41 protein-coding genes, 1 tRNA gene and 2 pseudogenes (1 of these 44 cut by a window edge) are annotated in these 57,671 nt (G+C 72.6%); 20 read left to right on the forward strand and 24 right to left on the reverse strand.

Going from position 1 to position 57,671, the window contains the following annotated elements:
* Window positions 1–768: 768 nt before the first annotated feature.
* Window positions 769–1,020, reverse strand: a complete 252-nt coding sequence (locus B5557_RS05925) for a hypothetical protein (RefSeq protein ID WP_079658126.1) — start codon at window positions 1,018–1,020, stop codon at window positions 769–771.
* Between the two features lie 165 nt (window positions 1,021–1,185).
* Between B5557_RS05925 and B5557_RS05930 the strand changes: the two genes are divergently transcribed.
* The 3 genes and pseudogenes from B5557_RS05930 (at window position 1,186) to B5557_RS05940 (ending at window position 3,292) form a co-directional block, all read left to right on the forward strand.
* Window positions 1,186–1,755: a GNAT family N-acetyltransferase gene (locus B5557_RS05930; RefSeq protein WP_079664613.1), complete on the forward strand. Its 570-nt coding sequence runs from the start codon at window positions 1,186–1,188 to the stop codon at window positions 1,753–1,755.
* Between the two features lie 114 nt (window positions 1,756–1,869).
* Window positions 1,870–2,793: pseudogene (locus tag B5557_RS05935) on the forward strand (transposase); the annotation flags it as partial.
* Window positions 2,794–2,902: 109 nt separating this feature from the next.
* Window positions 2,903–3,292: a nuclear transport factor 2 family protein gene (locus B5557_RS05940; RefSeq protein ID WP_079658127.1), complete on the forward strand. Its 390-nt coding sequence runs from the start codon at window positions 2,903–2,905 to the stop codon at window positions 3,290–3,292.
* 108 nt (window positions 3,293–3,400) lie between these two features.
* Here the strand turns inward: B5557_RS05940 and B5557_RS05945 are convergent, their stop codons facing one another.
* Together B5557_RS05945 and B5557_RS05950 are read right to left on the reverse strand one after the other, a co-directional pair.
* Complete coding sequence (locus tag B5557_RS05945; protein WP_079658128.1) at window positions 3,401–4,381, reverse strand: NADPH:quinone reductase; 981 nt, start codon at window positions 4,379–4,381, stop codon at window positions 3,401–3,403.
* A gap of 41 nt (window positions 4,382–4,422) precedes the next feature.
* Window positions 4,423–4,959 carry a PadR family transcriptional regulator gene (locus B5557_RS05950; RefSeq protein ID WP_079658129.1) on the reverse strand — a complete coding sequence of 179 codons (537 nt, stop codon included), beginning with the start codon at window positions 4,957–4,959 and terminating at the stop codon, window positions 4,423–4,425.
* Between the two features lie 108 nt (window positions 4,960–5,067).
* On the opposite strand from B5557_RS05950, the gene B5557_RS05955 reads away from it, so the two are divergent.
* Window positions 5,068–5,874, forward strand: a complete 807-nt coding sequence (locus B5557_RS05955) for an alpha/beta fold hydrolase (RefSeq protein ID WP_159424332.1) — start codon at window positions 5,068–5,070, stop codon at window positions 5,872–5,874.
* A 62-nt stretch (window positions 5,875–5,936) separates the two neighbouring features.
* Here the strand turns inward: B5557_RS05955 and B5557_RS05960 are convergent, their stop codons facing one another.
* Window positions 5,937–7,823: an ABC transporter ATP-binding protein gene (locus B5557_RS05960; RefSeq protein ID WP_079658131.1), complete on the reverse strand. Its 1,887-nt coding sequence runs from the start codon at window positions 7,821–7,823 to the stop codon at window positions 5,937–5,939.
* A gap of 150 nt (window positions 7,824–7,973) precedes the next feature.
* Between B5557_RS05960 and B5557_RS05965 the strand changes: the two genes are divergently transcribed.
* Window positions 7,974–8,939: a lysylphosphatidylglycerol synthase transmembrane domain-containing protein gene (locus B5557_RS05965; RefSeq protein WP_079658132.1), complete on the forward strand. Its 966-nt coding sequence runs from the start codon at window positions 7,974–7,976 to the stop codon at window positions 8,937–8,939.
* Window positions 8,940–9,247: 308 nt separating this feature from the next.
* Window positions 9,248–10,345 (forward strand): mechanosensitive ion channel family protein, encoded by a 1,098-nt coding sequence (locus B5557_RS05970; RefSeq protein WP_079658133.1) that lies wholly within the window; start codon window positions 9,248–9,250, stop codon window positions 10,343–10,345.
* A gap of 14 nt (window positions 10,346–10,359) precedes the next feature.
* Here the strand turns inward: B5557_RS05970 and B5557_RS05975 are convergent, their stop codons facing one another.
* Window positions 10,360–11,946, reverse strand: coding sequence for a M1 family metallopeptidase (locus tag B5557_RS05975; RefSeq protein ID WP_079658134.1), 1,587 nt, complete (start codon window positions 11,944–11,946; stop codon window positions 10,360–10,362).
* A gap of 211 nt (window positions 11,947–12,157) precedes the next feature.
* Here B5557_RS05975 and B5557_RS05980 point away from each other — a divergent pair, with 211 nt between their 5' ends.
* A complete protein-coding gene (locus tag B5557_RS05980; protein WP_079658135.1) occupies window positions 12,158–14,380 on the forward strand; it encodes an NADP-dependent isocitrate dehydrogenase in 2,223 nt (740 codons plus the stop codon).
* Between the two features lie 98 nt (window positions 14,381–14,478).
* The gene (locus B5557_RS05985; RefSeq protein ID WP_079658136.1) at window positions 14,479–15,279 is read left to right on the forward strand and encodes an N-formylglutamate amidohydrolase; all 801 of its coding nucleotides are present in this window, start codon (window positions 14,479–14,481) and stop codon (window positions 15,277–15,279) included.
* A 118-nt stretch (window positions 15,280–15,397) separates the two neighbouring features.
* Here B5557_RS05985 and B5557_RS05990 read toward each other — a convergent pair whose 3' ends face one another.
* From B5557_RS05990 to B5557_RS06000, 3 genes are read right to left on the reverse strand one after another with little or no spacing between them, the layout of a single operon-like run.
* Window positions 15,398–15,913, reverse strand: a complete 516-nt coding sequence (locus B5557_RS05990; RefSeq protein ID WP_107472702.1) for a hypothetical protein — start codon at window positions 15,911–15,913, stop codon at window positions 15,398–15,400.
* Between the two features lie 5 nt (window positions 15,914–15,918).
* Window positions 15,919–16,557, reverse strand: coding sequence for an RNA polymerase sigma factor (locus tag B5557_RS05995; RefSeq protein ID WP_173877641.1), 639 nt, complete (start codon window positions 16,555–16,557; stop codon window positions 15,919–15,921).
* A 7-nt stretch (window positions 16,558–16,564) separates the two neighbouring features.
* The gene (locus B5557_RS06000) at window positions 16,565–17,995 is read right to left on the reverse strand and encodes a S8/S53 family peptidase (RefSeq protein WP_079658138.1); all 1,431 of its coding nucleotides are present in this window, start codon (window positions 17,993–17,995) and stop codon (window positions 16,565–16,567) included.
* Between the two features lie 294 nt (window positions 17,996–18,289).
* Here B5557_RS06000 and B5557_RS06005 point away from each other — a divergent pair, with 294 nt between their 5' ends.
* The gene (locus tag B5557_RS06005; protein ID WP_079664615.1) at window positions 18,290–20,869 is read left to right on the forward strand and encodes a CHAT domain-containing protein; all 2,580 of its coding nucleotides are present in this window, start codon (window positions 18,290–18,292) and stop codon (window positions 20,867–20,869) included.
* A 29-nt stretch (window positions 20,870–20,898) separates the two neighbouring features.
* Here B5557_RS06005 and B5557_RS06010 read toward each other — a convergent pair whose 3' ends face one another.
* Window positions 20,899–22,938 carry a LuxR family transcriptional regulator gene (locus B5557_RS06010; protein ID WP_173877642.1) on the reverse strand — a complete coding sequence of 680 codons (2,040 nt, stop codon included), beginning with the start codon at window positions 22,936–22,938 and terminating at the stop codon, window positions 20,899–20,901.
* Between the two features lie 78 nt (window positions 22,939–23,016).
* Here B5557_RS06010 and absR1 point away from each other — a divergent pair, with 78 nt between their 5' ends.
* Window positions 23,017–24,102 (forward strand): beta-glucuronidase AbsR1, encoded by a 1,086-nt coding sequence (gene absR1, locus B5557_RS06015; protein ID WP_079658140.1) that lies wholly within the window; start codon window positions 23,017–23,019, stop codon window positions 24,100–24,102.
* A 109-nt stretch (window positions 24,103–24,211) separates the two neighbouring features.
* Here absR1 and B5557_RS06020 read toward each other — a convergent pair whose 3' ends face one another.
* The 10 genes from B5557_RS06020 to B5557_RS06055 form a co-directional block, all read right to left on the reverse strand.
* The gene (locus B5557_RS06020; RefSeq protein WP_079658141.1) at window positions 24,212–25,588 is read right to left on the reverse strand and encodes an NtaA/DmoA family FMN-dependent monooxygenase; all 1,377 of its coding nucleotides are present in this window, start codon (window positions 25,586–25,588) and stop codon (window positions 24,212–24,214) included.
* A gap of 19 nt (window positions 25,589–25,607) precedes the next feature.
* Window positions 25,608–26,837, reverse strand: a complete 1,230-nt coding sequence (locus B5557_RS06025; protein ID WP_079658142.1) for an LLM class flavin-dependent oxidoreductase — start codon at window positions 26,835–26,837, stop codon at window positions 25,608–25,610.
* A 112-nt stretch (window positions 26,838–26,949) separates the two neighbouring features.
* Window positions 26,950–27,081, reverse strand: a complete 132-nt coding sequence (locus tag B5557_RS46135) for a putative leader peptide (RefSeq protein ID WP_399321506.1) — start codon at window positions 27,079–27,081, stop codon at window positions 26,950–26,952.
* Window positions 27,082–27,092: 11 nt separating this feature from the next.
* On the reverse strand, window positions 27,093–27,842 hold the full coding sequence (locus B5557_RS06030; protein ID WP_079658143.1) for a GNAT family N-acetyltransferase: 750 nt from the start codon (window positions 27,840–27,842) through the stop codon (window positions 27,093–27,095).
* Complete coding sequence (locus tag B5557_RS06035) at window positions 27,842–28,867, reverse strand: ABC transporter substrate-binding protein (RefSeq protein WP_079658144.1); 1,026 nt, start codon at window positions 28,865–28,867, stop codon at window positions 27,842–27,844. The genes B5557_RS06030 and B5557_RS06035 overlap by 1 nt, the downstream gene beginning before the upstream one ends.
* 81 nt (window positions 28,868–28,948) lie before the next feature.
* The gene (locus B5557_RS06040) at window positions 28,949–29,761 is read right to left on the reverse strand and encodes an amino acid ABC transporter ATP-binding protein (RefSeq protein WP_079658145.1); all 813 of its coding nucleotides are present in this window, start codon (window positions 29,759–29,761) and stop codon (window positions 28,949–28,951) included.
* A complete protein-coding gene (locus tag B5557_RS06045; protein WP_079658146.1) occupies window positions 29,758–30,738 on the reverse strand; it encodes an amino acid ABC transporter permease in 981 nt (326 codons plus the stop codon). Before B5557_RS06045 ends, B5557_RS06040 begins: the two co-directional genes overlap by 4 nt.
* A gap of 491 nt (window positions 30,739–31,229) precedes the next feature.
* Entirely contained in the window at window positions 31,230–32,129 is a 900-nt protein-coding gene (locus B5557_RS06050) for a glutathione S-transferase C-terminal domain-containing protein (protein ID WP_079658147.1), read from the reverse strand.
* Between the two features lie 149 nt (window positions 32,130–32,278).
* Entirely contained in the window at window positions 32,279–32,401 is a 123-nt protein-coding gene (locus tag B5557_RS45870; RefSeq protein WP_331716824.1) for a putative leader peptide, read from the reverse strand.
* Between the two features lie 149 nt (window positions 32,402–32,550).
* Window positions 32,551–33,051: a DoxX family protein gene (locus B5557_RS06055; RefSeq protein ID WP_079658148.1), complete on the reverse strand. Its 501-nt coding sequence runs from the start codon at window positions 33,049–33,051 to the stop codon at window positions 32,551–32,553.
* Window positions 33,052–33,330: 279 nt separating this feature from the next.
* On the opposite strand from B5557_RS06055, the pseudogene B5557_RS06060 reads away from it, so the two are divergent.
* Window positions 33,331–33,480, forward strand: a pseudogene (locus tag B5557_RS06060) (3-hydroxyacyl-CoA dehydrogenase family protein); the annotation flags it as partial.
* Between the two features lie 69 nt (window positions 33,481–33,549).
* On the opposite strand, the gene B5557_RS06065 reads toward B5557_RS06060, so the two are convergent.
* Window positions 33,550–34,479 (reverse strand): carbohydrate kinase family protein, encoded by a 930-nt coding sequence (locus tag B5557_RS06065; RefSeq protein WP_079658149.1) that lies wholly within the window; start codon window positions 34,477–34,479, stop codon window positions 33,550–33,552.
* Entirely contained in the window at window positions 34,476–35,180 is a 705-nt protein-coding gene (locus tag B5557_RS06070) for a class II aldolase/adducin family protein (protein ID WP_079658150.1), read from the reverse strand. The genes B5557_RS06065 and B5557_RS06070 overlap by 4 nt, the downstream gene beginning before the upstream one ends.
* Before the next feature lie 58 nt (window positions 35,181–35,238).
* Here B5557_RS06070 and B5557_RS06075 point away from each other — a divergent pair, with 58 nt between their 5' ends.
* The 4 genes from B5557_RS06075 to B5557_RS06090 all read left to right on the forward strand — a co-directional run bounded on the left by B5557_RS06075 (window position 35,239) and on the right by B5557_RS06090 (window position 38,230).
* Window positions 35,239–35,895, forward strand: a complete 657-nt coding sequence (locus tag B5557_RS06075; RefSeq protein WP_079658151.1) for a TetR/AcrR family transcriptional regulator — start codon at window positions 35,239–35,241, stop codon at window positions 35,893–35,895.
* A gap of 99 nt (window positions 35,896–35,994) precedes the next feature.
* Window positions 35,995–36,351, forward strand: a complete 357-nt coding sequence (locus tag B5557_RS06080) for a hypothetical protein (RefSeq protein ID WP_079658152.1) — start codon at window positions 35,995–35,997, stop codon at window positions 36,349–36,351.
* 131 nt (window positions 36,352–36,482) lie between these two features.
* Window positions 36,483–37,706 (forward strand): hypothetical protein, encoded by a 1,224-nt coding sequence (locus B5557_RS06085; RefSeq protein ID WP_107472560.1) that lies wholly within the window; start codon window positions 36,483–36,485, stop codon window positions 37,704–37,706.
* A complete protein-coding gene (locus tag B5557_RS06090) occupies window positions 37,706–38,230 on the forward strand; it encodes a hypothetical protein (protein ID WP_159424333.1) in 525 nt (174 codons plus the stop codon). Before B5557_RS06085 ends, B5557_RS06090 begins: the two co-directional genes overlap by 1 nt.
* A 137-nt stretch (window positions 38,231–38,367) precedes the next feature.
* Here B5557_RS06090 and B5557_RS06095 read toward each other — a convergent pair whose 3' ends face one another.
* Window positions 38,368–40,491 (reverse strand): tetratricopeptide repeat protein, encoded by a 2,124-nt coding sequence (locus tag B5557_RS06095; protein WP_079658154.1) that lies wholly within the window; start codon window positions 40,489–40,491, stop codon window positions 38,368–38,370.
* A 233-nt stretch (window positions 40,492–40,724) separates the two neighbouring features.
* Between B5557_RS06095 and B5557_RS06100 the strand changes: the two genes are divergently transcribed.
* Window positions 40,725–43,895, forward strand: coding sequence for an AfsR/SARP family transcriptional regulator (locus B5557_RS06100; protein WP_231976273.1), 3,171 nt, complete (start codon window positions 40,725–40,727; stop codon window positions 43,893–43,895).
* Between the two features lie 347 nt (window positions 43,896–44,242).
* On the opposite strand, the gene B5557_RS06110 is transcribed toward B5557_RS06100, so the two are convergent.
* Both B5557_RS06110 and B5557_RS06115 read right to left on the reverse strand, forming a co-directional pair.
* Window positions 44,243–44,316, reverse strand: a tRNA-Pro gene (locus tag B5557_RS06110).
* A 44-nt stretch (window positions 44,317–44,360) separates the two neighbouring features.
* Complete coding sequence (locus B5557_RS06115; RefSeq protein ID WP_079658156.1) at window positions 44,361–45,788, reverse strand: MFS transporter; 1,428 nt, start codon at window positions 45,786–45,788, stop codon at window positions 44,361–44,363.
* A 114-nt stretch (window positions 45,789–45,902) separates the two neighbouring features.
* Here B5557_RS06115 and B5557_RS06120 point away from each other — a divergent pair, with 114 nt between their 5' ends.
* The 4 genes from B5557_RS06120 to B5557_RS06130 all read left to right on the forward strand — a co-directional run.
* A complete protein-coding gene (locus B5557_RS06120) occupies window positions 45,903–46,481 on the forward strand; it encodes a TetR/AcrR family transcriptional regulator (RefSeq protein WP_079658157.1) in 579 nt (192 codons plus the stop codon).
* A 34-nt stretch (window positions 46,482–46,515) separates the two neighbouring features.
* A complete protein-coding gene (locus tag B5557_RS44445; RefSeq protein ID WP_197697288.1) occupies window positions 46,516–46,947 on the forward strand; it encodes a hypothetical protein in 432 nt (143 codons plus the stop codon).
* Between the two features lie 272 nt (window positions 46,948–47,219).
* Window positions 47,220–54,185, forward strand: a complete 6,966-nt coding sequence (locus tag B5557_RS06125) for a type I polyketide synthase (RefSeq protein ID WP_079658158.1) — start codon at window positions 47,220–47,222, stop codon at window positions 54,183–54,185.
* Between the two features lie 92 nt (window positions 54,186–54,277).
* On the forward strand, window positions 54,278–57,671 hold the 5' portion of the coding sequence (locus tag B5557_RS06130) for a beta-ketoacyl synthase N-terminal-like domain-containing protein (RefSeq protein ID WP_231976274.1). It continues 1,100 nt past the right edge of the window; the window shows 3,394 of its 4,494 coding nt (coding positions 1–3,394); the start codon lies at window positions 54,278–54,280; its stop codon lies off the right edge, out of view.

The following is a 57,671-nucleotide window of genomic DNA, read 5'->3' on the forward strand; positions in this document are numbered from 1 at the left end:
TCGAGGTGAGCGTGCCGCAAGATCGTCTGTGCCTCGGCGAGGGTGAGCCGTTCGTCTCCGGCCATCCTGACCGCTGCCGTATGGCGAGCGTCGTGCGAACAGTTCGTCCCACAGGTGGTCGGGGATTGACCGCGGGGCCTGCACCGGCACCTTTTGCCGCAGCCGACCCCGCCGCAACACCGGCACCGGCTCCAGCGAAGAACGGTGCGCGAGAGCCTGACGGTGCCCGCGCGAGGCCGGCACCGGATTGACCGCCGGACCGGCACCGAACCGCGCATGAAACGCATAGAACCCGCTGACTACGCTGAGATTGTGGTTGATCGTGCTCGGCGCGTACCCCTCCCGGAGCGACGGCTTGCCGGTCTTCAGATTCACCGACCCCGCAGGGGGAGACGCACCGTTCCGCTTGCGCAACCGCTGCGGGTTGCACGCTTCCCGCAGCCAGCCGACCAGCGCCGCGACCTCGGCCTCCGTGGCCCTGTCCCAGGAGATCTGCAGAAACCAGAGCAGCCGGTGCCATCGCAACAGCCCGAACCCGTAGCTCCGGCAGGTCAGCGGGCTGACGTCCCCCAGCATCAGATCCCTCAGGTAGGCACTGACCGGCCTGACTTCGCAGCCGCCAGCGTCCAGCAGGACGAACGGAAGGTCTCTCGTCGTCCCTGCGGCCACGGCTCCGACTTCAGGAAGCGAGCACTTCCCCTCCATCAGGGCACGTCTTACGTCCTCCACCACACCACGCACCTGGAAGGACCAGGCGATCCGCCTGGTTCACGATCGGGACATGGTGCAGTTAACAGGTCGGAACCACCGGAGCAGATCCATGCCGTACGACCGGATCGTGGTCGCCGGCCGGCTGGCCGCCTGCAACTCGGCGAAGAACGACGCGACCGGGGCGACCGGCAAGCCGCTCGGATCAAGCAGCTGGTACGGCTCATGCAGCTGGCCCGTCTCGGCCAACCGACCGATCTCAGGCAGCACGAAGCGCGACAGATCCCGCCCGGGACCCAGCGGATCAACCATGGCGGGGAAGCTGGGAGCGTGGGTCAGTAAACAACTCCTGGAACGCCGCGCCTCGTGGTGAAGTGCGGCTGCCGAGCGCTGCTCTTGAAAAGGCGTGGCTGCCGGGCAGTCGTGATGCGAAAATCAGTCCGCAACTTGATCCACATCCGCGTCCCGGAGGTCTGCATGGACGTCGCCTCGCTGCTGCCGTTGACCACGGCCCGGTTGTCGCTGCGTCTGTTCACTCCCGGCGACGCCGACGACCTTTACGCCTACCAGAGCCTGCCGAGCGTGGCGCGCTACTTGTACCGGCCGGCGCACACGCGTGAGCGCAGCGAGCAGGTTGCCGCCGAGCGCGCGGCGCAGACGGCCTGGCACGCCGACGGGGACAGGCTGGCGCTCGCTGTCTGCCGACGCGATGAGCCCGGCGTCCTTGGCGAGGTGAGCCTCGCCCTGGCCGATGCCCGCGCCGCCCAGGCCGAGATCGGCTGGACTCTCGACCCAGGTCACCAGGGGCACGGCTACGCGACCGAGGCGGCCGCGGCGCTGGCCGGGTTTGCCTTCGACACGCTGGGCGTGCACCGGCTCTACGCCCGGCTGGATGTGGAGAACACCGGGTCTGTGCGGGTCTGTGAGCGCCTCGGGATGCGCCGGGAGGCGCACCTGGTCGAGAACGACCTCGACGGGGATCGCTGGGGCAGCGAGTACATCTACGCGGCGCTGTCCGCGGATCTTGGCGGTCGATCAGGCGATTGAGCTCAACGCCGCCTCCTGTTCGTGATCTTCCATATGGGTATGTCAGGTGGGGATGGCCTGTTCGAGGTGGATCCGGCGGCGGTGGTGAAGCCGGAGACCACGCCGACGGTGGCGGTGAAGAAGACCTTCCGGGCGTTCGTCCCCGATCAGATGCTGATGCTGCCGCCGTCACTGGATGAGTGGCTGCCCGAGGGGCATCTGGCCCGATTCGTGGCCGAACTGGTCGACGAGGTGCTCGACCTGGGCCCGATCCTGGCGTCCTACACCGAGAAGCGCGGGTTCCCGCCGTATGACCCGCGGTTGATGGTCCGGCTGCTGATCTACGGGTACACCACCGGAGTGCGCTCGTCGCAGGCGATCGAGCGCAAGTGCACCGATGATGTGGCCTTCCGCTATCTGGCCGCGGGGGCGGGGCCGGACTACCGGTCGATATCCCGGTTCAGGGCCCGGCACCTGGACGCCCTGGCCGGGATCTTCACCCAGTCGCTGCGCCTGGCGCAGCGACTGGGCATGGTCAAGATGGGCCGGGTCGCACTCGACGGCACGAAACTGCAGGCCAACGCCTCCAAGCACAAGGCGATGAGCTACAACCGGCTGGTGGAGAAGGAAGAACGCCTCGAAGCCGAGATCGCAGGCCTCGAGGCGGCGGCCGCCGGCCTGATGGCCGATGCCGAGGCTCTCGATGCCGCCGAGGACGAGCGGTTCGGGCCCGACGGCAAGGACACAGACCTGCCCGCCGAACTCGACCGCAGGGAAAAGCGCCTGGCCAGGTTGCAGACCGCCCGCGCGCAGATCGAGGCCGAGGCCGCCGAGAAGGCCCGCAAGCACGCCGAGGACAAGGAGCGGCGACGCCAAGAGCGTGCCGGGACCGACGAACCCGAGGCGGTGGCCGAAGCCGGCGACTTGGCGGCCGAAACCGCGCGGCCGAAGGACAAGGCGCAGGCCAACTTCACCGACCCCGAATCGCGCATCATGAAGAACGGGGCCGGCGCGTTCATCGCGCTCAAGGGCGGTGGCGCGGAGCTGCCCGACCGCCACTACCACGCCTCACGGCGCCGGGGCGAGGCTGCCCAGCGGCATGCGGACACCCTGCGGTTCGTGTTGTTCGAGGCCAGGCCCGCGGGGCTGTTGTTCCCCCAGTTGACCCGTGCCTGTGGCCGACGTCGTCCGCCGGCAGTACCTCGCCTCGGCGGCGGGCGACCTGGAGGCCCTGCGCGCCACCCTCGCCCCCGACGTCGAGTGGACCGAGATGGCGGGCTTCCCCCTGGCGGGCACCTACCGCACGCCTGACGGGGTCACCTCCCATGTGATGGCGAAGCTCGCCCAGGACTGGGACGGCTGGACCGCCCACGACGACAGCTACGTCGTCGACGGCGAGAACGTCGTCGTCCTGGCCCGCTACACCGCCGTCAACAAGGTGACCGGGAAACGACTCGCCGTCCGCGTCGCCCACCACTTCGTCGTCCGCGGCGGCAGGATCGTCCGCTTCGAACAGTTCGTGGACACCGCCCTCGTACGCGATGTCATGGAGGGCTGACAGGGCCCGGCGCCGGTCTCAACGACACGCGGCCCGCGCCGACTTCCACCCCGCCCGCAGCACCCTCATGCTCAACTGCGGGGATGAGGAGATCCCGCCAGAGTTTCTCTACTGGGGGATGTCGATCAGGACGCGGCCGCGGCCGCCGGCGTCGATGCGGTCGTGGGCCTCGGCGATGCCGGCGAGCGGGAAACGGTCGCCGACGTCGACGGTGAGGGCGCCGACGGCGGCCGCGGCGGTGAGGTCGCGGGCGGCCTGTCGTCTGGCCTGGTCGGGGAAGTCGTCGCTGCCGAGCAGGCGCAGGGTGACGTTGTTGAACAGCAACGTCCAGAACGGGATCTCGGTGCGGTCGTCGCGGGTGGCGTACGCGGCGATGACGGCGCCGTTCGCGGCGACGGCGTCGTCCAGGTCGGCGTTGTCGGACAGGGCGACCTCGATGATCCGGTCCACGCCGTCGGGTGCGTGGGCGCGGATCGCGGCGGCCGGGTCGCCCGAGTCGAGGGCGACGGCGTGGGAGACGACCGCGGGATCGATCCGGTCCCGGTCGGCGCCGCGTCGCACGGTGCCGATGACCGTGGCCCCGCCCCAGCGGGCGAGCTGGGCGGCCAGCGAGCCGACCCCGCCGAGGACGCCGTTGACCAGCACGAGTTTGCCGTCGACGGGGCCGTCGGCGAAGACGGTGCGATGCGCGGTGATGCCGGGGATGCCCAGGCTCGCGCCGAGGTCGTCGGGCAGGTGGTCGGGCAGCGGGACGGCGAGGTCGCCGGGGACGACGGTGTACTGGGCGGCGGTGCCGAAGGGGCGGTAGGACTGGGCGCCGTACACCCACACGCGCTGCCCGACGCGGCGTGCGTCGACGCCGTCGCCCACGGAGTCGATGATGCCGGCGGCGTCGCTGTGCGGGATCACCCGCGGACAGGGCATGGCCGAGCCGGTCCAGCCGCGCCGCTTCTTGGTGTCGCCGGGGTTGGCGCCGGAGACGGTGACACGGACACGGACCTCACCGGGGCCGGGGACGGGGTCGGGCAGCTCACCGAGCTGGAGCACCTCGGCGGCCGGGCCCTGCTGGTCGTACCAGGACGCAAGCATGTTCAGTCCTTCCGATTTCGGGTGTGGGTCTGGGGGCCGGGCTACTCGTCCGCCCCTCGGATGCCGTCGCCGTCCAGGACCTCGTGGAGCCAGGCGCGCTCGGCGCGGCTGATGGCGCGGGCGGTGAGCAGCATGCCGCGCCGGTAGGGATCACTGACCTGCTCGGCGCGCAGCGGCGCGTCGCCGTCGTAGAAGAAGCTGGCGGGGGCCTCCAGGAAGTCCAGGCGGCGGCGCAGCACGGCACGTTGCTCGGCGCTGTCGGGCAGCAGCGAGAGGAACGCCAGGATCGTGAACCAGCGGGAGAAGTCGGTGATCTCGTGCTCGGCCGGTTCCCGCAGCCGCCGCAGCATGTCCTCGCGTCCTGCCGCGGTCAGGTTCAGCACGTACCGGCCGCCGCCCGCCTCGCGTGCAGGGCGCCGTTCGATCAGCCCCGCCTTCGTCAGCCGGTTGATCGCCGGGTACAGGGTGCCGTCGCTGACCGGACGGCTGTAGCCGGTCAGGTGTGTGATGCGGCGGCGCAGCTCGTGACCGGGCACGGGGCCTTCGGCGAGGAAACCAAGGATCGCGAGTTCCAGCATGCCCCCAGGATCTCACATCGAAACGATGAGTACATCGTTTCGATGTTACGGTCGATGGGTGCCCGCGCCGCACCCCTCCCCGAGAGCACGACACAAGGAAGAAGAACCATGACGGCCCATGCTCCCCACCAGGCCCACGTCACCTCCACCAACGGCACAAAGATCGCCGTCACGATCACCGGCCAGGGCCGCCCCCTGGTCGTCTCCCCGGGCGCTCTCAACGCCGCCCAGGACTGGCAGGTGCTCGCCGATCTGCTGGCCCCGCGCTTCGCCACCTACGCGATCGACCGCCGTGGCCGGGGGGCCAGCGGCGACACCGGCGAGCACACCATCCAGCGGGAGGCCGACGACATCGCCGCCGTCCTCGACCTCGCCGGGCCCGACGCGATCCTGCTCGGCCACTCCTACGGCGGACTGGTCACCCTCGCCCACGCCCTGCACCGGCCCCCGGCGGCCTTCATCCTCTACGAGCCCCCGATCCCGCTGGGCGGCCCCATCGGCGGCGACACCCTTGCCCCCTTTGAGGAGGCCGTCCAGGCCGGCGACCTCGACCAGGCCCTCGCCCTCGGGCTGCGGAACTTCCTGAAGCTTCCCGAGGAAGCCATCGAGGAGTTCCGCCAGACCCCGTTCTGGGACATCCGCGCGTCCATGACCCCGACCTGGGCCCGCGAGATGCGCGCCATGGACAGCTTCGGCGACGACCTCGCCCGCTTCGCGGCCCTCGACATCCCGACGCTCCTCGTGATCGGCGAACTCAGCCCCCGCTGGCTGACCGACGTCTCCCGCCGCCTGCACCAGGCCCTGCCCGACGCCCGACTCGTCGAGATCCCCGGCGAAGCCCACGACGCCTTCCTCACCGGCCCCCACGCCCTCGCCGACGTCATCACCGCTTTCGCCGACGTCCTGCCTGCTTAGGGCCTGTCCGGCGGATCATGCCGCAGACGCGGGGCGTGGCACGCCCACCTGCGGCGTGGGCTTCACAGCGCGGCGGCCTCCGTGATCCCCGGCTCCTGGAACTGCGTGCGGTACAGCTCCGCGTACCGTCCGCCCGCCGTCAGCAGTTCCTCGTGCGTGCCGCGTTCCACGATCCGGCCGGACTCGACGACGAGGATCAGGTCGGCGGCGCGCACGGTGGACAGGCGGTGGGCGATGACGACCGCGGTGCGGTCCGCGAGCGCCTCGGCGAGGGCCTCCTGGACGGCCGCCTCGGAGGTGTTGTCGAGGTGGGCGGTGGCCTCGTCGAGGATGACGACGCGCTGACGGGCCAGCAGCAGCCGGGCGATGGTCATGCGCTGGCGTTCGCCGCCGGAGAGGCGGTAGCCGCGTTCGCCGACGACGGTGTCGAGGCCGTCGGGCAGCGAGCGGACGAGGTCGTCGAGGCGGGAGCGGCGCAGGGCGTCCCAGAGGTCGTCCTCGGTGGCCGTCGGACGGGCGAGCAGGAGGTTCGCGCGGACGGTGTCGTGGAAGAGGTGGCCGTCCTGGGTGACCATGCCGAGGGTGGCCCGCAGGGAGCCCGCGCTCAGGTCACGGACGTCGATCCCGCCGATGCGGACGGCGCCGGCGTCGACGTCGTAGAGGCGCGGCAGGAGTTGCGCGATGGTGGACTTGCCGGCGCCGGAGGAGCCGACGAGGGCGACGGTCTGCCCGGGGTCGGCGCGGAAGGAGACGCCGTGCAGGACCTCGGCGCCGTCGCGGGTGTCGAGGACGGCGACCTCCTCCAGGGAGGCGAGGGAGACCTTGTCGGCGGACGGGTAGCCGAAACGGACGTCGTCGAACTCCACGGAGACGGGGCCCTCGGGGACCTCGCGGGCGTCCGCTTTCTCCTCGATGAGCGGCTTCAGGTCGAGCACCTCGAAGACCCGCTCGAAGCTGACCAGCGCGCTCATCACCTCCACGCGGGCCCCGGCGAGGGAGGTGAGCGGGGCGTAGAGGCGGGTCAGGAGCAGGGCGAGGGCGACGACGTCACCCGGTTCGAGGGTGCCCTTCAGGGCGAGGTGGCCGCCGAGTCCGTAGACGAGGGCGAGGGCCAGGGCGGAGACGAGGGTCAGGGCGGTGATGAAGACCGACTGCGCGGTGGCCGTGCGCACGCCGATGTCCCGGACCCGGGCGGCCCGCGCCGCGAACTCCACCGACTCCTGCTCCGGGCGGCCGAACAGCTTGATCAGGGTGGCGCCGGGCGCCGAGAAGCGCTCGGTCATCCGGGTGCCCATCGCCGCGTTGAGCGCGGCCGCCTCCCGCTGCATGCCGGCCATCCGGCTGCCCATGCGGCGCGCCGGGATCACGAACACCGGCAGCAGGGCGAGCGCGAGCAGTGTGACCTGCCAGGACAGGGTGAGCATGACGGCGAGGGTGAGGACCAGGGTGACCAGGTTGGAGACCACTCCGGAGAGCGTGTTGCTGAAGGCCCGCTGGGCGCCGATCACGTCGTTGTTGAGTCGGGAGACGAGCGCTCCCGTACGGGTACGTGTGAAGAACGCGACCGGCATCCGCTGCACATGATCGAACACGGCCGTGCGCAGATCGAGGATGAGCCCCTCCCCGAGCGTCGACGAGAGCCTCCTGCCCAGGATGCCGAGCGCCGCCTCCAGCACCGCGATGCCCGCGATGAGCAGGGCGAGTCGGACGACCCGGTCGGCGTCGCCGTGCGACACGATCGCGTCGACGACCCACCCGGCGAGGACGGGGGTGGCCACGGCGAGCAGTGCGGTCATCACCCCCAGCACGACGAACAGCGCGATCCGGCGGCGGTGCGGGCGGGCGAACTCGCCGATGCGGCGCAGCGCCGCACGGTCGAAGGGGCGGCGTTCCTGCTGGGCGTTCATGACGCTGTGCAGCTGCATCCACGCCGTGGTTTCCATGCTCATAGGACTGACCGTAGAACCTCAAGCAACCTTGAGGTCAACGTTCTCCCCATATGGACAAAGGATCAGAGGACGGACCCGATGACCGTACGCAATGTTCCGTCCCCGCTTACGCAACCCGCCGTTGGGGCCGTGCGGAGAACCTCTCCGAGTGTGACAGCGGTTCCCGTTCCCCCAGGCAGGCCGGCCCGGCGTGTGCCGGTGCGCCAGGTCCTGTGTCTGCTTCCGCTCCTGCTGGTCACCGTGGTCGCGGTGCGGCACCGGTCCGTCCTCGCCGAGGGTTTCGCGCAGTTGCGCGGAGCCGAGTGGCCCTGGCTGCTGGCCGCGGTCGGGGCGACGTGCCTGACGTGGGTCGCGGCGGCCGTCACCCGGCAGGGCGCGGTCGTGGAGCGGCTGCCCGGACGGCGGCTGCTGGCCACGCAGTTCGCGGCGGGCGCGGCCAACCACCTGCTGCCGACGGGCCTCGGCGCGGGCGCGGTCAACCTGCGGTTCATGACGGTGTGCGGGGTGCCGCTGGCTCGCTCCTCGGCGGCCCTCGCGCTGTATCTGCTGGCGGAGGGCGTGGCGAGGGTGGGTCTGCTGACCGTGCTGCTGCTCGTCTTCCCCGACGCGCTGCGGCTCGGTTCCCTGCTGCCCGACGGGGCGCTCGGCCCGTTGCTGGGCGCGCTCGCGGTGGTGGCGCTGGTGACGGCGGCCGTGCTCGCCTTCGTACGGCGGCTGCGGTCGGCGGTGTGTTCGTTCCTGCGCACCGCGCTCGGCGAGGCGCGCTCGGTGCACTCCCGGCCGGCCCGGGCGCTGGCCCTGTGGGGCGGCTCCCTGGCGTTCCCGGTGCTCCAGGCGGCCGGCCTCGCCGCGGTGGGTCAGGCATTGGGACTGCCGGTGCCGGTGGCGCACATGGCGGTCGCGTATCTGGCGGCGACGGTGGCGGTCGCGCTGGTGCCGACGCCGGGCGGGATCGGTTCGGTGGAGGCGGCGCTGGTGGTGGCCCTGGTGGCGGCGGGCGGCCCGGTGGCTCTCGCCACGGCCGTGGTCCTCGGCTACCGGATCATCACGGTGTGGCTGCCGCTGCTGCCGGGGGCGTTGACGCTGGGTGCGCTGGTGCGGATGAAGGTGATCTGACCCGACGCGGGAGCTCACGCCCGCGTACGCCGTCCCGGGTGCTCTCGCGTCCGTACGCGGGGACTGTTTTCGGCCGGGTTCGCGGAAACTGGACCGGTGGGACCCCCTGAGCTGCGGGATCCCTCCGCCGCGGCCGGTTCCTCGGGTACGAACTCCCGTGTCGGATACGGCAGGATGAGCGGTTGCGTCTTCTCTGCGGAGGGGCGCGACCGCACTTCCCGGAACCGAGCAGGTGACATCGTGACGAGACTTCACATCCGGCCGTCGGCGGCCCCGTGTGCCGCGGATCGACTTCCCGGAGGTGACCGGTGAACCGCACAGTGACTCTGGACGACGGCGTCATCGCCGGAATCGCTCTGGCCACCGGTCTGTTGGCGGCCTTCCTGTCGCGCACGCTGCTGCGCTGGCTGGCGAAGCACGCCAAGCGCACCAAGTGGAGCGGCGACGACGTCGTCGTGGACGCGCTGCGCACCGTGGTGCCGTGGGCGGCGATCGCCGGCGGTGCGGCGGCCGCGGGCGCGGCGCTGCCGCTGACGAAGGCCGTCCAGCACACCGTCAACCAGTGTCTGACGGTGCTGCTGATCTTCGTGGTGACGGTGTCGGCGGCGCGGGTCGTCGCCGGGCTGGTGCAGTCGGTGACGTCCTCGCGCTCCGGTGTCGCCGGGTCGGCCACGATCTTCGTGAACATCACCCGGATCCTGGTCCTGGCGATCGGCTTCCTGGTGGTGCTGCAGACGCTGGGCATCTCGATAGCCCCACTGCTGACCGCCCTGGGCGTCGGCGGTCTCGCCGTCGCGCTCGCCCTCCAGGACACCCTCGCGAACCTCTTCGCGGGCATCCACATCCTCGCCTCCAAGACCGTGCAGCCCGGCGACTACATCAAGCTGAGCAGCGGCGAGGAGGGCTACGTCGAGGACATCAACTGGCGGCAGACGACCGTGCGCGCGCTCTCCAACAACCTCGTCGTCATCCCCAACGGGCAGCTCGCCAAGACGAACATGACCAACTACATGCGTCCCGAGCAGGAGTTGACGATCCTGGTGCAGGTCGGCGTGGCCTACGACAGCGACCTGGAGCATGTGGAGCGCGTGACCACGGAGGTCATCGAGCAGGTCATGACGGGGGTGGAGGGCGCTCTTCCGCACCATGAACCCGCCATCCGCTTCCACACCTTCGGCGACTCGCGGATCGGCTTCACGGTGATCCTGGGCGTCGGCGAGTTCAGCGACCAGTACCGGATCAAGCACGAGTTCATCAAGCGCCTGCACCGCCGCTACCGCGAGGAGGGCATCCGGATCCCGGCGCCTGCCCGGACGGTGGCGTTGCAGCAGGGCACGGTGGTCATCCCGCAGCAGCGCACGCCCGACGACGTCGTGCAGGGCGAGGTGTCCGCCCTGCACGACTGACGGCGGCCGTCGCCTCAGAGGGTCGCGGAGTTCTCGTGCCAGTGCCCGCCCCTGCGACTGTGCGGGGCGGCCAGGGAGGTTTTCGCGGGCGTCACGGTCCAGTCCGGGTGGCCGGGCATGCGTGGCGTCCTCGTGCCGTACAGCCAGTCCCGCAGGAACCCGGACAGGTCCTGTCCGTACACCTTCGAGGCGACGGCGATGTAGTCCTCCGTCGTCGCCGAGGAGTTGCGGTACCGGTCCAGGAAGCAGCGCTCGATCGCGTGGAAGACGTCCTCGCCGACGACCTGACGCAGCGCGTACAGCACCAGGACGCCGCCCGTGTAGCGCTGGCTGTCGAAGAGGTTGACGGCGTTGGGGGCGGCGACCGGGCCCGAGTCGTGCCGCCACTGGTCACCGAGACCGTATGTGTACTTCATCCGGTCCTCGAACGTGTTGTAGCCGAGCGAGTCGGTCCAGCCGCGCTCGTAGCGGTAGAGCAGCCCGTAGAAGTCGGCGTGGCCCTCGTTGAGCCACAGGTCGGCCCAGGTGGCGGGGCTGACGCTGTTGCCGAACCAGGAGTGGACCAGCTCGTGCATCATGTGCGAGCCGATCTTCGGCTCCGCCTGGAGCAGGAAGTTCGGCTTGTACAGGGTGAGGGTCTGGGTCTCCAGACCGGTGAAGTCGAAGGCGTGCGGGTCGTCGGAGTTGCAGGGCAGCAGGCCGTACGTCTCGAAGGGGTAGGCCCCGAGCCGCGCCTCGATCCACTCGACCAGGCCCGGGGTGAGGGCGAGCGCGGGCTCCAGCGCCTCGGCCCGCGCGGTCGGGACGACGTCCCGCAGGGGCAGTCCGTGCGGTCCCCGGCGCTCCTTGACGACGTAGTCGCCGACCGTGATCTGCACCAGTTCGGTGGCGATCGGCGAGCGTGAGCGGTAGGTGTACGCGGTGCGGTCGCCGGCCAGGCGCTCGGTGCAGACGAGCGTGCCGCTCGCGACGGCGCGCAGCGCGGCCGGGACGGTGATCCGGCAGGTGAGGTCCGCCTTGTCCGACGGATGGTCGTTGCAGGGGAAGACGGTGTGCGCCGAGTCCGGCTGCGGGCAGACGGCGAACCCGTCCGGGGTGGGAACCCACGCGGTGTGCGGGAGTGTACGCCGCGGGTCCACCGTGTACGTCACGCACACGGTGACCCGGGCCCGGGCGTGCAGGGGCCGGGCAGGAGTGATCCGCAGTTTCTCGTCCACCTGCTCGAAGGCGGCCGTGCGGCCGTCGACGTGGACCGTGTGTATGTCCAGTCCGAGGGAGTCGAGCGAAAAGCGGCCGAGGGACTGGGCAGTGCGCAGCTCCAGGGTCGCCGTGGCGTCGACGAGGGTGGTCGTGGTGTCGTAGGAGAAGTCGAGGTGGTAGGCGGTGACGCGGTAGCCGTCGTTGCCGAGGGCCGGGAAGACGGGGTCGCCGAGGGTCTCGGGCGCCGGGTCGGCCCCGGTCTTCGCACCCGTGGCCTGCCCGCCCGTGTCGTGCACGTCCGTGTCCTGCACGTCCGCGTACGCCGTGTTTCCCCCGGTCAGCGCGGCTGTCGTGCCGATCAGGACGGCCGCCGGGGCCGTCACTCTGCTGCGATATCTCATGGTCCGCTTTCGGTCGGGCGGCCGGGTGGTCCGTCCGGCCGTCGGATGAGGTTCGACACTCTCTCCTGGCCATGACCTCGAAAACAGACGATTCGGTTGCACCGGGGCGACAACCGGACATCCCGGCCGTGGGGAGACCCCTGTCGAGCCGGACCCCGGCACGAGATATCTTGATGTCGAGCAATGTTGCAGACGTGGAGCGGAGCACCCGGTGACTGACTCGACCATCATCTATACGCACACTGACGAGGCCCCGGCCCTGGCGACGTATTCCTTCCTGCCGGTGGTCCAGGCGTACGCCGCGCAGGCCGGTGTCTCCGTGGAGACGCGGGACATCTCGCTGGCCGGGCGCATCATCGCCGTGTTCCCGGAGTACCTGACCGAGGACCAGCGCATCCCGGACGCCCTGCACGAGCTGGGCGAGCTGGCCAAGACGCCCGAGGCCAACATCATCAAGCTGCCGAACGTCTCGGCGTCGATCCCGCAGCTCAAGGCCGCGGTCGCCGAGCTGCAGGCGCAGGGCTACGCGCTCCCGAACTACCCGGACGACCCGAAGACCGACGAGGAGCGGGACATCCAGGCCCGCTACGACAAGGTCAAGGGCTCCGCCGTGAACCCGGTCCTGCGCGAGGGCAACTCCGACCGCCGCGCCCCCGCGTCGGTCAAGAACTACGCCAAGACCCACCCGCACCGCATGGGCGCCTGGTCGTCGGAGTCGAAGACCGACGTCGCCACCATGGGCGAGAACGACTTCCGCTCCACCGAGAAGTCCGCGGTGATCTCCGAGGCCGGCTCGCTCAGGATCGAGCTGGTCGCCGCGGACGGTTCCACGACCGTCCTGCGCGAGTCCGTACCCGTCCTGAAGGACGAGGTCGTCGACGCCTCCGTGCTGCACGTGGCCGCCCTGCGTGAGTTCCTCACCGCGCAGATCGCCCGCGCCAAGGCCGAGGACGTCCTGTTCTCGGTGCACCTCAAGGCCACGATGATGAAGGTCTCCGACCCGATCATCTTCGGTCACGTGGTCCGCGCGTTCTTCCCGAAGACGTTCGCGAAGTACGGCGAGGTCCTCGCCGGCGCCGGTCTGTCGCCGAACGACGGTCTGGGCGGCATCTTCAAGGGCCTGGAGACCCTGCCCCACTTCGGTGAGGAGATCAAGGCCTCCTTCGACGCCGAGCTCGCCGAGGGCCCGGCCCTGGCGATGGTCGACTCCGACAAGGGCATCACCAACCTGCACGTGCCGTCCGACGTCATCGTCGACGCCTCGATGCCGGCCATGATCCGCACCTCCGGCCACATGTGGGGCCCGGACGGCCAGGAGGCCGACACCCTCGCGGTCCTGCCCGACTCCTCCTACGCCGGCGTCTACCAGGCCGTGATCGAGGACTGCCGCGCCCACGGCGCCTACGACCCGTCCACCATGGGCTCGGTCCCGAACGTCGGTCTGATGGCGCAGAAGGCCGAGGAGTACGGCTCCCACGACAAGACCTTCGAGATCAAGGCGGCCGGCACGGTGCGCGTGGTCGACCAGGCCGGCAACGTGGTCATCGAGCAGGCGGTCGCCGAGGGCGACATCTTCCGCGCCTGCCAGACCAAGGACGCGCCGATCCGCGACTGGGTCAAGCTCGCCGTCACCCGCGCCCGCGCCACCGGCGACCCGGCCGTGTTCTGGCTGGACGAGACCCGCGCGCACGACGCCAACCTGATCGCCAAGGTCAACGCCTACCTGCCGGAGCACGACACCGAGGGCCTGGACATCCGTGTCCTCGCCCCGGTCGAGGCGACCAAGCTGTCGGTGGAGCGCATCCGCCGCGGCGAGAACACCATCTCCGTCACGGGCAACGTCCTGCGTGACTACCTGACCGACCTGTTCCCGATCCTGGAGCTGGGCACCAGCGCCAAGATGCTGTCGGTCGTCCCGCTGATGGCGGGCGGCGGCCTGTTCGAGACGGGCGCCGGCGGCTCCGCGCCGAAGCACGTCCAGCAGCTGGTCAAGGAGAACTACCTGCGCTGGGATTCCCTCGGCGAGTTCTTCGCGCTGGTTCCCTCCCTGGAGCAGTACGCGACGTTCACCGGTAACGCCCGCGCCCAGGTTCTCGCCGACACCCTCGACCGCGCCACGGCGACCTTCCTCAACGAGGACAAGTCCCCGACCCGTCGCGTCGGCGGTATCGACAACCGCGGCAGCCACTTCTACCTGTCTCTGTACTGGGCGCAGGAGCTGTCGACGCAGACCGACGACGCGGACCTGGCGAAGGCCTTCGCCCCGCTCGCCGAGACCCTCGCGGCGAACGAGCAGAAGATCGTCGACGAACTGCTCGCCGTCCAGGGCAAGCCGGCCGACATCGGCGGCTACTACCAGCCCGACCCGGCGAAGGCGGCGAAGGTCATGCGTCCGTCGCCCACCTGGACCGAGGCCCTGGCGACCCTGAACTGACCGTCACCCCGCACCACGCCTCCGCCCCGCCCGGCACCACCCGGCCGGGGCGGAGCCGCGTTCCCGGCTTTGCGGCCCACAGCCCCCGGAGCAGCCTCATGCCCCCCGCCGCCCCCTCCTTCGCGTTCCTGCCCGGCGCCGCCGCCTCCCCGGTGATCCTGCATGTGCCGCACTCGGCGCGGGAGATACCGGCCGAGGTACGCGCGGGCATCGTGCTGGACGACGCGGCACTGGAGCAGGAGCTGAACCACATCACCGACTCGCACACCGCTGAACTCGCCGAGGAGGCGGCCCGGCTGGCGGCCGTCACTCCCTGGCGGTTCGTCAACCGCCTGTCGCGACTGGTCGTCGACCCGGAGCGGTTCCCGGACGAACGGGAGGAGATGCGGGCCGTCGGCATGGGCGCCGTGTACACGAGGACCACGCACCGCGAGGTGCTGCGGCCCACGGACACCGACGCCGAACCACTGATCGCCCGCTACTTCCGGCCGTACGCGCAGGCGATGACCGATGCCGTCGCCGAGCGGCTGGCGGCCGTCGGGCGGGCCGTCGTCGTCGATGTGCACTCCTACCCCGGCGCGCCGCTGCCCTACGAGCTGCACGGCGAGGGACCGAGGCCGCCGGTGTGTCTGGGCACCGACGCCTTCCACACCCCGGCCGACCTGCTCGCCGCCGCACAGGAGGCGTTCGGGGCGGCGGTCGGGGAGACCGGGCTGGACAGCCCGTTCTCCGGGGCGTACGTGCCCCTGGAGTACTACGGGAAGGACCCTCGGGTGAGCGCGCTGATGGTGGAGATCCGCCGCGACACGTACATGACCGAGCCGGGCGGTCCGGCCGGTCCGGGGCTCACCCGGCTCGCCTCGGCGCTGGCGTCCCTCGTGACCGCCGTCACCGGCTGACCGCCGTCACCGGCTGACCGCCGTCACCGGCTGACCTCCGTCACCGGCTGACGTCCGGCTGGAGCACTTCCGCGCGACAGGCGGCCGGGGTCCGCTCGCGGGCGCGAGTTGTCGGGCCTCAGGCGCGCAGCCACTCCGTGACGACCACCTCCCCGCCGGTCCGCAGCCGCAGGGCGAACGGCCCGGTGGGCGGTGCGGGGCAGGCGAAGCGGCCCATGTCGTCGGCGCTGAGGGCGGCGCCCGCCCGGGGGCCGTGCAGGACCTCGATCGAGGCGGACTGGGGCGGCAGCAGCTGGCCCATGAGCCCCTCGCCGCTCACTTCGACGTCGACCGTCAGCCCACCCGTGTGGAAGGTCAGCATCCGCGGCACGTCCTCCGCTCCCCGCACCGGGATGGCGTCGACCAGCGAGTCGAACGTCAGCTCGGCGATCCGCGCGTCCAGGTCGTGCAGCGCGTAGGCCTCGATGGCGGCCCGGCGCAGCTCGGCCGGGACCGGGTCCAGGACGGCGGCGGCCCGGCGGAGTTCCTCCTCCAGGCGGTCGTGGTCGAACTCCTCGTCGACGAATGGGACTTCGCCGAAGATGTCGTCCCGCTCGTCGTCGTTCATGCCGTTCATGCCGTTCATGTCGCTCATGTCGCTCACCGTGCTCCCCGTGCGTCGAGTCGGGCGCGCAGCCGGCGCAGACATCGCTGGCGCATCGGTCCGATGCTGCCGACGGCGATGCCGAGCGCGGCCGACACCTCCTGATAGCTGGGCGGCGGTGAGGCGATCAGCACCCCCAGCAGTTGCCTGCAGCGCTCGCCGAGCGCCTCGAACTCCTGCCACAGGAAGCGGACGCGTTCGCTCTGCGCGGCCGCCTCCTCCGAGTCCAGGACCGACTGCTCCGGTGTGAGGTCCTCGCTGGCCCGGTCGAGCAGCTGAGGATCGTCGGTCGGCGTCAGCCGCCTCAGGCCCTTGATCACTTTCAGGCATTCGTTGCGCGCGGTGCTGGCGAGCCAGGAACCCGCCTTGTGCGGCTCGCGGATCCGGCCGAGATGCTGGGCGAAGCGGAACCAGACGGTCTGGTACACCTCGTGGCCGTCGGCGTCGGAGAGCCGGTGTGCGCGCACGACCGACCAGACCAACGGGCTCAACCCGTCCACCAGCGCTTTCCAGGCCGCCGTGTCACCGTCGACGGCGGACTGGACGAGCGCGCCGACATCAGTACGGTCCACGGTCCCACCCCTCGTGTACGGCCTGTCATCGTACGCCGTGGCGGGGCTTGTCCCGGACGTCATGAAGCCCTCACGCCGGGCCCACCGGGACCGGGCGCCAGGTGGCCGGAAGGAGGGCCGGGACGTGCGCCCCGCGCACCTCGGCGAACTCGGTGTTCGTGGCGAGCAGTCGGCGGGCGGCGGCACGGGGATCGCTCTCCTGGTGTGCGGTCATGCAGGCGGCGACGAGCCCTGCCACCACGGGAGTCGCGAAGGACGTCCCGCTCCAGGCGGCCAGCCCCTCGAACATCACCTGGTCCGGCTTGCCGGGGGTGAGCTGCTGCGCCTCGCTCAGCACACCGGTGTGGCGCGGGGAGCAGCAGGTGCAGGAGTAGGTGAAGCCGTAGCGGCAGGCCTCGTAGGTGGAGTGCTGGTAGACGTACGGGACGGGGGTGTCGAAGCCGGTGAGGGCGCTGGTGAGGCGCTCGCCGGGGGCGTAGGCCGTGACCCACGGACCGTGGTTGCTGAAGCAGGCGCCGAACTCGCCGTCGCCGCGCAGCGCGCCCACCGACAGCACCGCGTCGGCGTAGTCGGGCAGGGCGGCGTAGGCGGCCGGCCAGAAGGGGGCGGCGCTGGCGTTGTTGCCGGCTGCGGCGACCAACAGGGTGTCGTGCGCGCGGAGTTGCTCCATGAACGCGGCCACGCCGAGCAGGCCGTCGACGCGGCCGTTGGAGGTGCCGGCGGAGAGGCTGATGATGTCGGGCCAGCCGTCCTCGACGGCGTCGAAGAGCCTCTCGCCGAACTCCGACTCCAGGATCGCGCCGGCGTCGTTGAGGGTGTTCCGCACGGTGACGTCGGTGTCGGGGGCGACGGCCGCGATCAGTCCGGCGATGAACGTGCCGTGGCCCACGTACTGCTGGAGGATGCCGTCGTCGTCGGTCTCCCTGAGCTGCGCGTCGCCCTCGGTGCGGGCCAGCAGCGGGTAGGAGCGGTAGTCGTGCGTCAGGCCGGTGTCGACGACGAGCACGCCGACGGCGCCGGCCGGGCCGTCCGCCCCGTGAGCCGACCGGGCCGCGGCCGGGTTGGGCGGCTCGGTGCGCGGGACGGGCACCGGCTCGTCGCCGGGACAGGCGTTGACCGCGATGGACACCACGTGGTTGCGGCTGACCAGGCGGCGGCCCGTGCGTCCCTCCGCCTCCCGCAGCGCGCGCAGGGCCCCCGCCACGGTGTGGTCGGCGCCGCGGCCCCCCTGCCCGGGGTCGCCGACCCGGATGCGGGTGATCCCGGAGCGGTTGGACTGCGGGCCCGCCCGGCGCACCTGCTCCGGGACCAGGCCCTCGGTCGCGGTGAAGTGCGAGCGGACGGCGTCCTCGACGACCTGGGCCTCCTCCCCGTCGCGGGCGAGGACGACTCCCCTCTCGTAGATGAACTCGGCGGAGTCGTCCGGGCCCATCGCCAACGGGACGTCGGGCAGAGCGCGTTGGATCTGGTCGAACTGCTCGTGGAATCGCTGTGGTGCCATGGCATGTCCTCCCCTACAGCCGGTGGTCGTCAGCAAGACCCGCGAGGCGGTCGTCTGATACAGGTGATGCGACGACCGGTTCGGGTGGTGCGGTTGCGCAGTCGGGTGGTGCGGTTGCGGTCGCGCGCCCCCTCGTCGCGCCCCCTGACCACGTCTCCGCCCGCACCGAGTCCGTTGACACGACGTCCAATTGTTACTGGTGGATACGCCGCCGAACGGGTGTGGCGTGCAGGCCGGAGCACTACCATCCGTGGAGTGACAGCGGGAAACGACTCGGTTCTCGAACTGCTGCCGATGGTGTTCGCTGCCCCGGGCGAAGCGTTGTCGCGGGCGGAAGGACTGCTCGACACCGATCCGACGCCGTTGCACGCCTCGGTCGCCCACCAGGTGATCGGCATCTGGCAGCGGGACTGGGGCGACATGCGGCTCGCCCTGGACCATCTGCGGCGCGCCCGCGATCTCGCGGCGCGCGCGGACTCCGCCGAGCGGGAGGCGGACGTCCTCGGCACACTCGGCGTTGCCCTGGTGCACGCGGGCCGCACCCGGCAGGGACTGACTGCGTTCGAGCAGGGGGTCGAGCGCGGCACGGGTCACACCCGCGCGCGCGTGCTCTACCGGCGGGCCTACTCCTTGTGGGTGCTCGGCCTGCATCGCGAGGCCCTGGAGGACGTCCGCCGGGCGATACCCGTACTGCGCGGGGCGGACGACGTCATCTGGACGGCGCGCGCCCTCACCCTGCGCGCCACCGTGCACCTCGCTCTCGGAGCGGTGGACCGGGCCGAGGCCGACTTCACGGCGGCCGAGGCGCTGTGGGAGACCACCGGCCAGGAGCACGACAAGGCGGACGCGGTGGAGAGCCGGGGCCTGGCCGCGTTCCGCTCGGGGGACGTCCCGGCGGCGCTGAGGCTCCTCGACGAGGCCGAGGAGCGCTACGCCAAGCTCGGCACACCGACGTTCATGCTCAACATCCGGCGCTGCGAGGTCCTGATGGCGGCCGGGCTCGCGCCGGAGGCACTCGCCGAGGCGGACGCGGCCATAGGGGTGCTGGACGGCATCGGCGGCCAGTCCACCCGCAAGGCGGAGCTGCTGCTGGCGGCGGCGAAGGCGGCGCGGCTCGCGGGTGATCCGGGGACGGCGATCGCGCGCGCGGCGGTGGCCGAGCGGCTCTTCGCGGGGCAGCGGCGCACCTGGTGGGAGGCGCACGCGCGGCTGGTGCTGATCGAGGCGCGGGTCGCCACCGGGCGCGCCTCGGGCCGGCTGGTCGCGGACGCCGCCAGGCTCGCCGAGCGGCTCGCCGCGTTCCAGGCGCCGGCCGCACCGGAGGCCTGGCTGCTGGCGGGCCGGATCGCGCTGGAGCTGAACTGGCGGACGGACGCCGAGCGGTATCTGCGGATCGCCGCCCGCAGCCGGCGCAGCGGCCCGCCGCTGGCGCGGATGACGGGCTGGGCGGCGCAGGCCCTGTGGGCGCGGGCGACCGGCTCGGGCCGGGGCGTGCTGGAGGCCTGCCGGCGTGGGCTCGACGTCCTGGACGACCATCGCACGACGCTGGGCGCCTCGGAGTTGCGGGCTCGGGCCACCGCCCAGGGCGCCGAACTCGCCGCGCTGGCCCAGGAGGTGAGTCTGGAGCGGGGCGGGCCGCGGCGGTTGCTGGTGTGGAGCGAACGCTGGCGGGCGACGGCGCTGTCGACGCCGCCCACCCGGCCGCCGGCCGACCCGGCGCTGCTGAGCGGACTGACCGCGTTCCGGGTGATCGCCGCCCGAGCGCACGCCGCCCGGATGGAGGGCAGGCCCGTGCCGACGCTGGAGCGTGAACAGCGGCGTCTGGAGCGGGAGATCCGCTCCCGGACCCTGCACATCCGCGGGGTCGCTCCCTGGGGCGGCGACCGGTTCGGCGGCGACCGGTTCGACCCGGGCCGGCTGCTGGAGCGACTCGGCGCGGGGCGGCTGGTCGAACTCGCCGTACTGGACGGGCGGGTTCAGGTGCTGCTGTGCGGGGGCGGGCGGGTGCGCCGATTCGCGGGCGGGCTGCTGGCCGAGGCGGAGCGGGAGGCCGAGCACGTCCAGGCCGGGCTGCGGCGACTGGCACACCCCGGGGCGGAGGGCCGGCTGCCGGTGGTGGAGGCGGCGGGACGACGGCTCGAGGAGCTGCTGCTGGGCGAGGCGGCGAAGCATCTGGGCCCGGGTCCGCTCGTGGTGGTGCCGCCGGCCCGGCTGCACCGGGTGCCGTGGGCGGTGCTGCCGTCGCTGCGGGAGCGCGTGGTGAGTGTGTCGCCGTCGGCGAGCGGCTGGCTGCGGGCGCGGGAGACCGAGCCGCCGCCGGGCGGCCGGCAGGTCCTGGTGCGCGGGCCGGGGCTTGCGACCGGCGGCGCGGAGGTGCCGGAGGTGGCCGGGCGGTACGGCACGCCGGTCGTGCTGGAGCACGCCGACGCCCAAGTGCCGCGGGTGCTGAAGGAGTTGGACGGGGCGGCGCTGGCGCACATCGCCGCGCACGGCACGTTCCGCGCCGACAGCCCGATGTTCTCGTCACTGCGCATGGCCGACGGTCCGCTGATCGTCCACGACTTCGAGCGGCTCGCCCGCAGCCCGTACCGGATCATCCTCTCCAGCTGTGACACCGCCCGGCTCGCCTCGGTCGGCGCGGACGAACTCCTCGGCCTGGTCACGGCGTTGCTGCCGCTGGGCACGGCGGGCGTGGTGGCGAGCAGCGCGCCCGTCAACGACGCGGCCGTGGTCCCGCTGATGCTGGCCCTGCACAAGGGCCTCAGCGCGGGCCTGTCCCTGGCGGAGGCCCTGCGGGACGCGCGGGCCGCGCTGCCGGAGGACGCGCTGCACCAGGCGACGGGCTGGGCGCTCACGGCGTTCGGCGCGGCCTGAGCCCGTGGGCCCGGCCGGTTCAGGGCGTCTCAGGCGGGCTGTTCCACCAGCCACGGCAGGGCCCCGCGGTCGCCGGCGCCGAGGCGGGTGTAGGCGCCGTAGAGGTGGTTGCCGACGGTACGGACGGACAGGGTGAGCCGTTCCGCGATCTGCCGGTTGCTGAGACCGGCCGCGGCGAGGGTGACGATCTGCCGCTGACGGGCGGTGAGTTCGCCCAGGACCAGACCCGACAGCGCCGGGGTGCGGGCGCCCTGGCAGCGCCGGGCCAGGGCGACGGCACGCGTACGGGCGGTGCGGGCCGCACTGGGGTCGCGATGGGCCCGTACGGCCTGCGCGTGCGCCTCGGCCGCGAACAGGAGGAAACCACGCTCCTCAAGCTCCGCGGCCACCATGTCCAGGGCGGAACCGTCACCCCGCGCGAGCGCACGCGCGTGCCGGCCGAGAACACCGTCGGCCGACAGCAGCCATACGGCCCGCTCGGGCACACCGAGCCGGACGGCGTCGTACGCGGAATACGGGTTGGAGGTGGAGTAGGCGTCGAAGGCGGAGTAGGCGTTGTGGCCGGATTCGGGGACGTGGCCGGAGTCGGGGTCGTGAGGGGGCCGGGGGGCGCACGGCGCGGGCGGGATTTGGGGCGCGTCGGCGTCATGGCCGGTGGACCGGTCAGGGTCGGCGGGATCGACGCGGGGCGCGGCGCCCGTGGACGGGCCCTGGCCCGCGCAGGTCGCGATGGTTTCGAGGGCCTTGAGGGCCGTGTCGAGGTCGCCGCGGGCGGCGGGTGGCCAGGCGGCTGTGCCGGGGTGTTCGGCGAGGGGGTCGACGAGTGCGCCCGTCTCCCCCGACTGGGCGGCGGACAGGGCCAGTTCGGTGCGGCAGGCATGGTCGTGCGGGGCCTCGGCCAGACCCTCCCTCGCCCAGGCCGCCGCCTCGCGCAGTTCTCCCCGCAGCCGTGAGAACCGCGCGCGGACGGCGGCGTACCACGGCGGTACCGGTTCCCCCTCCGCGACGAGCCACTCCCCCACGGGCGTGGGCGTGGTGCGGACGTCGGCCCGCTCGATGCGGCGGGTCAGCCCGGCCGCCTCGGCGGCGAGGGCAGGTGCGACGGGCCGCCGGCGGCCGGAGAGCCGCCGTGCGCGCAGTCGGCCGGCCGAGGCGCGCAGAACCGGGCCGTGCAGGGGGTGGGCCAGCCGGACGCTCGTGTCGTCGGCGGCGACGTCGAGGAGGCCGTCCGTCTCCAGGCGTTCGAGGATCAGCAGGTCAAGGGTGTCCGCCGGCAGCGGCAGGGGTTCGGCGAAGGCGAGGCGGTCGAGGGCCTCGCGTTCGTCGGGGCAGGTGCGGGCCAGGACGGCGGCGGCGCGTTCCCGCAGGGCCGGGGTCACCGGGAGCCGGCCGCGCCACGTCCATGCGTCGCTGTCCGCGCCCCGGGTGAGCACGCCCTGCTCGCGCAGCGCGTCCAGCAGGTCGCGCAGGAGGCGCAGGTCGCCCCGGCACAGCCGCAGCAGACGGTTGACGGTGAGGGGCTCCGGCGGTCCGCCGGCGCCGGCCGTGAGGAGCTGGACGCTCTCCTCGTGGGGCAGGGGCTGAAGGGCCAGACGGGGCAGCAGTTCGCCGGTCCACAGGCGGGAGACGGCGGCGGGCGCGGGGACGCCGTCCGTGACGAGGACGAGCAGACGGGTGCGGCCCTGGACGGCCAGCTGGTGCACCAGGGCGGCGGAGGCGTCGTCCAGCAGATGAGCGTCGTCCACGAGCAACAGCCGTACTCCGGAGAGGAGTTGGACGGCACGGTGCAGGGTGACGCCCTCGGGGAGAAGAGGGGCGAAGGCGGCGAAGGGCAGGGCACGCATCTGGGGGGTGCCGGCCGCTCGGGCGCAGTCGGTGCCGCGGACGGCTTCCATGGCGAGGCGGGTGCGGCCGCAGCCCGCCGGTCCCGTGATCACGATGCCCGGCCGGCCCCCCGCCAAGGCGCGGCGGACGAGCTCCAGTTCCTCGTCCCGGCCGGCGAACGGCCACAGCGGTCGCAGGGGCTCGGCGTGCGGTTCGAACGTCGTCACATCTACTGGAGTCGGCATACTCACGCCTGATACAGGGCGACTTGAGTAGCCCTCGACTCAGGCCCCGGACGGGTTCCGCACGGCACTGTGGAGCCCATGACCGCCCGCTACTGCTCGCTCGCCCGGGAGTCGGCCCCCGCCTTCGCGCCGGGGCTGGCCGCGGAGCGGCTCGGCGCGCTGATGAGCGGGCGGCGGATGTGGGTCAACGGAACCGTGCTGCACTACTGCTTCTTCGACGGCGAGGGCGACGGGTCGGTCATTGCCGTGCCGGGCGGCGGGGGGACCCGGTGGGTGTCGTGGGTGGGCGGCGAGGACCAGCGGGAGGTCGTGCGCGACTGCTTCCGCGAGTGGCGGGAGCTGGGCATCGGGGTGTCGTTCGCCGAGGTCGCCGACCGCTCGGAGGCGGAGCTGCGCATCGGCTTCCAGCCGGGTGACGGCTCCTGGTCGGCGGTGGGCCGGGACGCGCTGACGGCCGGTCGGGGCGAGCGCACCATGAACTTCGGCTGGGACCTGACCGCGCCCGGGGAACGTTCGACGGCCCTGCATGAGATCGGGCACGCGCTCGGCATGCAGCACGAGCACCAGAGCCCGTTCGCCGGCCTCCACTGGGACGACGAGGCGGTGTACGCCGATCTGGCGGGGCCGCCCAACCACTGGAGCCGGGAGCGGACCTGGTTCAACGTCCTGCGCAAGCTGGACCCGGCCGAGGTGAACGGGTCGGTGTGGGATCCGCAGTCCGTGATGGAGTATCCCTTCACGGCGGGGCTGATCCTCGAACCGGAGCAGTTCCGCGGCGGTGTGCATCCGCCCGGCGCGCTGTCGCCGCTGGACAAGGAGTTCGCGCTCGGCTGGTATCCGCCGCTCGACGCGCCGCGCCCGCCCGCGCTGGTGCCGTTCCGTTCGGTGGCGCTGACGCTGGGGCCGGGCGAGCAGGCCGACTTCACCGTCGAGCCGCCTGAGACCCGCGAGTACACCTTCGGCGCCTTCGGGGAGAGCGACTCGGTGGTCGTGGTCTTCGAGGAGCGGGACGGCGAGCCCCGCTTCCTGGCGGGACACGACGACGGAGGAACCCCGCACAACGCCACGATCGGGGCCCGGCTCGTCCGGGGCCGCCGCTACTTCGTCCGCGTCCGCCTGTACTCCGGCTGGGGTTCGGGCGAGACGGCCGTCATGTGCTGGTGAGCCGCAAGGCCACGTGGAGACCGCAGTCCGGCGCCGGGGGAAGCGCCAGGGCCGTCACCTTCGGGGGAGGGTGACGGCCCTGGCCACACCGGCCGGGGTCACGGTGCTCCTATGAGGCCGCCCGCTGGGCCGCCTCCGCCGTGTCGGGGTGGGCGAGGCCGAGGTGGTCCCGGAGCGTGGTGCCCTCGTACTCGGTGCGGAAGACGCCCTGTTCCTGGAGGAGGGGGACGACCTTGTCGGCGAACGCGTCGAGGCCGCTCGGGGTGATGTGCGGGACGAGGATGAACCCGTCGGCTGCGTCGGCCTGGACGTAGTCGTTGATCGTCCGGGCGACGGTCGCCGGGGAGCCGACGAAGTTCTGGCGGTTGCCGGTCTCGATGACCAGATCACGGATCGACCAGTTGTTCGCCTCGGCGAGTTCCCGCCACTCGCGGGCGGTGGCGAGCGGGTCGCGGTACATACGGACCTGGGCGCGCCCTCGGGCGATATGGCTCTCGCCGAGGTCTGGGTCGATGTCGGGCAGGGGCCCTTCCGGGTCGTAGCCGGACAGGTCCCTGTTCCAGACGAACTCCAGGTGTTTGAGGGCGGTCGCGCCGCTGACCTGCTGGCGGCGCACGTGCTTGGCGAGCTCCTCGGCCTCGGCGTCGGTGTCCGCGAGGACGAAGCTCGCGGCGGGCAGGATCAGCAACTGGTCGGCATGGCGGCCGTACTTGGCGAGGCGGGACTTGACGTCGGTGTAGAAGGCCTGGCCGGCGTCGAGGGTGGCGTACCGGCTGAAGATGGCGTCGGCGCTGGAGGCGGCGAACTCGCGGCCCTCGTCGGAGTCGCCGGCCTGGAAGATCACCGGACGGCCCTGGGGGCTGCGCGGCACGTTGAACCGGCCGTGGATGTCGAACTGCCGCCCCTGGTGGACGAAGGCCCCGGCCTTGGCGTCGCTCAGGAACGTTCCCGTGCTCCGGTCGGCGACGATCTCGTCGCCCTGCCAGGAGTCGAAGAGTTCGTGGGCGGTGGTGAGGAACTCCTTGGCGCGGGCGTAGCGCTCCTCCTGCGGGAGGAAGCCGCCGCGGCGGAAGTTCTCGCCGGTGAAGGCGTCCCAGGAGGTCACGACGTTCCATGCGGAGCGGCCGTCGGAGAGGTGGTCGAGGCTGGCGAACTGGCGGGCCACCTCGTAGGGCTCGTTGAAGGTGGAGTTGATGGTGCCGGTGAGGCCGAGGCGGTCGGTGACGGCGGCGAGGGCGGCGAGGATCGTGAAGGTGTCGGGGCGGCCGACCACGTCCAGGTCGTATATCTGACCGCCCTGTTCGCGCAGGCGCAGGCCCTCGGCGAGGAAGAGGAAGTCGAACTTGGCGCGTTCGGCGGTTCGCGCGAAGTGGGCGAAGGAGCTGAACTCGATGTGGCTGCCGGCCCGTGGGTCGCTCCACACAGTGGTGTTGTTGACGCCCGGGAAGTGCGCGGCCAGGTGGATCTGCTTCTGCGGCTTGCTCATGGTGGGTTCTCCCTCCCGCTCAGGCGGTGGCGATGGCGGTCGCGGTCGCGGCGGCGTAACGGTTGGCGGGGCGGGTCAGGCCGAGCAGCCCGCGCAGGGTGTCGGCCTCGTAGGTGCGGCGGAAGGCGTCGCGGCGCTGGAGTTCGGGGACGAGGCCCCGGGTGATGGCGGGGAGGTCATGTCCTGCGACGGCGGGGCGCAGCCGGAACCCGCTCAGGCCGGTCGCCTGCAACTCCTGTAGGAGATCGGCGAGTAGGGCGGGCGTGCCGGCGAATATGCGGGCGTCGCCGGTGTACTCCTCGCCGGCGAGGGCGTCGAGGCGGTCGCGGCGGGCGGCGGCCTCGGCCGGGTCGTCGTCGAGGAAGACGACCAGGTCCCCGAAGATGTGCAGCGGCTCGGCGGCCCGCCCCGCAGTCTGCTGTTCGGCGCGGATCTCGGCGACGATCGCCCGGGCGTGGGCGGTGTCGTGCGGGGTGACGTAGCCGACGTCGGCGGCGCGGGCGACCAGGCGGTAGGGGATCGTGTCGTGGGCGAGGGCGGTGACCAGGGGCTGACCCTGCGGTGGACGCGGCGTGATGGAGGGGCCCTTGACGCTGAAGTGGCGACCCTCGAAGTCGATGTAGTGGAGCTTGTCGCGGTCGATGAAGCGGCCCGTGGCCACGTCCCGGATCTCCGCGTCGTCCTCCCAGCTGTCCCAGAGGCGGCGGACGACCTCGACGTAGTCGGCGGCCTCGTCGAACAGGTCGGTCACCAACTCCTGGGTGTCGGGGGCGTCGTAGGCCTCGATGCGGGGGATCGTGCGGCGGCCGAAGTGGGCGGCGTCGGTGGGGCGGGCGGTGATCTGGACGCGCAGGCCCGCGCGGCCGGAGCTGACGTAGTCGAGGGTGGCGATCGCCTTGGACAGGTGGAACGGCTCGGTGTGGGTGGCCACCACGGTCGGGACCAGGCCGATGTGACGGGTGAGCGGGGCGATGCGCGAGGCGATGAGGACCGCGTCGAGACGGCCGCGGACCTGGTCGGTGCGGTCATCCGGGTCCAGGAAGTGCGAGGACTGCGGGCCGAGGCCGTCCTCTATGGTCACGAAGTCGAGCAGGCCGCGCTCGGCCTCGGCGACCAGGTCGGCCCAGTATCCGGCGGTGAACAGCTCACGGGGGCGGGCGACGGGCTCACGCCAGGAGGCGGGGTGCCAGCCGGTGCCGTCCAGTGCGACGGCGAGGTGCAGAGGGGAAGAGGAGGAGGTCGAGGACACGAGGGTGCCTTCCTGGAGGTCCGTACGAGAGCGCCGGCCCACACCGGAAGAGGGGCGCAGCGGTGGGGAGCGCAGCGAGCCGAGGGTCCCCGGCCGAAGGCCGGGGGACGTTTCAGGAGCTACAGAGCGCGCCGGCCACGCGCTGGAGGTCGATGTGGGGCCGGGAGTGGAGGTGCACGGCGTGGCATATGTGGATCACGGCCCGCCCCCTCCTTCGCCGGGCGCCGGACGGCGCCTCACACATCTCGTCAACAGTCACAACGCCCCGGCCTCACCGGATGTTCCCGGTGTGCGCACCGACGCGATGGTCGAGCGGCGGCGCAGGGTGAAGCCGAGGGATTCGTAGAGGCGGATCGCCGGAGTGTTGTCGGCGGCGGCGTGCAGGAACGGTGTGTCGCCACGGTCGCGGATGCCGTCGGCGACCGCTCGGATGAGCCGGGTGCCGAGGCCCCGTCCACGGTGGGCGGGGTCGGTGCAGACGGCGCTGATCTCGGTCCAGCCGGGCAGCCGGAGCCTTTCGCCGGCCATGGCGACGAGGCGACCTTCGTGCCGGATGCCGAGGTAGGTGCCGAGGGCGACGGTCCGTTTCAGGAACGGGCCGGGCCGGGTGCGGGCGATCAGATCCAGGATCTCCGGCACGTCGTCGGGTCCGAGCGGCACCGCCTCGGGGGCGGGTTCGGTCCACAGTGCGGCGGTCGCGACGAGTTGGACGCCCTCTCCCCGGCCCACGACGTCCCAGCCGTCGGGAACCCGGTCGACGGGCTTGATCCGTACGGTGGTTCCGGGTCCGGCGAGGGTGTGCAGGTCGGCCCAGGCGGCCGGGTCCGCGGGGTCCGCGAGGGCGGCGAAGGCGTAGACGTCCGCCGGATAGCGGGCGGCCAGGCCGACGCTCCCGCAGCCTTCGGCCGGGGGTACCCCCATCTCGCTTCGTTCGGCGAGGTGGGCGTGGGGGCCGGTGAGGGCCGCCCAGACCGCGTTGTCGAGGGGGTGCGGGTGAGTCGTCATCAGGAGTCGGTCAGGGGCAGGCCGGGCGGGTTGATCTCGGACTTGGCGACGGCCTCGGTGGAGAGGTTCCAGGCGGCGAGCCACTTGGCGTACTGACCGTTGTCGATCAGGTAGTTGATGGCGTCGGCGAGAGGCTTGGCGAGGCCACTGTCCTTCTTGGCGGTCGCCGCGATCAGGCCCTGCAGGCTCGCGCCCGCACCGGAGTAGGTGCCCGCGTTGGCCGTGGGGTTGGGCGTGCTGGCGGTCTGGGTGACGTGGTAGGCGACGGCCGGGTTGGGGCTGAGGTAGGAGTCGATCTTGCCGCTGCTCAGCGCGAGGTAGGTGCTGTTGTTGTCCTGGAAGTACTTGACGGTGAGCTTCTTGCCCTCGCTCGCCAGCTTCTTCTTCCACTCCAGCAGGATGCGCTCCTGGTTGGTGCCCGCGCCGACCGCCACGGTCTTGCCGGCGAGGTTCTCGTAGTTGCCGTCGAACTTCCAGTTGCTGGACTTCAGCGTCTCGAAGCCGAGGTTGTCCTGCCGGTAGGAGGCGAACTCGTACTTCTTCTTGCGCTCCTCGGTGTCGGTGACGTTCGAGAAGGCGACGTCGACCTTTCCGCTGTCGATGCCGACGAAGAGGTTCTCCCAGGTGAACCGCTTTGTCTCCGGCTTCAGGCCGAGAACCGTGGCGACCAGTCGGGCGAGGTCGGGCTCGGCGCCGGTGAAGGTCTTCTGGTCGCTGCCCACGAACCCGAGCGGCGCGGAACCGGACGGCAGGCTGCCGCTGCCGATGACCAGCTTGCCGCTCTTGCGGATGGCCTCGGGGAGTTCGGCGCTGATCGACTTCACCTCCGCCACTTTCAGGGTGGTCTCCTTGGCGGCGCCGTTGGAGGCCTGGCCGATGGTCACCGTGCCGGAGGCGGCGCTGTCGGTCGTGGTGGCGGCGTCGCTCTCACCACCGCAGGCGGCGAGCCCGGTGGCGAGGGTGGCGACGGCGGTCGCCGCGGTGATGCCGCGCATCAGGCTGCGTCGGGTGAAATGGGCAGGCATGGTCGTTCCTTTGTCCGATGAGGCGATGAGAGAAAGAAGGGAGAAAGAAAAGGGAGCGCGAGAGAGCCGGGTGGGGCCGGGTCAGAGCACCTTGCTGAGGAAGTCGCGGGTCCGTTCGTGGCGCGGGTTGTCCAGGACCTCGCCGGGCGGACCCTGTTCGACGATCTTTCCGCCGTCGATGAAGACGACCCGGTCGGCGACCTCGCGGGCGAAGCCGATCTCGTGGGTGACGATGACGAGGGTCGTGCCGCTGGTCGCCAGGTTCTTGATGACGGCGAGGACCTCGCCGACGAGTTCGGGGTCGAGGGCGGACGTGGGCTCGTCGAAGAGGATGACGCCGGGGCGCAGGGCGAGGGCTCGGGCGATGGCGACGCGCTGCTGCTGGCCGCCGGAGAGTTGCCGTGGGTAGGCGCCGGCCTTGTCGGCCAGGCCGACCCGGTCGAGGAGTTCGGCGGCCAGCGCCCGGCCCTCGGGCCTGGACAGCTTCCCGGTGGCCACCGGGGCGGCGGCGACGTTGTCGAGCACGGTCAGATGCGGGAAGAGGTTGAAGTTCTGGAAGACGAAGCCGATGCGGCTGCGCTGGGCCAGGATGGCCCGTTCGCTCAGCTCGCGCAGCCGGTCGCCGTGCCGGCGGACGCCGATCGGCTCGCCGTTGACACTGACGTAGCCGATCTCCGGCTTCTCCAGGTGGTTGATGACCCGCAGCAGGGTGGACTTGCCCGAGCCGGACGGGCCGAGGATCACGGTGACCTCGCCGGGCCGCACGGTCAGGTCGACGCCGTCCAGCACCCGGTGGGCGCCGTACCACTTGTGCACGTCGTGCACCTCGACGGCGGCGGGCGTGGCGTCGGCGACGGGCGCGGCCTCGGCGGCGGTGAGTGTCTCGGCGGTCATACGGCGGCCTCCCTGCGCGCACGCTCGCGAAGGTCTCGCAGGCCGGCGCGCAGCTTCTGCAACGGGGTCGGCGGCAGGGAGCGCGTGGCGCCCCGGGCGTAGTGCCGCTCGACGTAGAACTGGACGACGGACACCACGCTCGTCAGGATCAGGTACCAGACGGTGACGACGAGCAGCAGCGGCACGATGTCGCCGGGGTAGGTGGAGCCCATGCTCTGCGCGGAGCCGAACAGGTCGAGCAGCGACACGTAGAAGACCAGCGAGGTGCTCTTGATCAGGCCGATCAGCTGGTTGACGTAGTTCGGGGTGATGGACCGCAGGGCCTGCGGGAAGACGATCCGGCGGAACTGGTAGCCCTTGGGCAGTCCGAGCGCGGCGGCGGCCTCGTGCTGGCCCTGGTCGACGGAGAGGATGCCGCCGCGGACCACTTCGGCCGCGTAGGCGGCCTCGTTGAGGCTGAGGCCGACGACCGCGACCACCATGTCGGTGGCGAGCCGGGACTCGTCGAAGGTGAAGAAGGCGGGCCCGAAGGGGACTCCCACGCTCAACGTCTTGTACAGGGCGCTGAAGTTGTAGAGGAACAGCAGGACCACGATCAGCGGGACGGACCGCAGCGCCCAGACGTACGTCCAGCTCGCGGCGCGCAGCACCGGGCTCTTCGAGAGCCTGGCGAGGGCGAGGAGGATTCCGCCGAGGAGGCCCAACACGGCGCTCCAGGCGGTCACTTCGAGGGTGATGAGCAGTCCGTCGAGGATCGTCGGCCGCAGGAACCAGTAGCCGAAGCGGTCCCACTGGTAGAAGGGGTTGGAGACCAGTCCATGGACGAACTGGGCTATCAGGACCAGGGTGACGGCGGTGGCGATCCAGCGGCCCGGCCTGCGCAGCGGTTGCACGCGCTGGGCGCTGAGCTTCGTTTCCGGCGGGGGGTCGGCGGCGGGTGCCTCGGCGAGGGTCACGGCGCCTGGGGGTTCACTCATGAGGAGCTCCGGCGGGAGTGGGACACCCCGGGGGCACGGCGGTCGTGGACGGCCGAGGCGCGTCGCGGGCAGGGCTGTGGGGAGGCGCTCTGCGTCGGGACGCGGGCAGGCACGGCGCACGGATGCGTACGACAGAACCGGGGTGGGGCGGACAACGGCACACCGCTCGGGCGGTGTTCGTCAGGAACGCGGCGGCGGGGCGAAGGCTGGTGGGAGGGGGGTCAGCCCTGACAGCCCCGACAGCGGGCACGGCCCGGTGCGGTACACAGTGCGCTGTTCACACGGAGGAGGTCGACGGCGCGGTTGGCGACGAGGATGTCGAGGTACGGCCGTACGCAGCCACGGGGGCGGCGCGGCGCCGTCCGAGGAGCTGCGTACATGTCCGTCACCGTCACTGTTCCGGCCCGTGGGGCCCTCGCGCTTGTCGAAGGGTCATTACTTAAGACAGTTGCCCGAACGGATGTCAACGCCCGTCCAGTGGGTGGACCGACTCAGGGGCGGTTGACCTGCGGTCGGGTCTCGACGCCGTCCGCCGCGTGGGTCTCCCAGTCCAGGATCTGGACGGCCGCGCCGGCGGCCTCCAGGCCCTGACAACGGGCGTGGTGGCGGCGGGCGATGGCGTCCAGGTCGAGGTGGGCGCCGAAGGCCGGGTGGGCGGCGAGCCGGCGGGCGTACGCCCACAGGGCCGGATGTCCGGCGATGCGCTGCACGGCGGCCGCGTCGAGGTGATTGCGGTGCACGGTGTCGAGTTGGACCAGTGTGACCCACAACTCGACGTCGGCCGCAGTGATCTGATCGCTGATCAGATACCGGTGGCTGCCGAGGCCCTGTTCCAGCACGCCGAGCGTGGTGAGCAGCGTACCGAGGGCGGCGGCGCGCTCCGTCTCGTGCGCGTCGGCCGCTCCGGCGCGCTGTGCGGCCGCCTCGATGCCCTGCGCGCACATCCGCTCGACGGCCTCGATCTGCGACTCGGCGCCGCAGGGGTACAGCGTGGGCCGACCGGCGCCGAAACGCCGGGCGAGGTCGCGGGCGATGTCGGGGCCGTGGCTGCTGACGATGCGCCCGGACCAGTCGTCGCTGAGCACGGGCGCGAGGGCGGGTCCGGTGTACCGATGCGCGCTGGCGTCGTACAGCGGGCGCAGCGCGCTGTGACCGCCGTCGGGACAGTCCGGTTCGGCCGGCAGGAAGGTGACCGGGCAGGCCTCGTCCAGGCCGAGGAGGCTGTGGGTGACGGCGATGCGCAGACAGTCGGGGTCGGCCGCTGCCAGGTACAGGCGGTAGCGGCGGGGCACGGCGTAGTGGCCGCTGCGCGCGTCCCGGCCGATCCGGCCCCGGAAGGCGGGGGCGGGCCGGGCGGACGGGTGGGCGGCGGCCAGTGGTGTGACGGACATGACTCTCCCCGGGGGCGGGCGCGCTGAGGAGGTGCGCGCGGCGGTTGCGACGTCGGGCGGGAGGGTGTGGCGCTCGTCCCCGCGCGCGCTGGACGAAGCGGTGCGGGTGCGCCGCGTGGGCGGTTCGGCGCGGGGACGGGCCGGGGCTCTCAACCCGCCAGGGGGATCGCGCTGCAGACCCGCTGCAGGTCGATGTGACGGCGGGAGGTGAGAAGGGGCGACGACCACGCCGTGCGGCTCGCTCGGCTGGTGACCGGCTCTACGCGCCCCATTGTTTCCCTACCTGTTCACTAGGATTCCCGAATCGAGTGTCGATCCGCCTGGAGCGCCCGTCAAGGGGGCGTCCACCAGGTGAGTACCGGGTCGCCAGACGAGTACCGGGCGTACCCTTTCCGCCGGCCTCAACCTGGCCCCCGCGGCCTCACGTTGTCTTCTGCGGGCGCCAGAACACGGCCAGGAGGCCGGCCGTCGCGACGATGCCCACTCCGAGCACCACGCCGGCGCCCGCCCATCCGGTCACGGCGATGTCCGCGGCCTCGTCGATCGCGTACTCCCCCGGACCCCACGCCCCCAGCGCCACCGCGAGGACGCCCAGGACGAGGACGTACTCGTAGCCCTCCTTGAACACGAAGAACCCGTTGCGCCGGTGCGCGAGCAGCCCGGCCACCAGCATCACGGACAGCACGGCCGCGCAGGCCAACGGTGTGAGGAGGCCGGCCAACAGCAGGGCCCCGGCGCCCAGTTCGGTCAGGACGCTCAGCCAGGCCTGCAGTCGCGGCCGGGTGAGGCCGAGGCCGCCGAACCAGCCCGCCGTGCCGGTGATGCCCCCTCCGCCGCGCCAGTGGTTCCAGCCGTGGGCCACCATCACCACGCCGAGAACGACCCGTACGAGCAGCAGAGCGGTGTTCGAAGCCTCACTCATCCCCACGTCCCCTTCTCCGTCGACAGCGCCTCACACCCGGCGAGCGCTCCTCGACGGAGGCGAGGACATTCAGGTGGTAGGCCGCAGCGGTACGGCCGACGCCCGTGTGGTGCCCGGCGCCCGCCTGTTCGTGGCGTACCACCCGGGGGGCTCCGCTGAACATGGAGGCGAGGTCGGCCAGACCCTCGGTTCCACGGCCGCGGCGGGCATCCGGGCGTTCCCGGCAGTCGCCGCGCAGCTTCCACCAGCACTTCGACGGAAAACACGAGCTGCTGCTCGGACACCCTGACCGTTATCGCCGAGGTGATGTACGCGGATCTCAAGGACCCGCTGCACGCCCCGCCGCCCCTGCTCCTACGGATGGTCGAGGCGGGCCCGCTGGGCCGGAAGGCGGGCCGGGGCTTCCATGGATACGCCCAGGAAGACTAGGGGCGCGGGGCGCTGACATGTGCGGCTCCGCCGCGTGGGCGCGACCGGCCCCCACGGCGTCGTACCCGCTCACGCATGGGACTTGGCAGACGAGGCGAACGCATCGGCCCCCGCCAGATCGAAGTCACCGTGATCACTGCCGAGCCCCTGCGCGACGAGCGCGGCAGCGGCACTCCCCAGTACCGCCGCATCACTCGGCGTACGCCCCAGAGCGACCCCCCGCAGATACCCCGCCGAGAAGGCGTCTCCGCACCCGGTGGTGTCGACGACGTCGACGACGAAGGCGGGGACGGGTTCCGCTCCGTCGGCCGTCACCACGAGCGCGCCCTCGGCGCCGCGGGTGACGGCGACGACGCCCGCTCCGGCGTCGAGAAGCCTGCGCGCACCCGACAGCAGGTCGCTCTCGCCGGTGAAGCCGAGAACCTGGTCCTCGTTGGGCAGCAGATGGTCGATGTAGGGCAGGGCCGCCTCGATCTGCTCGAAGCTGCCGAGGACGCCGGGGGCGAGCAGGTCCACGGAGGTGACGACACCGTGTTCCCTGGCGTACGACAGGATGCGCGTCGCGACGTCTACGCCGATCAACTCCGGTCCGCCAAGGTGCAGATGGGTCGCCTCGGCGAGGGCTTCCCAGGGGACGTCGTCGAGGCCGTAGGTGATGTTCGCGCCGAGGAGGTGCAGCGAGGGGCGGTCACCGTTGGGCCGGATCGGCAGAACGCTCGCGGAGGTGGCGGTGTCGGTGCGACGGACGAGGAACTCGGTGTCGACGCCCGCCCGGCCGAGCAGTTGCACCAGCATGTCGCCGGTCGGGTCGGAGCCGACGGCGCCGGCGCTGCGTACCTCGGCGCCCAGCTTGGCGAGGGTGAGGGCGGTGCCGCCGGCCGTTCCGGCGGCGGTCATCCGGATGTCCTCGACCAGGGTCGCGCCCTGCCCCTCGGGTATCTCCTCCACGGGCCGTACCAGCACGTCCAGCACGTGCACGCCCATCGTGAAGACCTTCATCTGCCTTCCCCCTTCGTCGGCTGTTCGTCCTGTGCGGGTGGTACGGGGTGGGTGGTGCCGTAGTCGCGGGCGATCGCCGCCTCGATCACGGCGAGTTGCTGCTGTTCGTCGAGGACGCGGGGACGGCCCATGGCTGCCGCGCGCTGGTAGACACCGCAGGCCCATTCGAGGAGCAGGGCGTTCTCCACGGCCTTGTCGAGGGTCGTGGCGTGAGTGACCGCGCCGTGGTTCGCCATCAGGGCGGCGCTGCGGCCGTCGAGCGCGGCGATCACCGACTCGGCGAGTTCGGGGGTGCCGAAGGTGGCGTACGGCGCGACCCGCACAGTGCCGCCGAGGGCGAGCAACTGGTAGTGGATACAGGGCAGTTCGTCGAGTACGCAGGAGACGGCGGTGGCCATCGGAGCGTGGGTGTGGACGATCGCGCCGGTGCCGTAGCGGCGGTAGACGCCGAGGTGGAGCTCCAGTTCGGAGGTCGGTTGGACGCTCCCGGCGACGAGGTTCGCGTCGAGGTCGACCACGGTCACCTGGTCCGGGGTGAGCCGTGCGAGGACGGCTCCGGTCGCGGTGACCGCGACCCGGTCCTCGACGCGCACGCTCACGTTCCCTGCCGTGCCGATGAGGAGGCCTTCGGCCCCCAGGCGCCGGCAGGCGTCCGCCACGGCGGCCCGCTCATCGGTCAGCGCCGAACTTGAGGCGGTCATGGGCGCGAAGGTAGCGTAAACCTGAAACAAAGTCACGTTCAGGTTTGGAGGCAGCTCCTTGGTCCAGGCGAGCGCGAGTCCCGACGGTGGCGCTCCTCTGCGCCGCACTCCCCGGCAGGCGCGCAGCAGGGCCCGTCTGGCCCTGGTGCTGGAGGCCGCCGAGCGCATCCTGATCGGCGAGGGCGTCGAGGCGCTGACCACGACGCGGGTCGCGGCCGAGGCGAAGGTTTCGGTCGGCTCGCTGTACCAGTACCTCCCCGACCGTGGGGCGATCATCGACGCCCTGGCGGCGGGCTACTTCGCGCGCCTGGAAGGCGTCATGGACGACCTGGTGGGGACCGCGTCGAGGGAGCGGTGGGACGATCCCGTGGGCGTCCTGATCGATACGTACGCCGGGGTGTACCGCACCGAACACGGCTTCCGCGCCCTGTGGTTCGGCAGCGGACTGACCGAGCGGACGCGGGCGGCGGACCGCGAGCACAAGCGCCGGATGGCCGACGGGATCCGCCGGGTCCTGCTCGCGCTGGGTGTGGCCCCCGACGACGAGGCGCTCGCGCGGGCCTGCCACGCCGCGATCCTCGCCGCCGACGCCCTCGCCCAGGAGGCCTTCCGGCGTGCCCCGCAGGGTGACACCGACCTCCTCGACGAGGCGAAGGCGATGCTGCGCGGTTACCTCACCGAGGTCGTCGCACGTCAGGGACGGCGGCAGCCGTGACGCGCGCGGAAGTCGGTGGCCGCCGTACCGGGCCGGTCGCTACCGTCGGAGCCCGTTACCGGCCGCACCGGCGGTCGCCGCACCCGGAGAGCGATTCCCGTGACCAGGCAGCACCGAGCCACCACCACTCTGTGGCGCCCCACCGGCCCCAAGGAGCTGGCGTTGGTGCGCGACCTCGACTGGCACGCCTGGCCGCCCCGCCTCCCCGAGCAGCCGATCTTCTACCCGGTCCTCAACGAGGAGTACGCCGTCAGGATCGCCCGGGACTGGAACGTCAAGCACGACGGCGCGGGCTACGTCACCCGGTTCGAGGTCGACTCGGAGTTCCTGCGCAGGTATCCGGTCCGGCAGGCGGGCGGGCGGACGATCCTCGAACTGTGGGTGCCGGCCGAGGAGTTGGCCGAGTTCAACGCTCATGTGGTGGGCAGGATCGAGGTCGTTCACGAGTTCCTGTGACGTCCGGCGGCCGCTGCTGACGGCCGCTGCAAGGTTTCCGCAAGGTCCCGGCAGGTCTTCCGTCCATCGGCAGGGGCAGACGCCCGGCTGAACGGGCCGGATCGGGCCCGCACGGGACGACGGGGGACTTCATGTCGGCGTTGCGGAAGAGTACGGAGCCGTCGGTCGAGGAACGCGAGTGGCGGACGCTCGTCGAGCACAAGCTGGTGCTGGTCGTCGTGCACACCCTCACCTACGGCAAGCGGCTGGTGGACGTCCTGTCGCTGCTGGAGGCCGACTTCAGAGTGCAGGTGGTGTTCACGGCGCCGCCGCACGTCTTCGGCGACGAGGTGCCGGGCTTCCTCAAGGGGCTGGGGGGCGCGGTGCTGCCGTGGGAGGAGGCGGTGCGGATGAGGTTCGACCTGGCTCTCGCCGCCGGGCCGCGAGGCGTGGAGAAGATCTCCGCGCCGTTGATCACGCTGCCCCACGGGGCCGGCTATCTCAAGCGTCTGGTGTCGGTGCCGCACACGGGCGTGGCCGGACTGCGCCGCCAGGACCTCGCCCCCGGCGGACGGCTGCCCGCCGCCGTGGCGATGCCCCACCACGCCGAGCTCGCCGACCTGGAACGGCACTGCCCGGAGGCACTCCCGCTCGCCCATGTGGTCGGCGATCCCGCGCACGACCGGATCGCGGCGAGCCTGCCGCTGCGCGCCCGCTACCGCAGCGCCCTGGGGCTCTCGAACGGCGAGAAGCTCGTGGTCGTCGCCTCGACCTGGGGTGCGCGCTCGTCCTTCGGCCGGTTCGAGACGCTGCTGCCCCGGCTCATCACCGAGCTGCCCGCCGGGCGGTTCCGGTCCGTCGTCCTCGTCCACCCCAATGTGTGGTCGGGGCACGGTTCCTGGCAGGTGAGGGCCTGGCTGGCGCGCTGCGCCGAGCGGGGGGTCGCGCTCGTTCCCCCGGAGGCGGACTGGCGGGCGGTGCTGATCGCCGCGGACTGGATCATCGGCGACCACGGGTCGGTGACGCTGTACGGCACGCTCACCGACGCCCCGATCCTGCTGGCCAGCTCACCGGAGCCGGAGATCAACCCCGCCTCGCCCGCCGCCGCCCTCGCCGTGACCGCGCCCGCGCTGTCGCCCACCCATCCGCTGGTCGGCCAGCTCCGGTACACCGCCGCCGAGTACCGCCGGGAGGAGTACGCGGCGATCGCCTCGCGACTCACCTCGGAGCCCGGCCGCTTCAACCGCAACATGCGGCGACTCATGTACCGCCTGCTGGGCCTAGGCCAGCCCGCCCACGAACCGCGGACCGTGCCGCTGCCGGAGCCGCCGCCGCTGGACACCTGGGCGCGGGGCCGCCGGGGGGTGTCGGCGTGATGCGCTTCGTGTCCGTCCGGGTGTGCGCGCCGCCGCCCTGTCCGCGGGGGCCGCGCCGGGGCACGGCGCCGCACCTGGCGCTGCGCATACGGTCGGCCGGGAGAAGTTACGACGTGCTGGCCCGGGTCGGCTGCACCGAGCCCGGCCCCGACCGGCCCATGGCCGGCGTGGACGAGCACATCGCCGGCGTGGACGAGCACGTCGCCGTGGGCGTCGGTCCGGGCCCCGAAGCCCGGTGGCCGGCGTGTGCCGATGTGCTGCACGAACGGTGCCCGCGCCCGTTCGCCGAGGCGGCACGCCGGCTGGGCGCGATCACCGCCGCCCATCCGGGCTGCCGGCTGGCCGCCGCGCCGCTGACCGGGGGCGGCTGGGCGGTCACCGAGGCCACGAGCCGGAGGGTCGTCCGGCTGGCGTCCCAAGTGCCGCCGGATCGCGCCCTGTTGGCGTCCTGTCTGCATGCCTGGCTGGTGGCGGGCCACACGCTGGCGGACATCGAGGACATCCGCGTGCTGTACGACGCCTGAGCACGAGTGCGCGGGCGTGCACGCCGAGGGCGTGATGCGAAAGCGGCGTCGTTCGGGCCCGGAGGGCGGGGCTCGTGGCAGCTCCTGCGGTGCACCGCGAGGCGGCGCGAGCCGGATTGGACTTTACAGAACACGCCCTACGGCCGCCCCAGTCGGCGGGCGTCGGCCGGGCTGGTGGTCTCGTACAGGGCGAAGGCGCGGGCGTGGAACTCGTCCGCGGCCGCCTCCTCGCCCTGTTCGCGTGCGGTGTCGCCGAGCATCTCCAGGGTGCGGGCCTGCCAGTGGACGGCGCCGGAGGCGGTGAACACGGCGAGGGCCTCCTCCATCTGCGCGGTGCCCGTGGCGTGGTGGCCGGTGAGGGCGCGGGCCCGGCCGAGGAAGACGAGGGCCCGGGCCGCGTCGTGCGGGTCGGCCACGGCCAGCAGCCCGGTGCGGGCCTCGGTGAAGCAGGTGACGGCCCGGTCGGGGTCGTGCTCGGCGAGCGCGACCTCCCCGAGCATGATCCGGGCGAGGGCCACCCCGCGCGGATAACCGCACTCCTCCCACATCCGCGCCGCCCGGTTCAGGTGCGACACCGCCTCGGCGAACCGTCCCGCTTCGAAGTGGCAGCCGCCGAGGCCGAGCAGCGCCTGTCCCTCGTCGCGCGCGTCCCCGGCGTCGCGCGCCGCGTACAGGGACTGCGTGTACCACTCGGTGGCGTCGTCGATCCGGCGTGCCGCACTCAGGCCGATGGCCCCGGAGTTGAGCATCTGCCGTTCCGCCTCCCGGTGTCCGTCGCTGCGGGCGGCCGCGAGGCCGATGCGATGGGCCTCGATCCACAGGTCGTAGTGGCGCCGTCGAAGGAACAACGGCCACATCGCGTCGACCAGTTGCCAGGCGGTGGCGTGCCAGCCGCGCTCGGCGGCCAGGCGGAGGATCGCCATGAGGTGGCCGCGTCGGTCGTGCAGCCAGGCGAGGGCGCCGGGTTCGCCGGTGAAGGGTGTGGGCAGCGCGGACGGGTGGGCGTAGGTCCGGGGCAGGGTGAACTGGATGGGCGTGATGGCGCGTTGGGCCTCGGTCGCGGTCAACAGGTACCAGTCGGCGACCTGCCGCAGGACGCGTTCCCGGTGGGCCTCGGTGTCGGTGGTCGTCGCACGGTGGTGGGCGTGGACCCGGACGAGGTCGTGGAAACGGAAGGTGTCCGGGCCGATGTCCTCCAGCACGCCGGCCTCGACGAGCTCGTCCAGTCGGCGTTCCGCCCACTGCAGTGACTGCCCGCAGGCCGCGGCGGCCGTCCGGGAGTCGAAGTCGGGCAGCGGCAGCAGACCGAGGGCCCGGTACATCCGGGCGGCCTCGGGGCCCAGCACCGCGTACGACGCGTCCAGGGCCTTGCGCACGGTGGCCTCCCCTTCGACTTCCAGCGCGGCCAGGCGGCCGACGTCCGGTCTGAGAGCGTCCGCGAGTGCGGCGACGGGCTGTCCGGGGCGGGCGGCGAGCCGGGCGGCGGCGAGGCACACCGCGAGGGGCAGGCCCGCGCACAGGTTCACGACCTGGCGGACCGCGGGCAGTTCACCGCAGACCCGGCGCTCGCCGACGCCGCGGATGAACAGTTCCACCCCGGCGGCGGGGCCGAGGGCCTGCAACCGGTGGAAGTCGGCCCCGTCCAGGCGCAGTCCGGTCAGTCGGTGCCGGCTGGTCACGACGACCAGGCCGCCGGGACCGCCCGGTAACAACGGCCGGATCTGGGCCGCGGTGAAGGCGTTGTCCAGCATGACGGCGATCCTCAGGTCGGCGGTGACGGACCGCCACAGGGAGGCCTGCTCCGCCAGGTCGACCGGCACCGCCCAGGCGCCGAGCGCCCGCAGGAACCGGCCGAGGATCTCACCGGGGCCCGCCGGTCCGTCCGCCGCGTGGCCGCGCAGGTCGGCGTACAACTGGCCGTCGGGAAAGGCGGATTCATGCCCGCGCAGCCATCGGGAGACCAGCGTGGTCTTGCCGATCCCGGCCGGGCCGTTGACCACGATCAGCGGCTGCCGGGAAGCGGTGTCCGCTCGCCGTGTGAGCAGCCGGTCCAGGGCGGCCAGTTCCTCCCGTCGGTCGGTGAAGTGCGCGGGCACCGGGAGAAGTTGACGGGGTGTCGGCGGCGGTTGCGGCGGGGCGGTCTGCACCTGGATGCCGCCGTGGACGTCGCGGGCCTGGACGGTGGGTCCGTAGAACCGGGCCGATCCGCCGATGGTGTTGCTGCTCCCTCTCTCCGGGCCGTCCTCGCGTGCCGCGCTCATACCGCTCGTCCCCCTCCGACCGGTTGCCCGCTCCATCGATCAAGGTGGTCCTACCCGCGCGGCGTCCCCGACGATGCGGGCGGGGGAGGCCGGGCGCATGACAAGGAAACGAATCGGCCAGCCCGCGGCGGCGCCTTGGAACCCCCTGCACTCCCTGTCATGCTCATCGCTCCATGGCATGCACATTCCCCACTGCCAGTTCGTCGAAATGGCCGGACCAGCGGGAGGCGCTGGTGGAATTCCAGGTACTGGGCCCGGTGGGCATCCGGGTGGACGGTCGGCGCGTGGAGCTCGGTTCGGACAAGGAAAGGACCTTGTTGGGCCTGCTGGCACTGGACGTGGGCCGGCCGGTCGCGCTGGACATGCTTCTGGACCGGCTCTGGGACGGCGAACCGCCTCCGCACGCCCGCGCGAACGCCCACAGCTATGTGTCGCGGCTGCGCGGACGGCTGCGGTTGGTGGACCCCTCGTCCACGAGCGCGCCCCGGATCGTCAGCCGCGCCCACACCTACACACTGGAGGCCGACCGCGAATCCGTCGACTGGCACCGGTTCCAGCAACTCGTGGCGCGGGCGGGGGCCGACGCGGCGAACGGTGACGACGAGCAGGCCGCCGACCTCCTCGACCGGGCCGAAGCCCTCTGGCGTGGCGAGGCCCTGGCAGGGCTGCCCGGGCTGTGGGCCGAGACCATGCGCCGGACCCTGGCTGAACGACGGCTGAGCGCCGCCGTCTCCCGGATCGCCGCCGCCCTCCGGCTGGGCCGGTTCGCGCAGGTGAGCGCCGACCTGTCCGGCCTCGTCGACCGGTATCCGGGCGACGAGACGTTGGCGGGTCAGCTGATGCTCGCCTACTACGGCAGCGAACGGTACACCGACGCGCTACGGGTGCACCAGGAGACCCGTCAGCTGCTGATGACGCAGTACGGCTCCCGACCGGGCGCCGAGTTGAACCGCATCCACCGCGGGATCCTCGATCGCGTTCCCGCCGCCGACCTCGTCCGCGGCCGGACGACCGCGCCCCGCCCGACCGCGCCTGCGCCGCCGTCCCGTCCCCGGCCGTCGAGGAACCTGCCGCATCAGCCGCCGCTGGTCGGCCGGCACGCCGAACTGCGGGCCCTGAGCGCCGCGGTCGACGCCGCGGCGGAGGACAGCTGGGTGATCAGCCTGGAGTCCGTCAGCACCGTCAGCGGCATGGCGGGGGTCGGCAAGACCGCCGTGGCGGTGCACGGCGCGCACCGGCTCGCCGAGCGGTTCCCCGACGCCCAGCTGTATCTGGACCTGCGGGGGCACTCCCCCGTGGGCGAACCGCTCGGTCCCGGAGCGGCCCTGGCCACACTGCTGCGCCTGCTCGGGACACCCGCGGAGACCATCCCCGTCGAGGTGGAGGACCGTACGGCACTGTGGCAGAGCATGCTGGCCGAGCGGCGGGCCGTGATCGTCCTGGACGACGCGGTGAGCGCCGAGCAGATCCGCCCGCTGCTGCCGGGCGGCTCGGCCTCCCTGACCATCGTCACCAGCCGACGCCACCTGACCGGCCTGCCGGGCGCCCGGCACATCCCGCTCGACGTGCTGCCGACCGACGACGCCATCGCCCTGTTCCGCGCGTTCGCCGGGAAGGAACGGGCCCTGGACATCCAGGACACCGCCCGGATCGTTCGATTATGCGGCCATCTCCCGCTCGCGATCGAGCTGGTCGCGAGCCGTTTCCGCGCCCATCCGGCCTGGACCCTGACCACGCTCGCCGATCGGCTGACCCGCGCCGAGGGCAGACTGGGCGAGATCCGGGACGCCGATCAGGACATGGCCCGCGCCCTCGACCTGACGTACCGGACCCTCACCCCTGAGCAGCGCACCGCGTTCCGCCGTCTCGGCCTGCATCCCGGCCCGGACCTCACGGTCGATGCGGCAGCCGCCGCACTCGGACTGCATCCGGCCGTCGCGGAACGGATGTTGGAGGCGCTGTTGGCCCGGCATCTGCTGCGCGAGCCGACCCCGGACCGCTACCGGTTCCACGACCTGCTGCGCGAGTACGGCCACTCCAGGTCCCTCACCGACGACACCGACCAGGAACGGGCCGACGTCGTCCGGCGCCTCATGGACTTCTACGCCGGCGCCGCCGACCGCGCCGACCGCCTCGCGTACCCCCGCCGCACCAGGCCCGCCCCACCGCCCGACCAGGCCCCCGCCGCGCCGCCCCGCCGGGCGGCCGGCGAGACCTACGCCGAGACCGACGCCGAGGCGGCCCGGTCGTGGCTGGCCGCCGAGCGCGCGAACCTGCTGGCCACGGAGCGCCACGCCCGCGATCGCGGGCAGGCCGGGGCCGCCGCCCGACTCGCCTACGCCATGGCCGGTTTCCTCAACGAGGAGTGCCACTGGCACGACGCCCGCACCGTCCTCGAACCCGCCGTCGCCCACTGGACCCGCACCGGCGAGCAGGCCGCGCTGTGCCGTGCCCTGCTCCATCTCAGCGCCGTCCACGCCCACACCGCCCGCTACCCGGAGGCCGCCGAGAGCGGCAATCGAGCCCTGAGCATCGCCCGTGCGACCGGCGACCGGGAGGCGGAGGCCGAGGTGCTGCGCGCGCTCGGCACCCTGAACTGGCATCTCGGCGACCACCGGGCAGCGCTCGTCCTCTTCCAGAAGGCCTTCGCCCTCATCGCGCGATCCGGAGACGCCCTGGACCGCGCGCGTCTGCACAACAACATGGCGGTCACTCTGCTGTTTCTCGGGGAACACGACCGCGCGCTCGAACATTTCGAGAAATCGCTGAGCGGATTCACCGAGGCGCGCGATCACGCGGCCCTGGGCAAGACGCTCAACAATATCGGCGACCTGTACATGCGCCGCGGAGACCTGGAATCGGCCCGCCGCTCTTTCGAGGAATCGCTGACTTTCCTCGACCGCGCCGGAAACCGCCATGACCGGGCCACGGTACGCGGCAGCCTCGCCGACGCCCTCACGGAATCGGGCGACACCGCCGCGGCACTCCCTCTCTACGAGGAGACGCTCGCGGAATTCCGTGTCCTCGGCGACCGAAAGAGTCAGGCCGACACTCTGATCGGCCTGGGCGAGGCACACCGGAAGGCGGCTGACGCCGAGAAGGCCCTGCGGAATTTCCTCGAAGCCCTCGGCATCGCACGCGTGATCGGCGCGGCCCATCAGGAGATACAGGCACTGCGGCGCATCGGACAGGCTCATGTGGACGCCGGCCGGCTCGACGCGGCGCGAGAACAACTGGAGTTCGCTGTTTCTCTGGCCGAACGCACGCATGACGTCGACGAGAAAGCCCGGGCGGAAAGCGCGTTGACGGAGGTGCGGCTGGCGGTAGGCGGCACTCCCACCGGGCATGCCTTACTGCGGCGAACAGTCGACTTACCCGGCGGTAATTCAATGCGCAACCAGTGACTATTGTTCGATTAGATCCATAAGCCGACGATCATGTACGGTCAGCCTCCGAAAGCATCCGGGCACAAAGGAGGGACCGTTTACGTGAGCACAATGCGTCGACTGACCGTAGGGGCCGGCCTGGCCGTCACCCTCGGCATTCTTGGCGTGAATACGTCAAGCGCCTCCGCGGCCGAAATCTCCTCGACCGCGACGGTCAGCACGAACAGGTGCATCATGATGTCGACCCTCTGAGGGTCGGTCGGCGCACCGGGGGTGGCAGCACACGCCGCCACCCCGCCCGCGGGGGAGATGACCAGAGGCCGTATCGGTGTACCGATACGGCCTCTGGTCTGGTGCTCTGCCCGTCGGGACGACAGGATTTGAACCTGCGACCCCTTGACCCCCAGTCAAGTGCGCTACCAAGCTGCGCCACGTCCCGAGGCGTTTCCGCGGTGGTGAGCTGCGAGAACGCGTAGGTGAACCTTACCGTACGGGGGTGGGTGCGGCGGTCGGCGCCGGGGTGACAGGGGTCGACGGGCGGGCGGGGCGCCTGGCGGGGACCAACAGGGCGGCGAGGGCCGCGCACAGGCAGAGCAGCGTCAGCAGGATGAAGCCGTGGGTGTAGCCGGATTCGTAGGGCAGACCCGAGGGCTGGAGGCGGCCGGTGACCAGCACGCTGGTGACGGCGGCACCGATGGAGCCGCCGATGGTACGGATGTTGGCGTTCATGCCGGTGGCGGCGCCGGTCTGCGCGGGAGGCACGCTGCCGACGATCAGGTTGGCCATCGAGGCGAAGGCGAGCCCGATGCCGAGTCCGAACACGCCTGCCACGAGGGCGACTTGCCACTGCTCGTCGTGCCAGAGAGTAAGGAAGCCCAGGGCGAGCCCGCCGAGTGCGGCACCGGTCGTGAGCAACGCCTTCGCGCCCACGCGGGGTTCGAGGCGACCGCTGAGCACACCGGAGACGAACATCGCGACGAGCATCGGCAGCATCAGCAATCCGGAAGCGGTGACGCTCGCTCCGAAGCCGTAGCCGGCCGTGCTCGGGGTCTGGACGAAGCCGGGCAGGAAGGACCAGATCGCGTACATGCCCGCACCGAACAGCAGGGCGGCGAGGTTGGTGGTCCACACGGCCGGCAGCCGCATGATGCGCAGGTCGATCAGCGGGGACCGGGAACGGGCCTCGACCGTCAGCCACAGCGCGAACAGGGCCACGGCCAAGGTGAACAGGCCGATCACACGCGCCGATCCCCAACCCCAGCCGCCCGCCTGGCTCAGCGGCAGCAGCAGGGTGACCAGCCAGCCCGACAGAAGCACCGCTCCGAGCCAACTGACGCTGCCCTCGGCCCTGTTGGACGACTCGGGGACGTAGCGCAGGGCGATCAGGGCAGCGGCGGCGACGATGCCGACAGGGATCCAGAACAGCCAGCGGAAGTCGAGCGCGGAGACGATCGGTCCGGCCGCGACCATGCCGACACCGCCGCCCGCGGCGATCACGGCGGACAGGTTGCTGATGCTGCCGGCCACCTGGGACGGGGCGAACTCGTCCCGGATGATGCCGAACGACAGCGGGAACAGGGCGCCGCCGACGCCCTGGATCACGCGGGCGACGATCAGGACGCCGATGTTCGGCGCGAGCGCGGCGAGCAGACAGCCCACCAGAACGGCGACGAGGACCGCGACGAGGGTGCGCTTCCTGCCGATCAGGTCGCCGACACGGCCGAGGATCGGCGTGAAGACGGACGCGGACAGCAGATACGCGGTCATCACCCAGGTCCCGGTGGACTGCGAGGTGTGCAGGGCGTGCTGGACGGTCGGCAGGGCCGGCGCTATCAGCGACTGGAGCATGGAGAACACGCCCGCACCGGTCGCGAGGACCGCGAAGGTGAGGCGGGTGGACGTGCGGGGCATGGAAGAGCCTCTCGGAAAGAGGGGAAGACGGCCTCGGACTGTTAAAGTGGAGGCACTCCTCCACTGTAGCGGAGGCAACCCTCCGGTTCAACCGAGTCCGCCCAGGAGGCAGCAGTGCCGCCCCAGCAGTTCCCCATCAGCGAGATCGTCGCGGTGCAGCGCCCCACCCGTAAGGACGCCGCCCGCAACTACGACGCACTGCTCACGGCCGCGCGCGAGGCGTTCGCCGAGCACGGCTCGGAGGCCTCCCTGGAGGACATCGCCCGGCGAGCAGGGGTCGGCATCGGCACGCTGTACCGGAACTTCCCGACCCGCCGGGCACTCTTCGAGAGCGTCTACGCCGACGAGGTCAACGCGTTGTGCCGGTCGGCCGTGGAGTTCGCCGACCTGGAACCGTGGGAGGCGCTCACCTCCTGGCTCGACCGGTTCGCCACCTACATGGTCACCAAGCGGGCGGTGCGCGAGGCGCTGGACGGCGAGTCGGAGATCTTCCAGGCCTGCCGCGAGTCGCTGTACGGGACCTGCGGTCCGCTGTTCGAGCGGGCGCAGCAGGCCGGCGTCGCCCGCGCCGACATGGACTTCGGCGATCTGCTGCGCCTGGTCGCCGGTGTCACGGCGACCGCGTTCATGGACGACGCCCAGCGCGACCGCGTCCTGGCCATCGCCCTGGACGGGGTGCGCGCCGGGCGCTGACAGGCCCCGGTCGGCCCGCGCGGCCTCGGTACCGGTGGCGGACGTCGACGAGACGCTCCCCGCGGCCCGGGTCGCGAAGGCGGAGGTGAACTCCTCCGCCGTGGACGCGATGTGCACCGGCATGCAGGTGTTCGGCGGGATCACGCAGACCTGGGCGCATGTGGCGCATCTGTATCTGCGCAGGATCCTGTCGGGCGCGATCGTTCTCGCGACGACCACCGACCCCGTCCTCCTGAACCGTGGCGCGCCTGACGCTCCTTCACCAGGTGGCGGTCAGCGGCGAGTGGGAGGCGCGCGGCGCACCCGGCGTCCCACGGGACGGCTCCACAAACCCTTCCCGGTCATCCACGACCGACATGCAGAATTTCCCGTCCCCTTACCCCGCGCCGGGAATGTGCGTTGCGATTCGGACCATGCAGTCCAAAGGAACCCATTTCTTGCGCTCGTTCATGTTTCCACCATGTGAGTCGGGGGTGAACGGGACGGCGCCCGAAAGGAATTCAACCGATTTCCTACGCCCTGGCCCTCCCCCCACGACTGACCGAATCATTGCGGCTGGATACCAGCCGATCGTTCGATCGTTGACCAGTGAGTAACAAGCGCACTACCTTTCAACGCGTTTCGAGCACGCGCTGTAGAACGGCGTTCCGCGGTGGTCCTCTCCCCGCCGGAATCCGGTGAGCCGCCTTTGCTGTCCCGAACCCCCACCGTGCAGTCTCACCCTTGATTCGGAGAATCATGACGTCCGCTGTGCGCTCCGAGGACATGATCATCGGCATCACTCCTTTCGGTGAACCCGATGCCGGGCTCGCCCTGGCGGTCGGCCGGGCCGGCGGTCTCGGTGTGCTCGACCTGGGCTCCGGCGACCGAAGAACCCGCGAGGCCCTCGCCCGCCTGCGCAGAGCGTCGCCGGGCGGCTTCGGCGTCCGGGTCGGCGCATCCTGTCGGCTCACCCCCGCCGACCTGGGCCCCGACGGCCCGCACACCGTCGTACTGACCGCGGACGCCGTGGAGTCGCCGGCCGGCGCGGACTCCGCCGTCCCGTGGTTGATCGCCGGCCTCGCGGCGCGCCACCGCGTGCTGGTGGAGGTCACCGACCTGGCCGACGCCCGGCACGCCGTGCGCGCCGGGGCGCACGGCCTGATCGCTCGCGGCGCCGAATGCGGCGGCAGGATCGGCGAGTTGAGCACCTTCGTGCTGCTCCAGCAACTGCTCGCCGCGCCCGAGGTGACCCTGCCGGTGTGGGCGTGCGGAGGCATCGGCCCGCGTACGGCCGCCGCCGCGGTGGCGGGCGGGGCGGCCGGTGTCGTCCTGGACAGCCAGCTCGCGCTGCTCGCCGAGTCGGCGTTGCCCGAGCCGGCCGCCGCGGCGCTGCGCACCCTGGACGGCTCGGAGACCGTCGTCCTGGCAGGTCATCGCGTTCTGCTGCGGCGCGGCCCGGACGCCCCGCGTCTCGCGGAGGGCGCCGGCCCGCAGGCGGTGGCGGCACTGCTCGGCGCGCAGGACCCGCGCACCCAGCTGCTCCCGGTGGGTCAGGACGGTTTCCTCGCCGCCCGGTTCGCCGAGCGCTGGGGCGACGTACGGCGGACGGTGCGCGGGCTGCGGGACGCGGTCCTGGACGCCGTGGGCGACGACGCGGCGGCGCGGGCGCTGGGGGCCGAGTCGCCGATGAGCCGGGCGCTCGGGACCCGGCTCCCCGTAGCACAGGGGCCGATGACGCGGGTGAGCGACGGGGCCGCGTTCGCCGCGGCGGTGGCGGCGGACGGGGCACTGCCGTTCCTCGCGCTGGCGCTGGCGGACGGCGCGCGGACGCGGGAGATGCTGGCCGAGACCCGGGACGCGGTGGCCGGCCGGCCCTGGGGCGTGGGCGTGCTCGGCTTCGCACCGGAGGACGTGCGCACCGCCCAACTGGAGGCCGTACGGGAACTGCGGCCGACGCACGCGATCATCGCGGGCGGACGGCCCTCCCAGGCGCAGGCGCTGGAGCGGGACGGCATCCGGACGTTCCTGCACGTGCCGTCGCCGGGGCTGCTGCGACAGTTCCTGGAAGCCGGGGCGCGCCGGTTCGTGTTCGAGGGATCGGAGTGCGGCGGACACGTCGGACCGCGCGCCAGCTTCCCCCTCTGGGAAGCTCAACTGGCAGTCCTGGCGGACTACTTGGACGGCGTCGACGTGACGGACGTCGAGGTGTTCTTCGCTGGCGGAGTGCACGACGAGCGGTCGGCTGCGATGGTCGCCGCGCTCGCCGCGCCGCTGACCGCGCGCGGCGCGGCCGTCGGCCTGCTGATGGGAACCGCCTATCTGTTCACCGAGGAGGCGGTGGCGCACGGCGCGATCCGTCCGCTGTTCCAGCGGCAGGTCATGGACGCCGAGCGCACCACGCTCCTGGAGTCGGCGCCGGGTCACGCCACCCGGTGTGTGCCGAGTCCGTTCGCCGCCGGTTACCGCGACCAGGAGGCGCGGTTGCGTGCCGAGGGCGTGCCGGACCGGCGGATCTGGGAGGAGTTGGAGCGGCTCAACGTCGGCCGGCTGCGCCTCGCCAGCAAAGGCGTCACCCGGGACACCGACGGCTTGCTCGCCCCCGTCGACGAGCAACGTCAGCTCGCCGAGGGGATGTTCATGGCCGGGGAGGTGGCCGTGCTGCGTTCGGCGACCACGACGCTCGCGGCGCTGCACACGTCCGTGACGGCAGGTGCGGTCGAGCATCTCGCCCTGCGGGCTGCCGAGTTGGGCCTGGAGAGGGAGGTGCGGGAGCCGGCGGCCCCGGCCCCGCTGGACATCGCCGTCGTCGGCATGGCCTGCATGTTCCCGCAGGCGCCCGACCTGCCGACCTTCTGGGGGAACGTCGTCGGGGGCGTGGACGCGGTCGGCGAGGTCCCGGCCGACCGCTGGGATCCGGCCGTGCACCACGGCGAGTCGACGCCGTCCAAGTGGGGCGGCTTCCTGCCCCGCATCCCCTTCGACCCGCTGCGCTACGGCATCCCCCCCGCCTCCCTCGGCAGCGTCGAGCCGGTGCAGCTGCTGTCCCTGGAGGCGGCCCGGCGGGCTCTGGATGACGCCGGATACGGCGACGGGGGAAGGGAGTTCGACCGCTCCCGCACGTCCGTGATCTTCGGCGCGGAGGCGGGCAGCGACCTGTCGAACGCGGCCACGCTGCGCGCCGTGCTGCCCTCGTACTACGGCCACGTCCCGGCCGCCCTGGACGACCAGCTCCCGCGGCTCACCGAGGACTCCTTCCCCGGCATGCTCGCCAACGTCATCTCCGGGCGGATCGCCAACCGGCTCGACCTCGGCGGCGCCAACTACACCGTCGACGCCGCCTGCGCCTCCTCGCTGGCCGCGGTGGACGTCGCCTGCAAGGAGCTGGTCGGGGGCACGTCCGACGTGGTGCTGTGCGGTGGCGCCGACCTGCACAACGGCATCAACGACTACGCCCTCTTCTCCTCCGTGCACGCCCTGTCCCCGACCGGCCGCTCCCGTGCCTTCGACGGCTCGGCGGACGGCATCGCGCTCGGCGAGGGCGTCGCCTGCGTCGTCCTCAAGCGCCTCGCGGACGCCGAACGCGACGGCGACCGGATCTACGGCGTCATCAAGGGCCTCGGCTCCTCCAGCGACGGCCGCTCGCTCGGCCTCACCGCCCCCAGGCCCGAGGGCCAGCGCTCGGCCCTGGAGCGGGCCTACCGCAACGCGGGCGTCTCCCCGGCCGACGTCGGGCTCGTCGAGGCGCACGGCACCGGGACCGTGGTCGGCGACCGCACCGAACTCCGCATCCTCAGCGAGGTGTTCGGCGAGGCGGGGGCGCAGCCGGGGGGCTGTGTGATCGGCTCGGTGAAGTCGCAGATCGGGCACACCAAGTGCGCCGCCGGACTCGCCGGACTGATCAAGAGCCTGCTGGCCCTGCACACGGGCGTCAGGCCGCCCACGCTGCACGTCGAGACCCCCAACCCGGCCTGGGACGCGGACAGCAGCCCCTTCGCCTTCCACAAGGAGGCCCGGCCCTGGGCCGCGCCCCCGCAGGAACGGCTCGCCGGGGTGAGCGCGTTCGGCTTCGGCGGCACCAACTTCCATGTGGTGCTGAGCGCTTACGCCGACGGGGTGCCGCCGGTGCGCGGACTGGACGCCTGGCCCGCCGAACTGTTCGTGTTCCGCGGGCGGGACGAGGCCACGGCCCGCCGAGCGATGGAAGAGCTCCTCAAGGCCGCGCAGGCGCAGGGCGGGCCGTGGCGCCTGCGGGACCTGGCACTCGGCGCCGCGCGACGCTCGGACCCGAGCGCGGACCCGGCACGGGTCGCACTGGTGGCGACGGACGTGGACGACCTGACCGCGAAACTGCGACAGGCGCTCGCCGACCCCGCCGACTCCGGCGAGCCCGCCGGGCCCGCTCGCGTGCGGGGGATCCACCGGGCGGGGCCCGACGATCCCTGCGACGGCAAGGTCGCCTTCCTCTTCCCCGGCCAGGGCAGCCAGCGCACCGGCATGCTCGGCGAGCTGTTCGTCGCCTTCCCGGAACTGCGCCCCTACCTGGAGCTCGGCCGCGCCCACGCCGACGCCCTGTACCCGCCGGCCGCCTTCGACGACGCGGCAGGCGACCGGCAGCAGGCCGCGCTGACCGACACCCGCGTGGCCCAGCCCGCCCTGGGCATGGCGGGCCTCGCCGCGCACGCCGTGCTCACCGCGGCCGGGGTACGGCCGGACATGGCCGCCGGGCACAGCTACGGCGAACTGGTCGCCCTGTGCGCGGCCGGCGCACTGACCCCGGAGACCCTTCTGGACCTGAGCGCGGAGCGGGCAACGGCCATCCTCGAAGCAGCCGGGGTCAAACCCGCCGACGAGCCGGACGGGTCCGGGGGCGGGGATGGCGGGGCCATGGCTGCGGTCGCGGCCGGGGCCGAGGAGGTGGCGCAGGTGCTGAAGAGGGGGGCCGCGCCGGACTCCGTGGTCGTCGCCAACCGCAACTCACCTACGCAGACGGTGATTTCGGGACCGTCCCACGCCGTCGCCGAAACCGTGCAGCTCCTGCGCGCGGCCGGTCTGGGAGCCAAGCGCATCCCGGTCGCCTGCGCCTTCCACAGCCCGCTGGTCGCGGGCGCCGCCGACCGGTTCGCCTCAGCGCTCGCGGCCCGGCCGGTGCACGCGCCCGAGTTCCCGGTGTGGTCCAACCGCACGGCCACCCCCTACCCCGCCGACGCGGACGCGGTACGGGCCGAACTCGCCGCCCAGATCGCCGCGCCGGTCGCCTTCGTCGAGCAGGTCGAGGCGATGTACGAGGCAGGGGCGCGCATCTTCGTCGAGGCCGGCCCCGGGTCGGTGCTGACCCGGCTGGTCGGGCAGATCCTCGGCGATCGCCCGCACCGCACGATCGCCTGCGAGCCGCGCCCCGGCGGCGGACTCCACGGTTGGCTCGACGCCCTGGCCCGGCTCGCCGTCGCGGGGCTGCCGGTGCGCAGCGGATGGCTGCTGCGCGGCCGGGACGCGGTGGACGCCGTCCGCAGCCCCGTGCCGAAGCGGCCCGGCTGGACGGTGGACGGACAGCTGGTCCGCACCGCCGCCGGCGCCCTCCTCCCCGGTGCGCTCGCACCGGCCCGCCGAGTCGTGGACCCCGTCGAAAGGACCGTGACGACTGTGACGACGAACCCCCCGCACGGCGTCCCCTCCGACCGGGACGCGCTGATCTCCGAGTTCCTGCGCACCAGCCGGGAGATGATCGCCGCCCAACGGGACGTGCTGCTCACCTACTTCGGATCCACCCCGGGCGCGCAGATCGCGGCACCCGTGGTGGTGACCCCGCAGGTCATCGAGGCAGTGCCGCAACTCCCCGCGGCACAGCCCGAGACGGCCGCACACGTACCCACCCCCGCCCCGAGTCCCGCGTCGGCTGCCGCCGAGCCCGTCGGAAGCACGGACGTGCAGCGGCTCGTCCTGGAGATCATCAGCGAACGCACCGGCTATCCCATCGACATGATCGAGCCCGATCTCGACCTGGAGGCGGACCTCAGCATCGACTCCATCAAACGGGCCGAGATCGCCGGCGAGCTGGCCAAGCGACTGGGCGCCGGCTCCGACGCCGGCGCGGATCCGGCGTCGATGGACGACGACGAGCTGGAGGAGCTGACGAAGGCCCGCACCGCCGCCGCGGTGACCGACTGGCTGACGGCCCGGCTGAGCGGACCGGCACCCGCACAGGCACCCGCACCCGTGCCCGCACAGGCACCCGCACCGGCACGGGCGGAGGAGGTGACCGGCGAGCCGCCCAGGCGGCACGTGCTGCGGCCGGTCCTGCTCGACGACGTCGCCGCCGCTTCGCCGACCGCCCTCTCCGGCACCCGCTGGACCCTCCTCGGGGACGCCCCCGAGGTCGCCGCCCGGCTGTTGTCGCACGGCGCCGACGTCGTCGTACGCGCCCGTGATCATGTTCTGGGGGAGGCTGACGGGCCGCTGGACGGCGTGCTGTACCTCGGTGCCCTTCCGGCCGCCGAGGACACGCCCGTCCTGCCCGACGCGTTCCCGGTGCTGAAGGCGGCGCTGGCGCGCGGTCCACGGTGGCTGCTGGCCGTCCGCGGCAACGGCGACGAGATGCCCGACGCGCGGACCGCGGGGCTGCGCGGGCTGTTCCGTACCGTGGCGCGCGAGTATCCGCAGACCCTCGCCCGGCTCGTCGACCTCGCCGACGCCTCGCCGGCCGCCGTCGCGGACGCGGTGGTCGCGGAGGCCGTCGCAGCGGACCGCCCCCCGGTCGTGCTGCGGACGGCGGGCGGCCGGCACGGCTTCGAGCTCGCGGAGGCGCCGCTCGGCGCGCTCGGCAGCACGGGCGCCGGCCCGGCCGGGGACGGAGCCGCCGAGGCCGCCGCGCTCGGGCTGGCCCGGGACTCGGTGGTGCTGCTGGCAGGCGGCGCGCGCGGCATCACCGCGCAGTTCGCCGCCGCGCTCGCCGGCGCCGCCCGCTGCCGCCTGGAGCTGCTCGGCCGGACCCCCGCGCCGGACGGCCCCGAGGACGCGGACACCGCCGCCGCGCGCACCCCGGCCGAACTGCGCGCGGCGCTCGCCGCCCGCGGCGGTCTGAAGCCGGCCGAGATCAACCGCGCCGCCGAACTCCTGCTGGCGCAGCGGGAGATCACCGCGACACTGAGCGAACTCACCGCGCTGGGCAGCCGGGTGCGATACCGCTCCGTCGACTTCCGGGAGCCCGAGGCGGTGCTCCAGGCGGTGAAGGAGATCCACGCCGAACACGGCCGGCTCGACGGCGTGGTCCACGCGGCCGGTGTGATCGAGGACCGGCTCGTCGCCGAGAAGAGCGCCGAGTCCTTCCAGCGGGTCTACGGCACGAAGGCGACCGGCGCGGACGCCCTGCTCACCGCGCTGGAGGAGCTGCCCACGGCGCCCGCTTTCACCGTGCTGTTCGGCTCGATCTCCGCGGTCCTGGGCAACCGCGGCCAGGTGGACTACGCCGCCGCCAACGACGCGCTGGAGACCCTCGGCGCGGCCTTCGCCGCCCGCACGGGGCACCGTGCGGTGACCGTGCACTGGGGTCCGTGGGCGCCCTCGGCCGGTCACGCGGGCATGGTCGGGGTGGAGCTGGCGCGCGAGTACGCCCGGCGGGGCGTCCGGCTGATCGACCCCGAGGAGGGGACCGCGGCGCTGCTGCGGGAGCTCGCCTGGGGCGAGGAGTCTGCCACCGCCGTCGTCTACACCGCCTCCGGCTGGTGACGGCCACGGTGACATCACCCCAGACATCACCCCAACCGGCCTACGGGACCCATGAATTGATGGTTCATCAAGTTCCGGTCGCCATCGTTGGGATGGCGGTGCTGTTGCCGGGCGCCGCCGACCTGGACGCGTACTGGCGGAACCTGCGGGACGGCGTGGACGCGATCGGCGAGGTCCCGGACGGGCGCTGGGACGCGGCGTTCTACCGTCCCGGCAGCGCGTCCGACCCGGCCGTCGCGGACCGGGTGTACGCGCGCCGCGGCGGGTTCGTGGACGGGCTGGCGGAGGTGGAGGTCACCCGGTTCGGGATCATGCCGAACTCGGTGGCCGGCACCGAGCCCGACCAGCTCATCGCCCTGCATGTGGCCTCGGCCGCCCTGGACGACGCGGGCGGCACGGACCGCCTCCCCGACCGAGGGCGCGTCGGCGTCGTTCTCGGCCGGGGCGGCTACCTCACCCCCGGCCTGGTCCGGCTGGACCAGCGGGTGCGCACGGCGGGCCAACTCGTCCGTACGCTGGGCGAGTTGCTGCCCGACCTGACGGCGGATCAACTCCGCCGGGTGCAGACGGCGTTCACGGAGCGGCTCGGGCCGGACAGTCCCGAGTCCGCGATCGGCCTGGTGCCCAACCTCGCCGCCTCCCGGGTCGCCAACCGGCTGGATCTGCGCGGACCGGCGTACACCGTGGACGCGGCCTGCGCCTCGTCGCTGGTCGCCGTGGACCAGGCGGTGGGCGCCCTCGCGTCGGGGCGCTGCGACCTGATGCTCGCCGGGGGCGTCCACCACTGTCACGACATCACGCTGTGGAGCGTTTTCTCCCAGCTCCGCGCCCTCTCCCCCAGCCAGCGCATCCGTCCCTTCCACCGGGACGCCGACGGAATCCTGATCGGCGAGGGGACGGGTGTCGTCGTCCTCAAGCGGCTGACGGACGCCGAGCGCGACGGCGACCGGATCTACGCGGTGATCCGGGGCACCGGAGTGGCCAGCGACGGGCGGGCGGCCGGGCTGGTCAACCCCGATCCCGGTGGTCAGGCGCAGGCCGTGCGGCAGGCCTGGCGGGCCGCCGGGCTCGACCCGGCCGCGCCCGGCTCGATCGGGCTGCTGGAGGCGCACGGCACCGCGACTCCGGCGGGCGACGGCGCCGAACTCACCACGCTGACCGAGGTGTTCGGGCCCGGCGACGGTGACGCGGTCCTGGGGTCGGTCAAGTCGATGATCGGGCACACCATGCCCGCCGCGGGAGTCGCCGGACTGGTGAAGGCCGCGCTCGCCGTCCATCACCGCACCCTGCTCCCGACGCTGCACTGCGACGATCCGCACCCCGCCCTGGCCCGCACCCGGTTCCGCACCCTGGAGAAGGCCGCCGACTGGGAGACCGCCGCCGGACAGCCCGTGCGCCGGGCCGCCGTCAACGCGTTCGGGTTCGGCGGGATCAACGCGCACGTGGTGCTGGAGGAGGCCCCTGGCGCCCGCGGGACCCTCGCGACCGGCCCGTCCCGTCCGGTCCGTCCGGTCCGTCCGGTCCGTCCGGTCGTGGACGTCACCGAACCCGAGCGCGTCCTGCTGCTCGCCGCGGACTCCCCCACCCGCCTCGCCGCGCTCCTGGACGTCGACGACAGCGCCGTACGGGCCGCCGGGCTCGACCCCGGCCATTCGCACCCGGACGCGGGCCCGGCCCGGCTCGGCATCGTCGACCCGACCGCCAAGCGCCTCGCCCTGGCCCGCCGCACGATCGCGCGACAACGGTCCTGGCACGGCCGCAGCGACGTCTGGTTCCGGCCGAGCCCCCTGCTGGGCGCCGGCCACGGCGGGCTGGCGTTCCTGTTCCCCGGCCTGGAGGGCGACTTCACGCCCCAAGTCGACGACGTGGCAGCCCACTTCGGCCTGCCCACCCTCTCGCTCGACGGGGACCGGCCCGGCGACGTGGGCAGGCACGGCTTCGGTGTCGTCGCCGTCGGTCGGCTCCTCGACACCGCGCTGCGCCGCAGCGGCATCGTGCCGGACGCGGTCGCCGGGCACAGCGTGGGCGAGTGGACGGCGATGGCGGCGGCCGGGCTGTACGCCGGGGAGGAGGTCGACGCGTTCATGGCGGGCTTCGACCCGGACTCGGTTACGGTCCCGGGCCTCGCCTTCGGCGCGATCGGCGCGTCCGCCGAACAGGTCCTGGCCGCTCTGCGCGACGAGAGCCGGGCGGAGTCGGGCCTGGTGCTCTCGCACGACAACGCTCCCGGCCAGTCGATGGTGTGCGGCCCGGAGGCGGCGGTGGAGGACTTCGTGCGGGCCTTCCGCGCCCGGGGCGTCCTCAGCCAGGTGCTGCCGTTCCGGTCGGGCTTCCACACGCCGATGCTTCAGCCCCATCTCGGCCCGATCAAGGAGGCCGCCGACCGGTTCCGGCTGCGTCGGCCGCACACCCCGGTCTGGTCGGGGACGACGGCGGCGCCGTTCCCCGCGGACGAGGCGGGGATACGGTCCCTGTTCCTCCGGCACCTGCTGGAACCCGTCCGCTTCCGGCAGCTGGCCGAGGCCCTGTTCGCGGCCGGCCACCGGGTGTACGTCCAGGTCGGGCCCGGTCAGCTCGGCTCCCTCGTCGGCGACACCCTGGGCGACCACGACCACCTCGTCGTCGCCGCCAACTCACCCCACCGCACGGGCCTCGCCCAGCTCCGCCGGGTGGCCACCGCGCTGTGGACGGCGGGCGCGACGGTGGCGCCCGCCCTGACACCCGTCGGTCTCACCACGGCTCAACGACCGTCGGTGCGCCTGGACTTGGGCGGATCGCTGGTGTCCCTCGCACCTCACGACCTCACCGCACTGCGAGCCGAGCTGCGCGCCGCCGCCCCGGCCCGCACGGCGGACGTCGGCGGACCCTCGCCGCTGGACGCTCTCGTCGAACGCTCCCCGATGGCCGCCGAGTTGAGCGCCCTGCTCCGCGAGACGGCGGACACGGCCGCCGCCCTCATAACCACCAGGGCCTCAACTCCCGTACAGCCACGCCCGATCGGCCCGACGCACAGCACCGTCCGTGTCTCCCCCGACACCATGCCCTACCTCCTGGACCACTGCTTCTTCCCCCAGCGGCCCGGCTGGCCCGACATCGCCGACCGGTGGCCGGTCGTCCCGGCGACGACGATCGTGCAGCACATCGTGGACGCGGCGCTGGACGCGACCCGGGAGTCGTCCCCCGGCAGGGTGCCGATCGCCGTGCACGGCGCGCGGTTCGAGGAGTGGCTCACCGCCACCCCCGCCGTCGACGTACCGGTGACCGTGACCCCACAGGGCCCCGAGAACCCGGACCGCCTGGCCGTCTCCTTCGGTCCCCGGGCCCGCGCCACCGTGGAACTCGCCGTGGGGTATCCCGCCCCGGCCCCCGCCCCGTGGCCCACCGATCCCGGCGCCGAGCGCACCCCGGAGCACACCGCCGCCCAGCTGTACGCCGAGCGCTGGATGTTCCACGGCCCGGCGTTCCAGGGCGTCACCGAGCTCACCG

It is taken from the genome of Streptomyces sp. 3214.6, from assembly GCF_900129855.1.
In the GTDB taxonomy this organism is placed as follows: Bacteria; Actinomycetota; Actinomycetes; order Streptomycetales; family Streptomycetaceae; genus Streptomyces; species Streptomyces soliscabiei.

Coding starts and splice junctions, on each gene's coding strand:
- B5557_RS06010 (WP_173877642.1), bottom strand. CDS start 22,938: ATGCCGACTCCAGTAGATGTGACGACGTTCGAACCGCACGCCGAGCCC.
- B5557_RS05995 (WP_173877641.1), bottom strand. CDS start 16,557: ATGACGTCCGGGACAAGCCCCGCCACGGCGTACGATGACAGGCCGTAC.
- B5557_RS05975 (WP_079658134.1), bottom strand. CDS start 11,946: ATGAGATATCGCAGCAGAGTGACGGCCCCGGCGGCCGTCCTGATCGGC.
- B5557_RS45870 (WP_331716824.1), bottom strand. CDS start 32,401: ATGGGGCGCGTAGAGCCGGTCACCAGCCGAGCGAGCCGCACGGCGTGG.
- B5557_RS46135 (WP_399321506.1), bottom strand. CDS start 27,081: ATGTGTGAGGCGCCGTCCGGCGCCCGGCGAAGGAGGGGGCGGGCCGTG.
- B5557_RS06030 (WP_079658143.1), bottom strand. CDS start 27,842: ATGACGACTCACCCGCACCCCCTCGACAACGCGGTCTGGGCGGCCCTC.
- B5557_RS06050 (WP_079658147.1), bottom strand. CDS start 32,129: ATGTCCGTCACACCACTGGCCGCCGCCCACCCGTCCGCCCGGCCCGCC.
- B5557_RS06055 (WP_079658148.1), bottom strand. CDS start 33,051: ATGAGTGAGGCTTCGAACACCGCTCTGCTGCTCGTACGGGTCGTTCTC.
- B5557_RS06005 (WP_079664615.1), top strand. CDS start 18,290: ATGGTGTTCGCTGCCCCGGGCGAAGCGTTGTCGCGGGCGGAAGGACTG.
- B5557_RS05950 (WP_079658129.1), bottom strand. CDS start 4,959: ATGCTGGAACTCGCGATCCTTGGTTTCCTCGCCGAAGGCCCCGTGCCC.
- B5557_RS05960 (WP_079658131.1), bottom strand. CDS start 7,823: ATGAGCATGGAAACCACGGCGTGGATGCAGCTGCACAGCGTCATGAAC.
- B5557_RS05925 (WP_079658126.1), bottom strand. CDS start 1,020: ATGGTTGATCCGCTGGGTCCCGGGCGGGATCTGTCGCGCTTCGTGCTG.
- B5557_RS06095 (WP_079658154.1), bottom strand. CDS start 40,491: ATGAGCGCGGCACGCGAGGACGGCCCGGAGAGAGGGAGCAGCAACACC.
- B5557_RS05985 (WP_079658136.1), top strand. CDS start 14,479: ATGCCCCCCGCCGCCCCCTCCTTCGCGTTCCTGCCCGGCGCCGCCGCC.
- B5557_RS05990 (WP_107472702.1), bottom strand. CDS start 15,913: ATGAGCGACATGAACGGCATGAACGGCATGAACGACGACGAGCGGGAC.
- B5557_RS06125 (WP_079658158.1), top strand. CDS start 47,220: ATGACGTCCGCTGTGCGCTCCGAGGACATGATCATCGGCATCACTCCT.
- B5557_RS06085 (WP_107472560.1), top strand. CDS start 36,483: ATGTCGGCGTTGCGGAAGAGTACGGAGCCGTCGGTCGAGGAACGCGAG.
- B5557_RS06045 (WP_079658146.1), bottom strand. CDS start 30,738: ATGAGTGAACCCCCAGGCGCCGTGACCCTCGCCGAGGCACCCGCCGCC.
- B5557_RS06065 (WP_079658149.1), bottom strand. CDS start 34,479: ATGAAGGTCTTCACGATGGGCGTGCACGTGCTGGACGTGCTGGTACGG.
- B5557_RS06040 (WP_079658145.1), bottom strand. CDS start 29,761: ATGACCGCCGAGACACTCACCGCCGCCGAGGCCGCGCCCGTCGCCGAC.
- B5557_RS05955 (WP_159424332.1), top strand. CDS start 5,068: ATGACGGCCCATGCTCCCCACCAGGCCCACGTCACCTCCACCAACGGC.
- absR1 (WP_079658140.1), top strand. CDS start 23,017: ATGACCGCCCGCTACTGCTCGCTCGCCCGGGAGTCGGCCCCCGCCTTC.
- B5557_RS06020 (WP_079658141.1), bottom strand. CDS start 25,588: ATGAGCAAGCCGCAGAAGCAGATCCACCTGGCCGCGCACTTCCCGGGC.
- B5557_RS06115 (WP_079658156.1), bottom strand. CDS start 45,788: ATGCCCCGCACGTCCACCCGCCTCACCTTCGCGGTCCTCGCGACCGGT.
- B5557_RS06035 (WP_079658144.1), bottom strand. CDS start 28,867: ATGCCTGCCCATTTCACCCGACGCAGCCTGATGCGCGGCATCACCGCG.
- B5557_RS05945 (WP_079658128.1), bottom strand. CDS start 4,381: ATGCTTGCGTCCTGGTACGACCAGCAGGGCCCGGCCGCCGAGGTGCTC.
- B5557_RS05930 (WP_079664613.1), top strand. CDS start 1,186: ATGGACGTCGCCTCGCTGCTGCCGTTGACCACGGCCCGGTTGTCGCTG.
- B5557_RS06090 (WP_159424333.1), top strand. CDS start 37,706: ATGCGCTTCGTGTCCGTCCGGGTGTGCGCGCCGCCGCCCTGTCCGCGG.
- B5557_RS06070 (WP_079658150.1), bottom strand. CDS start 35,180: ATGACCGCCTCAAGTTCGGCGCTGACCGATGAGCGGGCCGCCGTGGCG.
- B5557_RS06000 (WP_079658138.1), bottom strand. CDS start 17,995: ATGGCACCACAGCGATTCCACGAGCAGTTCGACCAGATCCAACGCGCT.